This window comes from Marinobacter sp. bablab_jr008, assembly GCF_016464145.1.
Lineage (GTDB): Bacteria > Pseudomonadota > Gammaproteobacteria > Pseudomonadales > Oleiphilaceae > Marinobacter > Marinobacter nauticus.
This window is the reverse complement of sequence record NZ_JACDWW010000054.1, coordinates 1-57190: the sequence shown is the minus strand read 5'-3', so window position 1 is coordinate 57190 and position 57190 is coordinate 1. Positions and strand designations below refer to the sequence as shown.

Sequence of the window (57190 nt, the reverse complement as noted above, 5' to 3'; positions counted from 1 at the left end):
TCGCACAAACCGATGGATTACAGCATCGTCCAGCCAGGGGAAATCGGCCGCGAGTTCGGTGGCCAGCTGCTCCTGAGTGTTGAAGTCGCCGCCGGGCAGCACGGCCGTTCGGGTCCAGGACCGGCCGGCACCGGGAAAATAGCGACTGACCTGATCGGTCACAGCTTCGGCGAGCTTCCGGTAGGTGGTGATCTTGCCCCCGAATACCGAGATCAAAGGGGGCAGCGAGTCCTCATCATCAACCTCGAATGAGTAGTCGCGAGAGGCAGACTGTGCGGTGCCACCCTCGTCGTCCATCAGCGGCCGAACACCGGAGTAACTCCAGACTACATCGTTGGCGGACAGTTGCCGGCGGAAATACTGGTTGACGATCGACAGCAGATAGTCGGTTTCCTCTGGGGAAATCCGCGCCTGCGACGGATCGCCCACGTAATCGACATCGGTGGTGCCGATCAGGGAGAAGCGGTCCTCGTAGGGGATCACGAAAACAATGCGCTCGTCCTGATTCTGAAGAATATAGGCTTCGGTATCCTGGTTGAGCCTGGGTACGACGATGTGGCTGCCCTTGACCATGCGGATCTGCTTGGGAGCTGGCATAGACAGGCTTTCACCGAACAGGCTGCTGACCCAGGGGCCGGTGGCGTTAACGACCACCTTGGCGCGGATGTTGTACTGCTTGTCCCGGTGGTGATCGTCCAGGGTGGCGTGCCATTGCCCGTTACGGCGCTCGGCGCGGCTACAGCGGGTGCGGGTCAATACGGTTGCGCCTTTTTCAGCGGCCTTGCGAGCAGACAGTACCACCAGCCGGGCATCGTCAACCCAGCCATCCGAATACTCGAATCCACGGCTGATGTCTGGTTTCAGGGGCGAGTCCGGGCCAAAGGTAATAGACCGGGAGCCGGGCAGCAGTTCGCGCTTGGCCAGATGATCGTAGAGGAAAAGGCCGGTACGGATCATCCACGCTGGTCGCAGGTGGGGCTGATGGGGCAGGCGAAAACGCATCGGCCACATGATGTGGGGGGCGTTTCGTAGCAGGGCCTCCCGTTCACCGAGTGCTTCCCTGACCAGCCGGAATTCGTAATGCTCAAGATAGCGCAGACCGCCGTGGATAAGTTTGCTGCTGCTGGACGAAGTGGCAGAGGCAAGATCGTTCATCTCACACAGAACAACCCGAAGCCCCCGGCCTGCGGCGTCCATGGCAATTCCGGTGCCGTTTACGCCGCCCCCGACCACCAGAACATCGCATTGCGTGGGGGGAGTGTGAGAGTTGCCTGAAACCAGTCCTTTGTTATTTGCCACTGCCTGAGTGCTCCTGATAATCGCACATAACGCCTGTCATGGAACGATTATCAGGAAACTGCCTGGTCCGGTAAAGCGACCCTGTCACAGGCGGGTGGGCTTACCTGCCTCTTTGCGGCGTTGCTCCCACTCTTCGCGGGTTTGTGCGGCTTCATCACCGGGCAGGAAGTCGATGATCTCGAAGTAATCAGAGCTGAACTGGTCTGCCACCACGGTTTCACGAGGTTTGATCCGGACCACGTAGACGGTCTGGACATTCTGGTGGTCGAACTCGCGCCAGTACTGTTCATCTTTCAGGAAGCTGTAGCGATGCCCCTCAAGGGCCCGGATAACGGCGTCTGTGTTGGTGCTGCCGGCCCGTTCGACAGCATCCTTGTACTGGTAAACAATGCTGTAGGCCGAGGCCGCGGATGATGAAGGGCGCATTTCATAGCGGTCTGAGAAGGCCTCAACAAAGTCTTTACCGCGCTGGTAGTTGTTCTCGTAGGGCAGGTTCCAGACCCAGGGGGCGGCACCAACAACACCTTCCATGATGGTCGGGCCAACCTGTCTGACCATCCCCAGTGTCAGGTTGGGCACAACGATCTGCATTTTTTCCGTCAAACCCATTTCATAGGCCAGGTTCAGAGCCCGGACCATGTCATCGCCGAACAATACCATCATCAATACTTTGGCATCGCTCTCCTGGGCCTGTTCCAGCGCTGCGCGGAAATCATTGATCAGCGCCCGGGGGAAGGGGGTTTTTACACCCTGGTGCACGTCGGTGTTTTCGGTGTTGGAAAACTTTCGTACCGATTCTTCCACGGACCATCCCCAGGTGTAGTCTGAGGTGATGTAGAAAAACTTCTGGTCGGCGTGGTTACGATTGAGATACTGGCTCAGTGCCTTGGCCGTCATCCAGGCGTTGTAGGGCTCCCGGAACATATATCGATGCCCCTCGGCGCCGGTGGTGGCATTGGAGTAGGTCAGGGTGCCGAAGTAGATTCGGTTACGATCCCTGGCGGCTTTGCCGGAAGCAATAGCGACGGCGCTGGAGACGCCACCGAAAACCATCTGCGCGCCCTCGCGGTCAATCAGTTCGGCGGTATTCCTGGCGCCCTGGTCTGGTTCTCCACGGGTATTGCGAATCACCAGTTCGAGGGGCTGGCCCATAACACCGCCTGCCTGGTTGATTTCATCTACCGCCAGATAGGCGCCAAGCCGTTGTTGAAGGCCCTGGTCCTTGTATCTTCCGGTCTGGGGGTAATTCAAACCTATCTTGAGGGTATCGGCGAGGACGGTCGTGCTGGATAATAGCAGGACAGTCGCAAAGATCAGCGCGTTCCTTGGTCTCATTTACGTTGGCCTCCGTAACGGCAGCACAGCGGGTATGGCTGCGTTGCAAACAGTTATTTTGATTGTTTATTGGGCAACTCAAGTGTCAGCCGATACTGTCCGGCCAACAATGGGACTAAAGTTGAAGTTCCGGTAACAATTTGTAGGACGAGCGTTCGATCACACAACCGTTGCTATAAGGCAGGGAAACATTGAGAAGAATGACCAACTCACGCTCGCCTGAAAGCCTGTCGGTGGTGCTCATGGCATTGCTCGCTTTGCTGGTGGCGCTTCCGGCCAGTGCCGAGTGGCACCGATACTCCGACACGGCAATGACAACGCCCGTTGAGCTTGAGTTCTGGGCTGATGAAAGCGTGAGCGCCGATGTGGTGGCCCGTGAGGTATTCGATGTATTTCACCGTGTTGATACCCAAATGAGCCGGTACCGGGCAGATTCTGAATTATCAGCGCTGAACCGGGAGGCTGGAAAAGGCCCGGTTAACGTCAGTGATGGTCTGTTTAAGGTGCTTCAGAAAGCCCGTGAGGTGTCCGAGCTGAGTGAGGGGGCATTCGATGTCACCTTTGGCTCGGTGGGTTACCTCTATGACTTTCGGGCCGGCAAGCAGCCAACGGATGAACAGGTAGCGACCGGGCTCACGCGGGTAAACTTCCGCGATGTCGTATTGGATGTATCCGGGCAAACGGTGGCGTTTCGCCAGCCGGGAATGCTGGTGGACCTGGGCGGCATTGCTAAAGGTTACGCTGTCGATCTGGGTATTGAAGTGCTGGAAGCCCACGGCATACGCCACGCCCGGTTGAGTGCTGGCGGTGATATGCGTCTGCTGGGGGACAAGCGGGGGCGCCCGTGGTATGTGGGTATCCGGGATCCCCGGTCTGGCAATGACAACGCGGTGGTGTTGCCGTTGGCGGATGTAGCGGTATCCACATCCGGCGACTACGAGCGCTTTTTTGTTGATGACGCCGGTGAGCGCGTACACCACATACTGTCACCGAGCACTGGCCGTTCGGTGAAGGGAGTACAGAGCGTTACGATTATTGGTGACGATGCATTGACCACCGATGGCTTGTCCACCGCGGTTTTTGTTCTGGGCCCTGAGAAAGGCCTCAAGATGGTGGAGCGCTTGCCGGCGATCGATGTGGTTGTGATCGACGACAAACGCATGATGCATGTGTCAGAAGGGCTTGTTCCCCCAGAGCCGTAGTAGAGGCAACGTCCCTGCTGTCAGCCGTTGATGGTGCCGTTGACCACATTGGAGAACGCAATCAGGCTGTCCTGCATGGTGCTGTTGCCCAGGCCGTGGCCGGTAAAGCGAGCGCCAAAATCACCCTGTTCGCCATGCAGTGCCATGTAGTTCAAAAGCACCGTTTGAACCAACTGGTTGACGTTGTTGGCGGCCGGGCTGGAACCTGTGTCAACGGATGCATCTGGACGCATGGAGCCGATTTGCCTTCTAATCGGGGTAGGGCGGCCCTTTGGATCGTAGATGAGGAAGAACGAGGCAGCCGTTTGTTGGTTGTCACCAGTCCATTCACCTTTGCCTCTGCCTTCCAGGGAGTCATCAATTCGACCATTGCTGGAAACCGAGCCGTCGCTGAATACATACAGCATCAGCGGCGTTCCAATTCGTGCAGCGTATTCGAGACATGCCCCCATGCAGCGGCCTGCCTGTTCGTCCCGCCGCTCTCCCGTGCCTCGCTCACCAGTGTGGTAGTCGTATCCACCCATGGTGATAGTACCTGCACCAGCGTAGCCGTTAAGCACCAGTTTCATCACAGAGGCTGTTTTCTGGAATTCCCGATTCCCGTTGAATTCCGAGCTTGAGAAAATACCGGCCGGGCCAACGATGTCGGGATCGGCCATTGGATCAAGAGGGTTTGCCTCTTTGCCATAACGGTCTGCGAGGTCTGCACTCTTGAGATACCCGCACTTCACCAGCTTTTTGACCACCTCATCTGTGGTGATCCCAGCGTTCACTTTTTTCATTTTGGCGTCGCTGATCTGGTAGATAGACTCCATGACGGCCACAGCATCGGAGGGATCAAGAATTCCGATCAAATCGCCTACGTCTACCAGACCCGAGGCATCAGATGGGCGGTCTACCTTGGTGGGCCTCACTTCGGGGTCTATCAGGTTCATCGGCGCCATGGAGTTGCCCCCGGAATCCGAGCTCTGGGAGCCTATTAACGTAAGTAACTCTCCGTTGGCGCCGGCTTTGTAGATTCCATACATCGGGTTGTGTGGATTGTTGCCAGTATCGTTTTCTGAGCGAGCGGCGATGATAGCGCCATCCACGCCTGCGCGTGTGCTGGCACTGGTGCTTTGCATAATACCTCTCAGAAAACCACTATCGGAATGAAACGCCAGGCCAAGCTCCTCGTTTACGAAGGCTGGGTCAGAAGGCAGCATGTCACCCGGAAGCCCGAGTTTGTTGTATCCCGCAGTGGTTAGAAAGTCCATCTGACCACCCGCTTTGCCCATGAGTACGTTGGAGCCCGCGATGTTGGCGCCGCCGGCCAGATCAAAGCAGATGAAGGGTATCTTTCCGGCACCGGACACGGCGATACCGCAGCTTTCTTTCAGATTATCGAGATCGGATGACAGCGCTGCGGCTGCCTGACGTGGATTGGCGAACAGGCTGAAGACCGAGGCGCCAAACAGGGTGGCCGAACCTGCCATCAGTCCTTGGGAAATAAACTCGCGTCTGGTCCGCGGCTTGCCATGATCCTGGTGGAGGAGGGGGCTGCCGTTTGCCAAAGGTTTTTTCCGGGATTTGCGTATAAACATGATCGGCTTCCTTTACTGAACCAATGTGGTGGCGCTGCCAAGAACAGCGGCACAACTTGCCTTGACAATCGTCTTGGTGCGGTCATCTTCACAAGCATTACCACCACAGGCTTTCAACTTATTGATGAGTGCATACAGCTCTGTCTGGATCTCATTGTCGGTCGGTTGGGAAGCCAGATTATCTCCCACGAAATGGGTCATCAGGGAGCTTGTAATCAAGCTGTTGCCGCCATGATCAAAAGCGTTTTCGGCCGGAGCAGAAAAGTTAAAGCCAGGGAACATAGTTGATCGGAGCTCGTTGTTCTCTATCAACGCATCGCAATACTGGATAGCCAATTGCGTAACAGCCATCTGGTGCGACGACAGGAAACCCTGAATATTCTCCACCGTGGGCAGTTGTTGCTTCACGGTATTGTAGGTGGCACTTACATCCGGATGCGTGGTGGCAACGCCGGTCATTCGGGCCATGGAGGCATTGATTTCATCAAAGGTTTTCAGACCGATTTCCGGTGACGCCGGAAGGTCTGCCGGCTCGGGCTGCGGCAGGGGCGCGGGCTCGGTCCGGGCAAACTGGTTGCTGCCGATCTGATCAAAGGTCAGGAAGAACTCGTCAATTCCGGGGCCGCCTTCAAGCGCAATAATGGTGCCCATAGGGGACAGTGGCTGGCCGATGCCTGGCTGGTAGAGGTCTGCATCGAGCAGGACATCGAGGTTGGCCCAGGCTTGCCCGACAGTGGCTTCTTTACCGTTGATGCCCAAACGCATTCCCCTGAGCGGGATATTCGAGGGCTCGACGCTGTCATCCAGGCTGATGAAAAACGGACTGGTGAATCGGTAGGCGTAGCTGTCGAACTGGCTGACTTCAAAGACGATAAAGCTCTGTGGCAGGTCAATCAGGTGGGAGACCCCGAACAGCAGATAGAACTTCTGGCCCACACCCACTTCAAAGTTGGCCTGAATCTGCTGGGGTGTCAATGCACGGTTGTGAATGGCCACCATACGGATGGCCCCCTGCCACGGGGAATTGCCGTCGGTTTCATTACCCAGCACCAGGGCAAAGCTGTCGTCCCACTCGGTCAGCAGTCCGCCCTCGTCGGGATCAAGGTCGCCCGAAAACTCGCCATTGACAAAGATCTGTCGACCGGTCGTCGGGCTGTAATTAACCACCACATGCTGCAAGGTTGCTTGTAACAGCATATCGGCATCCTGAGTCGCAAAGGCGCTGTTCTCGTCGCTGGTGGTGGAGCGATGCAGTACTTCGTAACGCTGGAGCGACTGGCTCAGGGTTACATTGCGTGTGGTCGCGGAGCCGGAATAGGTGACGATGCGGGCGTCTTCCTGGGTGATATTCCCGGGAGCTACCCAGGCTTCGATGCTGTATTCACCGGAGGTGGTCAGTTGGGTATGGAGTTTTCGGCTTGCCGAGGTGCTGCCCTGGGCCTTGCCGGCAGGCACCATAAATCCTTCGCTGTTTTCTCCTGCGGGGCCAAGGTCGATGCCCCAGCCGCCAACCCAGTCAACGTTGCCGCTGAGCGTGAGATTGAGCGGTGGCTCAATACCGCTGGTGTCAAATGCAGTTTGCCCTTCACCCGCTTTGAATTCGTACAGGGCAATGACATTGTCTTCATAGCGACCGCCGGAGTTGGCCAGCAGGCCGTCGGCACTGAGCTCAACCGCCTTGCTGACCACCAGGGCAGGGTCGACAGGCGTTGCGCTCAGATCCTTGACCATTTCCAGAATCTTCATTTCCATCAGGTTGGCCGAGGCTACGCAGTCGTTATCCCAGCAATTATGGAAGTCAAAGCGCAGCCGCTGTACCAGGCGAGAGTCGGCGGGCACCGTGGCATCAATGCGGCTTCGGGCCTGGTGGTAGGCGGTGTTTACATCGGCACTGGCAATATAGGGTGTCTGACCACCATCGCTATGGCACTCGCTGCAGTACTGTTCGAGCACCGGATACACTGTGGTGGCGAACAGGCCGGGCTCGGCCGGCAGAGAAATGGTGGCCCCCGGATCTTTCAGGGCAGGTGCACGTAACTCGACGGTTTTGGCCGAACCTCCACCGCCTGCCCAGTTTGTGATGTAGGTTGTCAGGATGTCGGCGCAGGCAGAGTTGCTGGATAACCAGCAGTTATGGCCATCTGCCACTTTGGTTACCATCAGGGAGTCAGACGGATCCGAGAGATTTACAATCTTCTTTGCCTGGGAATAGGCGCTGTTGATGTCCTGCTCGTTAACAAAGGTGGGCGACTGACCATCGGCCCCGTGGCAAGACCCGCATTTATCCTGGGTCACCAGATTGTCCCAAACGCTGCGTTTGAAATTGGACACATCCTCGGTTGCCGGGGCCGGACCACTGTAGACCATACCGCCTGAGTTGCCGGAGGTATTGGGGAGAGATTCGGTCGATTCGCCCCCACAGGCGGCCAGCAGCAGGGTGGCTCCCACAACAACGAGTACCGATTTCAGGGCTTGCGCCGGTGTGTGTGCTCGCAGTGTCATCATCTGTTACTCCCCCATGCAGTAAACAGCGGATTCAGCGAACACCTGCTTCAGGTTGTAGCCCTGGTTCGCGAAGCTGACAACCATACTGTTGACCTTTGCCCGGTCGTCACTGTCCGAGGGTGGGCGCAGGCAAACGTTCTCGAAGACTTTCTTCACCTGACACTGGGCAAAGGCCCGGGAATGCGCGAACTCCCGACCCAGGCTCTTGGCACCGTTTCCGGAGCCGGGCAGGGTTGGATCCCAGCCGAGGCGCCGATTGGCACCCTGGCGCCAGTAGTTGTCCCAGCGGTCGTCAGGTGTGACATAACCCTGCTCAAAGGTGGCCGAATTGATGTGATATTTGCTCTGTACCCGAGTGCCGGTTACCGGATCTGTTGTGCCGACGGCGTTGTAGATAAGGCGCCCCCGTTCACCGTCCGGGTCGCTATTCTGGTTGTACTGATAGTCGTAGTAAGCGAAGGCCTGGGTCATCGGATCCATGCCGGTGTGGCAGCCTACGCAGTTGTTGAGAAAAACCCGGCTGTCTCCGCCCGGGCTGCGGGAGACATCCTGACGAATACGGTCTGTGGGCAGGGTAACGTCAGCGACCTGCTCCAGGTCGTTGCACATGTGGTTGATCAGGGTAAACCGGAACATGGCGCGGTTGGTGCCCGCGCTGAAGAATGCTCGGGCGGAGGCGCGGGATGTGATCACGCCGGCCGTGGCCGAAGATGGCAAGCCGTTATAGCTGGATTGGCTGACCCGAATCAGGTTGTCGCGCAGGCTGACGCCCCGGGATTCCAGTTCCGAATAATGGTCGTTGTTGCTCACAGAATAGGGCGTTAAGCCGAGGGACGGATCGCCAATGTAGAGCACGTCATCAAACAGGATCTTCCGAAAATCCTGGTCGTCCCGAACCATGCCGACAACGGTGGCAATGTAATCGTTGAGAGGCACGAACTTGGACATGGCCTCGTTGGTCCAGGGCGCAGCAAAGTTCTTGAGTGTGACATCGTAAAAAGCGGGATCTTCCATGGCGATGAACGCAGCGCCTTCGGGATTGGAAGGTATCAGGTCGGCCATCGACTGCAGGACGCTCTCGGACGGTGGAACGCCCGCAATACGGTCGTGTATCTGTTTGGCCTGTTCCCTGGCGCCTGCCTCAGCCAGGCTGGACACCATTCCTGAAATAACGATGATACTGCAAGCCATGGTAATCAGGCTTGTCATCCTGTTCCGGGCGGTCATGTCCGTATCCCTCAATGATGGTTAGCATCCGCACATTAATGCTTTTTGACAATTGTTAAAAGTTTACGACTTGCTATATCTTAAAAATTGAGTCCCAGGCCACGTTATTACATTGCGTTACGTAAAAGCTTTGGAGTGACAGGTTCGAACCGACTTAATTTATGTCATGGAATGTCATCCACCACAGGGTTTGTTACATTGGAAGTCACGTCATCGGTTCTCTCTGCTCGCTATCACCGTGGTCGGTTGCTGGCCTGTATCGGTGCACTGTCGCTGACAGGATGCCTGTCTGGCGGTGACAGCCAGAAGGCTGATCCGGTTGTGGTCGAGGAGCCGGTTGCCTACATAGAACGGCAACTTGTATTCAATGAAAACACCGGATCGCTGGTTGAGGATGATCTTGCGAACCCTGCCGAGTTTCGGCCCGGAGCCCGCCTCCTGCTGAAATCCAGTGCGGCAGCAAGTTCGTCGGCAAAAGATATCTCCGCATCTGCATTTTCCGGTGGATCCTCCTATGACGTTAAGGATCTTCACGTTTCCCAGGATGGGAACCGGTTGCTGTTTGCCTTGCGTGCCCCCGAAATAGATGGCGCCGATGATGACGAACAGCCCACCTGGAATATCTGGGAATACGACCGAACCACGGCATCGCTTCGCCGTATTATTGATTCGGACGTGACCGCCCGCGCGGGTCAAGACGTGGCGCCGGCTTATCTGCCTGACGGCCGGATTGTTTTCTCGTCGACGCGCCAGCGTGTATCCAAAGCGATCCTGCTGGACGAGGGCAAGCCCCAGTATTCCGGCCTGGATGAGGAGTTGGACAGTCCCGCGTTTCTGCTTCATGTCATGGATGACGATGGCCGGAACATTGAGCAGATCACCTTCAACCAGAGCCATGACCTGGACCCCGTGGTTATGAGCGATGGCACCATCATTTTCAGTCGTTGGGATAATGCCGGTCAGACTCGAAACAATGGTGTGAACCTTTATCGCGTCAATCCTGACGGTACCGGGTTGAGCTACCTTTATGGCCGTCATTCCCATGAGTCCATTCCGGAAGCCAGCGACATCCAGTTCCTGCGGCCCCAGGCACTGGATTCAGGCAACCTGCTGGTTCAGCTGCGCCCTTTTGAAAGCGATGACTATGCGTCGGTGCTGGCAGAAATTGATGTTGAGCGATTTGTAGAGGCCGATCTTCGCGTTGACGGCACTGAGGGTGTGGGACAACGCTCATTGATTCCGGGCATTCGCCTGAATGGAGAGTTAACTCTTGACGGGCGCTATGGGTTTGCGTCGCCGCTTCTGGATGGCACCGGCCGTTATCTCGTCAGCTGGACCCCTTGCCGATTGCAGGACGTTGCAACCGATCGCATCGTAAATTGTACGGAAGATCGACTGGCTTCTGACCAATACCGCCCTGCCGCTCCGGTGTATGGGCTCTGGCTTCTGGATGCGGCAGAAAGCACCCGCCGTCCGATTGTGACTGCGGTAGAAGGCGTCCAGTTTGACGAGGCCTTGCTGATGCGAAGTCGCCCTCTGGAACGTTTTATTCCAGAGGCCCAGTTCCCCGGCGATGCTGGCGCGTTGGCGGATGACGGCTATGGAATTCTCCACATTCGCAGTGTTTACGATCTGGACGGCACGGACACCACGCCAGCCGGCATCCCTGCTATGGCTGATCCGGTGCAAACGCCACCGGAGCAGCGCCCGGCAAGATTCCTGCGCCTGGAGAAGCCCGTGGCGATACCCGATGACGACGTACGGGATTTCGATAACAGTGCATACGGGCGAAGCCCTGCCCAGCTAATGCGGGAAATCCTCGGTTATGTCCCGATCGAACCGGATGGCTCGGTGAAGGTTGCAGTTCCTGCCAATGTTTCCTTTGCGATCAGCGTACTGGACGGGCAGGGGCGAAGACTCGGGCCAAGGCATGAGAACTGGCTGTCCGTTCGCCCCGGCGAAACCCGGGAGTGTTCAGGTTGCCATAATCCGGACAGCCCCGTACCCCATGGTCGGGCAGATGCCGGCCCCGAGCCTGCCTGGGCCGGGGCGCCAACCACTGGCCGGCCATTCCTCAACACTAATCCGGCACTATTTGCTGATATGGGCGAAACCATGGCCGAGGTCTATGCCCGAATCAACGGCATTCGTCGACCGTCGCCGGATCTTGTGTACGAAGATGACTGGACCGACCCGAATGCGGCGCCAGTGGGCGCAAGCTTCACGTACGCCTACGGTGATCTGGACACGGTTCCGCCCATTTCCGCTGTCTGTGCCGGCGAGTGGGCGCCGAATTGCCGCATTGTGATCAACTACGAACAGCATATTCACCCGCTCTGGAGCAAGGTCCGGCAGGAAGTGGACCCTGTCACCATGGACGTCATTTCCGATTCCACCTGCACTGGCTGCCACACCACCTCCGATGCCGCTGGAATGGCCCAAGTGCCCGCGGGACAACTGGATCTGGGCGATGGCCCATCACCTGCAGAGCCGCTTCACTTCAATTCGTACCGCGAACTCCTCTATCCGGACAACGAGCAGGCGTTAATGGACGGAGCCCTCGTAGATGTGCGGGTGGATTCCGGGGAGGTGCTGAGGGATGAAGAGGGTAATCCGATCCTCGATGTCGATGGCAACGAGCAACCAATTATGGTGACCGTGCCGGTTCGGCCATCCATGTCGGTAAATGGCGCCCGCTTCAGTCGATTCTTTGATGTATTCGCAGTCGGCGGCAGCCATCAGGATTTTCTTATGCCCTCCGAACTGAGGCTGCTTTCAGAGTGGCTGGATATTGGTGGGCAGTATTACAACAACCCCTTCGATGCCCCGGAAGACTGAACCAAGGACTCAAGCTCGTACCATGCCCATCGCCATTCTCATGATTTTGCTGTTGCTGCCTGCCTCGAGTTGGGCTGGCTGGCTATGGGGCTCGGAAGACGAAGACGTGGCCCGGGTGCAGGTAACGGAAGCGTACCTGTCCTGGCGGACTGGCCCGGCAACCGGCTATCCGGTGTTTCACACCAGTGAGAAAGGCGAATGGCTCACCATCCTTCAGCGCAAGACCAGCTGGATCAAGGTGATGGACTCCCGAGGCAGGGAGGGCTGGGTGTCGGTGGCGGACCTGGCTCAAACCGTGGATGTCACGGGAGAGACCGTGAGCCTCCAGGTTCCTGACCTGGATTCGTTCGGGAAGCGACGGGCAGAAGCCGGTTTGATGATGGGCGAGTTTGACGGTGCTGCCGTGATGGCTGGCTATGGAGGTCTTTGGCTGACCCGGAATCTGTCTGCAGAGCTGTGGGGGTCTCAGATTCTTGGCAGTGCCTCCGAGATTCGGATGGTTAATGGCAATCTGGTGCATCAGCCATTTCCGGACTGGCGGATATCGCCTTTTTTCACCCTGGGGATTGGCCACATCTGGGTTGAGCCGAAAGCGTCTCTCGCCCAGCCGGAGGAACGTGATAACAGCATCGGCCATGCTGGCCTTGGAATCAGGGCCTACATCACCGATCGATATTTCATCCGTGCCGAGGTGAAGGACTACAAAGTCTTCACGACCCGGTCCACCAACGAAGAAGCGACAGAATGGAAAATCGGACTAAGCATCTTTTTCTGAAACCGCTGTGCCTTGCGGCAGGCCTTTGCACCGCTGCGGCAGGACAGGCGCAGGAAGACCGCCCGCTGATCGAGCCCGATGTGACGCCGGTGCCGGTTACCGAAGCCCTGATCGATACCGAAAACTTCGAGATCGGGGCATTTGTGGGTGTGCTGAACATTGAGGATTTTGAATCGTCCCTGTTGTACGGCGGCAAGCTGACATACCACCTGAGCGAATCGTTCTTCTTCGAAGCAGGTGTGGGCTTTGCGGAAGGCGGCGAGACCAGTTTCGAGAAGCTGGCCGGAGATGTGGAGGTGCTGACCGACAGTGAACGGGACTATAGCTACTACAACATCAACCTGGGGTACAACGTGCTGCCGGGTGAGGCGTTCCTCACAGAGAATTACGCCTTCAACACCAATTTCTATCTGATTGCCGGGGCAGGGGCCACGGAGTTTGCCGGCGATACCCGTTTCACCCTGAATGCGGGGGCCGGCTATCAGGTTCTATTGACCGACAGCGTGTCGGTGCATTTTGGGGTGCGGCAACACTTTTACGACATTGACGTGCTTGGGGAAGAGAAGACCTCCGTCAATACCGAGGTCAGTACCGGGTTGTCTGTGTTTTTCTGAAATTAAGGAGGAATGGCTGTGAGAGCATCCATAGCAAGACTGGCATTGGCGGGTGTACTGGCCTGCGCGAGCCCCTTGGCCGCGGCTGAGGCCATTAACGTACCGGCGCCAGACTTTACCCTGGAAAGCCGCTCCGGGGAAAACCTGCGGCTGGAGGATCATCGGGGCGAGGTCGTTATGCTTAACTTCTGGGCTTCCTGGTGTGGGCCCTGCCGTCAGGAAATGCCCCTGATGGACGAGCTTTACAGCCAGTACAAGGATCTCGGTTTCACCATTCTGGCAGTGAACGTGGATGAGAATCGGGACGAAGCCCTCCGTTTCCTCGACAAGGTGCCGGTCAACTATCCGATTCTTTACGATCCGGAGAGCTCGGTCAGTGAACTGTATGAGGTTCAGGCCATGCCAACGACGGTGATGATTGACCGGAACGGCAATGCCCGATATCTGCACTACGGCTACCAGCCAGGTTACGAGGATGAATACGAGCAACAGATTCGCGAACTGGTGCGCGAGTAACTTCTGGACGGTGCCCGCTATGCGAATTTTGTCGATCCTGTCGTCCCTGTCTCTGGTTGCACTGCTGTTGATGTCGACCGGCTGCAGCTCGGTAAAACCCTGGGTGAAACCCTACGAGCGTGACAATCTGGCGGATCCGGTCATGAGTCTGAGCAGGCATGGCACGGCTGACGCCTACATGCATCACGTCTATCAGGCCAGAGAATCCGCTCGCGGCGCTGAAGGCGGTTCAGGGGGTGGCTGTGGCTGTAACTGACAGATTTCGGGTTGCTGCACTCAGTCTGATGGCCCTGATGGCGTTACTCACGGTTCAGTCCGCCACAGCGGCGACCTTACCCGTGGACAAAGTAGACGTGCTCTATCATCGTTACGATGGTGGCGGCATGGTGATTGATGGCCCGTCGGTGCTGGTCCGCAAAGGCATTGGACCCCAGGTCTCATTTTTCGGTCAGTATTACGTGGATTCTGTGTCTGCTGCCTCGGTGGATGTATTGGCGACAGCCAGTGCCTACGAGGAGGAGCGCACAGAATACACCGTGGGTGTGGATTACCTGTACGACAAGGCCATTCTGAGTCTGGGTTATACCAACAGTACGGAAAATGATTACGAAGCCAATACCCTCTATTTTTCGGTGAGCCAGGAATTCTTCGGAGGCATGTCCACGGTGACCATGGGCTATGCCAGTGGCTGGGACGAAGTGGGTCGGGTTGGTAATGATTCCTTCAGCGAGGAAGCCGATCGTCGTAACTACCAACTGGGCCTTAGCCAGGTCGTTACCCGTAACAGTCTGGTAGGCCTGGACCTCGAAGTGGTCACAGACGAGGGTTATCTGCAAAACCCGTATCGTGTGAACCGCTACATTAATCCCGATAATCCAGCGGAGTTCCTGACTCAACCGGAACAGTATCCGGAAACCCGAACCAGTACCTCCGTGGCCGTGAGAGCGCTTTACTATCTGCCGTATCGCGCCTCAATACGCGGTGAATACCGCTATTTTTCAGATACCTGGGGCATTAACGCCCATACCATGGAACTGGGCTACGTGCACGGGTTGACCCAGCACTGGACCCTTGAAGGTTCCGTCCGCTATTACACCCAGAACGAGGCGGATTTTTACAGCGATCTTTTCCCGTTCAAGAACTCTCAGACCCATCTTGCCCGGGACAAGGAGCTCAGCTCGCTTTCAGGGACAACCCTGGCAGTAGGCGCGGTGTACGAATGGAAACAGACGTCGCTTCCGGGCATTGATCGTCTGCAGTTCAGTCTGTTGGTGGACTGGCTGAATTTTGATTATGACAACTTCCGCGATGTCACCGCGGCCGGAAACTATCTCCCCGGCGAAGAACCCCTTTATTCCTTCGATGCCTATGTCACCCGGGCGTCATTGATTCTTGAATACTGAGCATGCAGGAAGAACGACCATGGCCACTTGCTTGAACTCCCGATTTCCGGCGCTGTTAGCGGCATTGACCCTCGCCCTGACAGCCCCTGCCTTCGCCCAGTCCAATCCCGGGGAGGAGAAGGACGAGACCGCGGTCGCCGAGCAGGTTGAGGCCCTCAAGAAGAAGGTTATCCGGCTTAACCGGGATCTGTTTATCCTTGAGGAGGACCTGCTGTTTCCGGCCAACACCCAGGTTGCGGTGTTTCTCAGCGTGGATGCTGGCAAGTTTCTGAAGCTGGATGCGGTCAAGCTGAAGGTTGACGACGAGATCGTTGCCTCTCACCTCTATACCGAGCGTCAGGCGAAAGCACTTGAACGCGGCGGTATGCAGAGGCTTTACGTGGGCAACCTGAAGACCGGAGCCCATCAGGTGACGGCGTTCGTTGAGGGCATCGGGCCGGATCAGCGGCCTTACAAACAGGCAGCGTCGCTGGAATTCGAGAAGGGCACCGGCACAGCTGCACTGGAGGTCCGTGTTGAGGATCGCTCTTCCGATTATCAGCCCTCAGTTTCCATCGTGGAGTGGGAGTAAGCCGCGCCGTGGGATTGACAGTGATCAAGCCATTTCGAACGCGTTCGGTATTGTTTACCGGCGCTTTGTTATGGCTGACGATGGTTGCTCCGGCCCAGGCCGATGAGCCCGGACCTGAGCGGGCGAAGGACCTTCGGTACGGTTGGGCTCTGTATGAGTATCATCAGGGCAATGTCTTTGAGGCTCTGACCCAGCTGGCGGTTGCCCGTGAGCAAGGCGGTATCGAAGGACATGGTGATCACCCGGCTTTGGTAGAGGGTGGGCTGATGTTGTCCTGGGGCATGACCCGTGAGGCCAGCAAATTGTTCACGGAACTGCTCGGTAGTGACGGCGCGGGTAGCACACTTTCGCCGGAGGTTCGCAATCAGGCCTGGTTCTATCTGGGTAAGGTGTTTTTCCTGGAAGGTAATCGTGAGCTGGCCGGCGAGAATCTTGAGCGCGTGGATGGTGAGATACTCGCTGAGGCCAACCATGACCTCTTTCGGGAGTGGGTTTATCTGCGAGCACGAGTGGCCATGATGTCTTCGAGGATCGAAGACGTATCGAAGCTGACGTCGCTAAAGGAACAACTGGAAGACACGGACATCTGGTCCCTTTACCTGCAATACAATTCTGCCGTCGCCGCTCTGGACGCGGGAGACGTCGCGACAGCCGAGGCTGAACTGCAGACACTGATCGCCATCATTCAACAGTCTGCCGATTCCGCCGAACCAGAGGCCGAACGCGAAGGCCTGTTGGACAGGGCCCGACTGTCACTTGCCCGGCTTTACCTCAGGGATGGCCGGTTCGACGCGGCGCTTGAGATCCTTGGCGACATGCCGCTGAATGGCGTATTCGCTGACCAGGCCCTTTTCGACTATGCCATAGCGGCGGCCGGGCAGGGCAGGCCGGATCGGGCACTTGATGCGCTCGATACGCTGTCGAGCAGGGATCTGTTTTTGCCATGGCGCCAGCAGGTTCCGTTCGCCCGGGCCTATGTTCTTGAGCAGATGAACAAACCACAGCGAGCATTGCCGGCCTTCAGGCAAGCGGCCGACCTTTACCAGGCCCGTATTGAGGAGCTGGACATTATCCGGAATCGGCTCACTGAAGAGAGTCTGATGGCGCAGCTTGACTTCACTCGTGACAGCGACGGGATTCTCACGGATTCCTACGGCCGTTTGCGGGTCCAGCCTGCCGATTTCGGCATAGCCGAAGTGCTGGCTTCGGAGACTTTCCAGCAGGCGCTTGCAGAATTGAACGAGCTCTACCAAATGCAATCCTTTATCGCCGAGCGGCAGTCCCGGTTTGAATCCTTCCGGATCATGCTGGAAACCCGCGAACAACAGCGTCAGGTGCGGATTGCGGAAACTCGTCGGGCGCTCGAAAGCCAGCAGGCGAACCAGTGGCAGACATTGCATGAGGAATTCAGGGAAACGATCGCCACTGCGTTGGCTGAAGAAGACGCTCAATTCTTCATGACCGCAGAACAGAAAGCACTGAGAGACAAGCTCAACGAGGTTGAAGAAACGCTGGCGGGCTTGCCTGACGACGCCACCACGGCCAGGCAGCGTGAGACTTACCGGAGGATGCGTGCCTACTTCGACTGGTGGATTGCGGATGACTATGGCGTGAATCGCTGGGCGGCGCAAAAGCAGTTGCGGGAGCTGGATCGTGAAATGCAGCACTTCCAGGCCCAGCGGCAGAGGGTTGAAACCCTGATGTCCGACGATGGCCGCCATGCCGAACTGGCTCGCCGCATTTCTGCCAGCGAGCGCGAACTCGCCACCCTTGGCCAAGAGGTGGCGGTTGCATTGAGCAACGCCCGGCGAATCCTCCTGAGCCAGGTAGACAGCATGCTTGTCGCCCAGCAGGAGGAGCTCAATGGGTATCTGGTGGCTTCCCGCCATGCCCAGGCCAGGTTGGCGGACCAACTGTTCCGTAGATCGCAAAACCCGGGAGCCGGTGATGAGTAACGGGACTCCTGGAAAGATGGTGAAAGGCCTTGTCGTAGCAGGTGCGCTGCTCATGGCCAGTGGCTGTCAGGTGTTACAGTCGATGATGCCCGCCGGCGACGAGGAAATGCCCAGGGTCCGTGAGGGTACCCTGGCCGCGCTTCCGGCGACTGAAACCCGTCAGGTTCAGGGTATCGAGGCTGGCAGCGGCCCCGCGGATGATGTCTCCATCGAAACAGTGATGGAAAGCTACAAGGCGCTTTTGCCGCTGGTGGACGATCCCCGCAAGCAGGTTACCATCCGCCACCGGCTGGCCGATCTGGAATTCCAACGGGCGGAGCGGAAAATGGCCGATACCGCTGTCGATGAGCTCGCCGGTGCTATCGAGGCCTACCAGCGTCTTCTGTCCGAATACCCGGAGCGCGAGGGCAATGACAAGATCTATTATCAGCTTGCCAGGGCCTGGGAGCTTCGGGGCGCGACGCCCCAGCAACTCGATACTCTGGATACTCTGGTCCGGCGGTACCCCGATTCGGACTACTGGATAGAAGCTCAGTTTCGCCGCGGCGATCTGCTGTTTATCGATGGCCGATACCGGGAAGCCGAGCAGGCCTTCGGCGAGGTTACTCTGGCCAGCCAGGAGCGTATGGCCGATGCCTCATTTCTGGTGAACGCGCATTACATGAAGGGCTGGAGTCTGTTCAAGCAGGCGCAATACCAGGAAGCCCTGTTCAGCTATGTAGAAGTGCTTGATTTGGTGATGCCTGAGGGGCAGCCGGTGGAAGATGTGGATCAGCGGAGCCAGACCCTGATCGAGGATCTGTTCCGGGTCGTAGGGCTGTCCCTGTCTTACCTTGATGGCGCGGAAACCCTGCAGGCGTTGTTTCGCCAGACGGGCGGGCGTCCATACGAAATTCTGGTTTATGACCGCTACAGTGGGCTTTTGGTCGAGAGGGAACAATACGGTGACGCCATCGACGTATTTGAAGCCTTCATAGAAGACCACCCGGCGAGTCCCTGGGCGCCTCGCTACCACATGCGGATTATCGATACCCTGGAACTGGCCGGTTTCACCCGTACTGTGCCTGAACGAAAGGCCGACTTTGTGAGCCGTTACGGAATTTACAGCGCCTATTGGCAGTCAGCGGGCCCCGATGCGATGGGTTTCATTGAGCAACAGCTGGAGCAGCTTCTGCCTGAGCTGGCAGACCGTCAGTATCTGTTGGCGGGGGAAGTCATGGATGAACAGCAGGCCAACGATCACTACCGCAAAGCCGCTAGTTATTACGCCGAGTTTGCCGCTACCTTCCCGGATCATCCCCGCACACCGGAGCGTCTGTTCCTTCTGGGTGAAACCTATCTGGAGCTGGAAGACTGGGCGGAAGCCATCGCCGCTTTCGAGCGTGTGGCCTATGACTACCCGCAGGACACCGTATCCGGGCGGGCAGCCGAAGCCGGCTACGCGTCGGTTCTGGCATTCCGTGAGTATTCAATAACCTGGAACAGTCTACCCATATCAGAACAGGCGGCTTATCAGGAACTGCAGCAGTTGAATCGGCTGCGGTTTGCAAATGCATTTCCCGAAGACCCCAGGGCCCCGGCGGTGTATTACATTGCGCTGCAGCAGGAGTTTGACCGGAACAACTGGGAAGAGACCGTCAATATGGCGGCCCGGCTTGTGACCTGGCAGCCCACGCCTTCCGCTGAGTTAACGACAGAAGCCTTGCTGTTGTCTGGCCACAGCCTCTCTGAACTGGCCCGATACTCCGAGGCGGAGCAGGCTTACCGTGATGCCCTGGCGACCATGGCAGAGGATGATGAGCGAAGAAGCGGGGTGCGTGAAAACCTGGCCGCTGCGGTCTATCGGCAGGCCGAGCAGTTGGCCGATGCCGGTAATGTGGAAGCTGCCGTCGGCGAGTTCCTGCGAGTCGGTGCTGTGGTTCCGGAATCCGCACTAAGGGCAAACGCTGAATACGATGCCGCCTCACTTCTGATAACCGCCAATCTCTGGGAACCGGCCATTGGTGTGCTGACCAGTTTCCGAAGGGCTTTCCCGGACCACGAATTGATTGATACGGTCCCGGCAAAACTGGCGTTGGCCTATCGTGAAACGGCGCAGTGGGAGCGAGCAGCCGACGAACTTCAGCAAATGGTGGCCCTGGCGACAACGCCGGAAGAGCGAAGAGAAAACCTGTTGATTGCAGCAGAGCTGTACGATCAGGCCGGAAACCGTGACAAGGCCATCGATACCTGGCGGAATTACGCCAACAGCCATCCCGAGCCGGCCGATGTCTACATGGAAGCGGCCAATCGGCTGGCTGAGCTCTATCAGCAAGCTGATGACACCGTAAAAAGAGATTACTGGTTGCGCAAGCAAATGGAAACGGTGGACCGGAATCCGGACGCGGCGGACGACCGCATGCGCTACCTTGCCGCGTCAGCCTCGGCCATTCTCGCCCGCGAAGCGCTTGCCCGGTATGACAGCATTCGCCTGACGTTGCCACTGAATGAGAGCATGGCTGCAAAGACCGATGCGCTTGAAGGGGCAGTTAATGCTTACAAGAAAACCGCCAGTTACGGCCTTTCGACGTTCGCAACCGAGGCCGGATACCAGATTGCCCATATCTATGGACGCCTCGGTGCCGATCTGATGGATTCGGAGCGGCCCTCCGGGTTGAGTGAGCTTGAGCTGGCCCAGTACGAGCTTTTGTTGGAAGAGCAGGCCTATCCATTCGAAGACAACGCCATCGATATCCACGAGCAGAACATCCGGCGGGCCCGGGAGGGCATTTTCGATGAGTGGGTCAAGCGCAGCTACGAGGCCCTGAAAGTCCTGCTGCCAGGGCGCTACCGGAAGGAAGAAGTGACCTCGGGGGTTGTCTATGAACTTGATTAAGACCTGTGGTCTCTGTCTTTTGTTGTCAGTCGCGTTGTCTGGATGTGTCACGGCCCCGACGCCGCCAGAATCTGATCCTCAGGTCGAGCAGGCTGTCCTCGAGGCGTCATTCAGCGAAGCGGTCAAGGCCATGGAGCAGGGCAACTTTGCCGAAGCCCGGACCGTTTTTGAACAATTGGCCCGGAACTATCCGGACAAAGCCGGCCCCATGGCCAACCTTGGCATCATTGCTTTCCGGGAAGGGGACGCCGATAGCGCGAAAGAATGGTTTGAGCGCGCGCTGGCGGTTAATTCCGAACAGGTCCAGGCTTTGAATCATCTGGGCGTGATTGCCCGAAATGCCGGAGAATTCGATGAGGCGGAACGGTATTACCGAGCTGCGTTGGCGGCGGATCCGGATTACGCGCCTGCGATTCTTAATCTGGCCTTCCTGCTGGATATCTATCTGGGTAACCCTGCCGATGCGATCGAACTCTATGAGCGTTATCAATCGGCTGCCAGAGAACCGCACCCGAGACTGGAAGACTGGATATTTGATGCGAAAAACAGAATCTGATTTGGACAGGTTGATATGAAACGTCTTTCGCCGATCATTCTGGCCGCTTCCGCTCTGATAGCTGCGGCGCCCATGCTTTACGCCCAGGACACCCCGGGTGTGGTAACCATCGAAGGTACCCGCATTCGTGGCGACCAGGAAGTGCCCACGGTCATGTATCTGGTGCCCTGGCAACCACCGGAAGTTGAACAACTTCGGGCGCCAGACGAGCGGCTCATGGTTAATCAGGGGATTGCGCCGCTGGAACGATATGAATTCCAGAGGCTGGTGCAATACCACAACGAATTCCTGAAACAGACACAACCGGCAGATGAATCGCCAGAGTGAGACATTCCTCACATCTGCTCTGTGTTCTTGCGCAAAAATAAACAAACCCTCACACAGACTTGCGCGAACTTACCCTGTCCGGGCGAGCTCGCGAATAGACTGATCTGAAAACGGACCATGGAGTGCCCAGAAAATGATCGATACCGCCGTTCGCTTCTTCCAGGAAGGTGGCTTTTTTATGTTTCCGATCGCCGTTGTGCTGATCATCGGACTCATTGTTGCCATTGAACGTTACGTCTACCTTTCCGCCCAGAAACTGACCAACCGTCGGGATTTCAACCGCCTGCATCAGATGATTGCAAAGCGCGATCTGAAGGGCGCCCTGAATTACACTCAGGAGTCCGGTAGTGCCATGTCCACCATGATCGGCTTCGGCCTTCAGCGCCTCGCCCGCCGCCAGGGTCGCGAAGAGATCGAATACGCCATGGAAGAGGGGTTGCTGGATGTTATGCCTCGGCTGGAAAAGCGCACACAGTACCTGGCAACACTGGCCAACATCGCCACGCTGCTGGGCCTGCTTGGTACCATTATCGGTCTGATTGCTGCCTTTACCGCAGTAGCCGCAGCGGATCCGGCCCAGAAAGCGAGCCTGTTGTCCCAGAGTATCTCGGTCGCCATGAACACGACAGCGTTTGGCCTGATGTCAGCCATTCCGATGCTGCTGATCCATTCGCTGCTGCAAACCAAGACCAACGAGATTGTTGATAGCTTCGAGATGGCCGGCATCAAGGTTCTGAACCTCCTTAGCGATGGCTCCGGCAACAAGTCCGGTGCACAACCACAGGGTCAGACTGCCGCTGCGACGGCACAGGTAGCGACACCGGCCGGTAGCCCGGCCTGATAACCAGCCAGAAGGATGTCAGGCCATGAGACGGAAGCATCGTCGCCTACAAAGTGAGGCAGATCTCGACATCACGCCCTTCATGAATCTCATGATTGTGCTGGTGCCGGTACTGCTGCTGAATATGGTGTTTGCCCACACCAGCGTTCTGGAACTCAACTTTCCGACCGGCGAGAGCCTGTCGGCAGAGCAGGCTGAAGAACTGCAGATCCAGGTTGTGATCTATGAAGATCGGCTGGTTGTTGCAGATAACCAGGGCGGCGTCATCAAGGACATACCCCGGCGTGAGGGCGAGTATGATTTTCCTCTGCTCAAGGATGTCATGAAAGAGATCAAGAGTCGGGTGCCGGACAAAAAGGATGTGATCATCATGCCGTCCCGGCAGACCTCTTATCAGTCTCTGGTTTCCGTGATGGATACGGTGCGCTCCTATGAAGCCGTAGTGGCTGGCAGTGTTGTCGAGGCAGAACTGTTCCCCGAAATCTCCCTCGGAGATGCACCTGCCCAGACCTCGGGCACCGCGGAGGTAAGTTCATGAAAGAATCCGCGAAAGCCCGTCGTCTGAAACGGCATTACCGGCGCAACAAAAGCCAGGGAAAAATGAACCTGGTGTCGCTGATGGATATTTTTACCATCCTCGTGTTCTTCCTGATGGTGAACTCTTCGTCTGACGTACAGGTACTCAACCAGAACAACACCATCAAATTGCCCGATTCGACTGCCCAACAACCCCCGGGTGATGTACTGGCACTAACCGTGACCGACCGGGATATCCTGGTGAACGGCCGGCTGGTGGTGAAACGCGACGCGTTCCAGACCTTCGAGGGGCAGGTTGAGCCATCGCTGAAGCAGGAGCTCGACTACCAGGCCAGTCGTTCGTCGGGGCCAGCACCGGAGGCAGGTCGCCCCATTACCATTCTTGCGGACCGGGAACTTCCTTACGAGCTGCTCAAGAAAATCATGTCCACCTGTGTGGACGCCGGTTATGCCAGCATTTCCCTGGCGGTTAATCAGCGCACGGAACAGGGGGCCTGAAGCTAATGGATTATCGCTACGGATTGCCCTGGAATCAGGAGAGGGGAGAGCGCAAGAGACTGTTGGCGGCGGCGGTTGTCGTGGTGCCCCTGTTTCTGGTTTTCGCGGGCTATGTGAGTTGGGTTGAGTTGCCGGAACAGGATCGGCAGGAACAGGAAGCCTTGCCGCCCCAGTTGGCGAAGCTGATTGTTGAGAAAAAGGAGCCACCCAAGCCGGTATTGCCAGAGCCTGAGCCGCCAAAGCCTGAGGAAAAGCCGGTGGAGCAGGCGAAGCCTGAGCCAAAACCCGAACCCGCTCCAGCGCCGGTTGTTCCAGAACCGGAAGTGGCTGAAAAACCGGAACCAGAGCCCAAACCGGAAGAAGTGGCCAAGGCTCGGGAAAAGGCGAAAAACACCGGGATTCTTGCCATGGGCAACGAGCTGTCGAAGATCAGTTCGCTGGCGGAATCGGTCAAACTGGATAGTCCGGTTACCAATACGGCCGAGCCGATCGCCAGGAAGACCGGTGATACCCTGGCTTCCCGTGCTACCGAAAACACCCGCAGTAGTGGTGTGAATGAAATCGCTTTGAGCCGGGAAACCCGTGAGCTTGCCCTGGCAGAACGGGAGCGCGCGGAGGTGGCCGAGGCGGAACGTGTGGCTGCGGTAAAAGAGACGGTGCGCAGGGAGCAGCAGGAAACTGCCTCGAAATCGCGTAGCCGGGAGGAGTTGCGCCGCACCATGGATGCCAACAAGTCCGCCATTTACAGCATCTACAATCGCGAGCTGCGCCGAAAACCCTCGCTGCAGGGCAGTATCACGCCCGAACTGGTTATCGAGCCGAATGGTGCGGTGTCCAGTTGCTCGGTTGTGGAGTCAACACTCAACGAACCGGCACTTGAGAACAAGATCTGCAACCGGTTGCGGCTGGTAGACTTTGGAGCACGACCAGGAGTCGACAAGACCACCATTCGTTATCCGATCGAGCTGTTGTCGAGCTGACGGTTGGCTCCGGATCAGGGGTGGTGAAGGATCGCTCCTGATCAGGCGCTTTCGACAGTGTGGGGCGCAAACAGCTTGTAGCGGTTTCGCCCCTCCCGCTTGGCACGATACATGGCGATGTCGGCGCCGTTGATCAGTTCCTGAACGGTGGTACCGTCTTCCGGATACAGGCTGATGCCAATGCTTGAACCCACGTTTATCTGGTTGCCGTTGATCTGATAGGGCCGTTTGTTTGCTTCAATCAGCCTGTCGGCCACGGCAAACACGTCGGATAGCCGTTCCATCTCCGGTAGCAGCACAATAAACTCGTCGCCTCCAAGTCGGGCGAGTGTGTCGTCTTCCCGCAGGCAGTCTTTTACCCTGGTAGTGAACTGAAGCAACAGGTCATCCCCCACCGCATGGCCCAGCGTGTCGTTCACTTCCTTGAAACGGTCCAGATCCATAAACATCACTGCAAGCAGCATTTCCTTGCGATGGGCATGGCGAATGGCGTGCTCCAGCCGGTCTTCCAGCAATCGTCGGTTCGGCACACCGGTGAGGGCATCGTAGTAGGCTAGCTGTCGGATCTGTTCCTCGTTCCTGCGATTTTGCGTGATATCCGTGAACAGGCCCGCGTAATGTGTGGTATTGCCGTCATCGTCGGTGATTGCGGTGATGGTCAGAAGTTCCAGATAAAGCTCACCGGTTTTTCGGCGATTCCAGATTTCTCCGCGCCAGTAGCCGTGGGTTTCCAGGGAATTCCACATGCGCCGGTAGAACTCGCTGTCGTGGCGCCCGGATGAGAGCAGATCCGGTGACCGACCGATGACCTCTTCGGCGGTATAACCGGTCAGTTGGGTGAATGCCGGGTTGACGAATTCAATGCAGACGTCTTTGTCGGTCACCATTATGCCTTCAAAAGACGATTCAATGACCCGCTCCGCCAGTTGCAGGGTTCGCCTCGATTTGGCCAGGGCCTGATCCCTTTGTTCGAGGGCTTCGCGAAGATCGTCCAGATACATTTGCTCAGCGCCGGTCAGCATGTCGTGATAACCGATCAGGCCGGTAACCTCTCCAAGCTGATTGACCACGGCAAGATGGCGGATGCGATGATCTATCAGCAGATCGCGGGCGTGAATCAGCGGGTCTTCTTCGTTTACGGTGAGCAGAGGCCGGGTCGCCAATTCATTGACCAGGGTGTTGCTGGTGTGGCGTGCAATAAACCGGACCATATCCCGCTCGGTCAGAATCCCCAAACCTTCTTCGTCGCAATCGACCACCACCGCATCGGCATGATGGCGATGCATGTAACTGGCCACTTCCGCCAGAGACTGGTCGCCCCGAACCACCAGTGGCGGGCGCGGTACGGCCGCCCGCACTTCCCGCAGTCGCAAGTAGGGTTCCAGGCCCTGGTTGAGGGCCAGGTCGGTCTGGGAAAGGATCCCGACCGGTTTGCCGCTACTGTTAGTCACCAGAAAATGGCGTTTTCCGGTATCACGCAAACGAACCGCGGCTTCACCGGCATCCAGAGTCTCGGGCAGGGACAGCACAGGTGAGCTCATCACCGTACTTACCGGCTGCCGGAATGTTTCAGGGTCTGTAAAGTCGATCGCCAGGGCGTCATGTTCTGTCCAGATACCAACAACCGTTCCGCCATCGGTAATCAAAATGGAACTGACCGAGGTTTCGGACATCCGGGCAGCCGCATCGGCAATGGTTGTGTCCAGCTCACACTGAAGCAGGACGCCCGTGTGCATAATGCGTGATACCGGAAGCGGCTGCCCCATGGGCACTCCTGTTATTCTTGGTCTGTCTGTTGCGAAGAATTCGGTAAAAGTGAACCTTCGCTCATTTATATTGAAGTCTATCAACCCCCGGCTTCCGATGCCTTAACTTTTACGTAGCTTCCAGGCGCGTCCTCAATCGCCTCAAGCGGGCCTTCCCCGGGCTGACGGGGCTGAACTTGCTCTCCCTCGAATGTCGCCAGCCATTCACGCCAGTGTGGCCACCAGGATCCAGGGTGATGTTCTGCGCTATCAAACCAGTCATCCGGCGAGCCTGGCAATTGGTTATTGGTCCAGTACCCGTATTTTTCCTTGTAAGGGGGATTAATGACCCCGGCAATATGGCCGGAACCGGACAGAACGAATCGCACATCGCCGCCGTAAACCCCGGCGCCCCGATAAGTCGTTTTCCATTTAGCGATATGGTCCTGGCGGGCGGAAAGGAAGAAGGAAGGTACCCTGATGGCGGAAAGATCAATGCTTTCACCCGCAATCGTGAGGGCATCCGGCTGCACCAGTCGGTTATGCAGGTACATTTCCCGAAGGTAGTAGCTGTGCATTCTGGCGGGGAGGTTGGTGCCGTCGGTATTCCAGTACAGCAGGTCGAAGGCTTTGGGTTTCAGGCCTTTGAGGTAGTTGTTGGTCCAGTAGGACCAGAACAGATCGTTTTCCCGCAGCAGATTGAAGGTAAAGGCCATGGCCCGGCCATCCAGGTAGCCTTTGCGCTCCATGGTTCGTTCGATACCGCGGATTGAGTGATCGTTAATGAAGACGCCGATGCCGCCGGGGTCTGAAAAATCCAGCAGGGTGGTCAGATAGGTGGTGCTGACGATCGGGTTACGTTGTTTTTTTTCCAACCAGGCCATCGTGGTTCCGAGCAGGGTGCCGCCAATGCAGTAGCCGATGGCATTCATCTGTTGCTCGCCGGTCGCTTCAGTGACAGCATCAATGGCAGCCAGCGGGCCTAACTCCATGTAGTCGTCCCAGCCCCTGTTTTTCTGGGCTGGCCCGGGATTCCGCCAGGAAATCACAAACACCGTCTGGCCCTGGTCTACCAGCCAGCGAATGAAGGAATTGCGTTCGGTGAGGTCGAGAATGTAGTACTTGTTGATCCAGGGAGGAACGATCAGAAGCGGGCGCTGGGCCACGGTGTCTGTTGTTGGCGAGTACTGGATCAATTGCATCAGTTCATTCTGATACACCACTTTGCCAGGCGTTGTTGCCAGGTTGCCGCCCACCTCAAAGGCTGAACGGTCGGTCATGGCGACGTTGAACAGATTCGGGTTCTGCCGGATATCGTCTACCAGGTTGCGGGCCCCATCCACCAGATTCATGCCCTTTCGTTCCCAGGTTATCCGCAGGACTTCCGGGTTGGTCAGCGGGTAGTTGGAAGGTGAAAGCGCGCTCGTCAACTGACGGGCGTAGAACAGCATCTGGTCGCGACCTGGGCCGGGGAGCCCCTCCATACCTTCAACCCAACTCAGGAAAGCACGGGAGTTGATCAGATAGGCCTGTTGGAGCACATCAAAGGACAGATGCCGGTGCCAGTCCTCCGCCAGGAAGCGCCGGTCGTCCGGGTCCGGTTCGGCGACTGGTTCTGTAGGTTGGCCGGTGAGTCTGGTCAGTGTGTAGCGAGCCAGCCCCAGGTGTTTGCGGGCAAGATCGATTTCTGCACTGGCGAACCGGAGCGGGTGCAGCAGCAGATCCTCGGCCATGGTTCGATAGGCGTCCGAGATTTCGCTCAGTGTGGAGAGTTTGGTGTCCTCCATCATGCCGGTGTCACCGAGCCACTTTTCCAGCTGTTGCTGGCCCTGGCGGACGTTGTCCTCAAAGGTTTTCACCAGATGGGTGGCGGTTTTGCTCACGAAATCCAGACCGAACATGGGGCTCTCCTGCCTCTGAATAAAAAACGGCCGGAATGAGTGCCATTCCGACCGGTTTTGGTGTTGCTTGTCAGGCTGCCGATTTGGAACCGCTGGCCTTGGCGGCTGGTGCTTTCTCTTTGGCTGGTTCGCTCGATTCCTGTTCGAAGACCTTCTGCACCTGATCACGGGTTTCGCTGAAGTAATCCTGCCAGGCTTTCCAGTCCTGGGTGAACTGGTCACTCAGGGATTTGAGGGTCTCAGCCTGGTTGGTGGTCAGTTGCTTCAGCCCATCCAGATCACGAACCTCAGAGACCTTTCTGGCCTGGTCCATGGCAACATCGGCATAACGACGAAACGCATCCATCTGCATCTCGGCGGCCTTGCTGAACTGGGTGAAAAGGGTTTCGTTGAGGCGGTTGGCCTTGTTGATCATATCCTGATTCATTCGTTACAACTCCTTTGTAGTGATTGTCGGAACGGGTAGTTTAGCTCAGCTTCGATGACATGATTTTGACAGGCGTCAAACCGGCTTTCACCCTATCTCCTAGTCTATAGTTAATCTGATAACAGATAGATCCGGGAGACATCCGATGGCAAACCGAAAATCCGAGCTGGAAACCCTGAAAGCAGACCTTGAAGCCAGGCTGGCCCGCTACCAGGCGCATCAGCGCAGGGAGGCGGGGGCATTGGAAAAGGATTTCGAAGAGCAGGCGAGCCAGACCCAGAACGATGAGGTAGTGGATTCCCTGGAAGCGGAAACGCGATCGGAACTCCAGCAGATTGATCACGCCCTGGAGCGGATAGACCAGGGCGTCGGCAACGAATGCGAGCAGTGTGGTAACGACATCGATCCCAGGCGGCTTCAGGTATTGCCGTATACCACGGTTTGTGTAGATTGCGCGTCAGACTGACAACTTGGACGCAAAAGCACAGGATGAACAATGGCTGAAGTGCAACGCAACGACGGAGCCCGTTCCGGGCTACCGAAGAGTCAGATAACTGGTCTGATTCTGGGTGTGGCGTTCCTCCTGGCAACGCTGGTCCTGCCAGCGCCGGGTTCCATGGGGGCGGAGGCCTGGGCGGCGCTGGGGCTTATGCTGCTGATGGCCACCTGGTGGTCCACCGAAGCGATACCGATCCCGGCCACAGCCCTTTTACCGATCGTGCTGGTACCCGCGCTTGGGCTTGGCACTATCGGGCAGGCAACGGCGCCCTATGCCAATCCGATCATCTTCCTGTTTCTCGGTGGGTTTACCCTGGGCCTGGCGATGCAGCGATGGAATCTTCATCGGCGTATTGCCTTGCTGACGCTCAAAGCCATGGGTGATCAGCCCAAGCGACAGATTGCCGGCTTCATGCTGGCGACGGCTTTTTTGAGCATGTGGGTGAGTAATACCGCAACCGCTATCATGATGCTGCCCATTGGCTTGTCCGTGGTAGCGATGATGGACAACTCGAACCCGGAGGGTGTTCGGAAATATGCAACAGCGCTGCTTTTGGCCATCGCCTACTCCGCAAGCATTGGTGGTATTGCGACGCTGATCGGGACCCCGCCCAATGCTTTGCTGGCGGCCTATCTGAGTGAAAACCAGGGCATCTCGGTGGGCTTTGCCCAGTGGATGGTGCTGGGGGTTCCGGTCACTCTGGTAATGCTGGTGCTGACCTGGTGGTGGCTGACCCGGAGGGATTTCGGGATTGGTCAGGCATCGGACAGCGGCCAGATGATTCGGGATGAACTGGCCAAACTCGGAGTCATGAGCCGGGGAGAGCGTTTGGTGGCCGTGGTATTTGTCATCACGGCAACGGCGTGGATTTTTCGCCCGCTGTTGTCTGCCAGTCTGATGCCCTGGTTGAGTGATACCGGCATCGCAATCGCGGCAGCGATCGCCATGTTCCTTATCCCGGTAGATACCCGTCAAGGCACGTTTGTGCTGGATTGGGATTCCGCCAACAAATTGCCCTGGGGAGTACTGTTGCTCTTCGGCGGTGGCCTGGCCATGGCGGGGGTAATCAGCAGCTCCGGTCTTGCGGAATGGATCGCCGGCAGTCTGGGCGTGGCTGGTGTATTGCCGACCATCGTCATGATGGTAATTGTGGCTTCTGTAATTATCTTCCTGACCGAAGTCACCAGCAATACCGCTACTGCCGCCGCCTTTTTGCCATTACTGGGAGCGCTTGCCATGGCGCAGGAGGTGTCACCATTGCTACTGACGGTTCCCGCCGCGATTGCAGCCAGTTGCGCCTTCATGATGCCGGTAGCCACGCCGCCTAACGCGATTGTCTTCTCCAGCGGTCACATGCAGATTTCGGACATGATCAAAGCGGGTTTTGCCCTGAATCTGATGGGCATTGTGGTCGTCACTCTCATCACTTACGGGTTGCTGGGGTTGGTGTTCTCGCTCTGATGCTCCCCGCCACTTCATGGCTTTGCCTCCGGTCTTGAACCAGTTCTCATACCGGTTCCCGGAGGCCCCTTCTGCAGCGACAGATTTGAGGCACAGTTATCTTTAAGCCAGTTGCGATTTCGGTATCGTACGGTAACAACATGTAACCCGATAAGTTGCACGTCTAATAAAAACAGGGACTTTCCAAAATGCTGCTGGTGTTGGCCGGATCCATTCTCACGTTCACCATGGTGCAGGAAGCCACCGAGGTCGAGCCATTCGATCGTGGCACGATTGTTCTGGAGCAGAAGGTGGATGCCAGCCCTGTCGAGCTTCGATGGGACACCCGGGTCGAACCCCTGGTAGAGCAGAAATTCCGCAATATCGTTCGCCAGGCGTACGACTACAGTTGCGGCAGCGCGGCCCTGACCACGGTACTCAACTTTTATGTTGGCCGGTCTCTGACCGAACGACAGGTGATGGAAGGTTTGCTGCACTACGGTGAGAGCGAGCGAATCGTTGAACGCCGCGCTTTCTCCATGCTCGATATGAAGCGGCTGGTCACAGCCCTGGGTTATCCCTCTGGCGGTTTCAAGGCGGAAATTGAAGACCTGATGGAGCTGGACCATCCGGCGATCGTTCCCATTGATCACGCTGGTTTCAAGCACTTTGTGGTGCTGAGAACCATCCGGGACGGGCGTGTTTACCTTGCAGACCCGGCGGTTGGCAACATTTCCTTCACTGTGGCGCAGTTTCAGGAAAAGTGGGACGACAACGTGCTGTTCATTGTCTTCCCGGGCAGTGATAAACCCCTGGATAACCTTGAGTTGAAAGAGGAAGACCTGCGCTTTGTGGATGATCAGACAATGACTCTGCTGGCCATGCAGCAGATTCCAGAGTTCCACGAGTCAACGGAACGACGCATTCAGAACTTGTTGGAACGCCAGAAGAACAATCCGGACGGTAGCGTGGAAAATACCCGCAAACAGCTCCATTACCGTCGTCATTAATTTTCCCGGTCGTTTGGTCGGGCAGGAATAAAACAAATAAAAGTAGGGAGTCAGGATGAATCGTTGGTTTGTGCGAGGTTTTATCCTTGTTTCCGCGGCTGGTCTGCTTCCGGGCATGGCTATGGCTCAGGAAGGGAACGTGGATCAGGCGCGGGAAGCGCTGGCGCGTCAGGAAGGGGATGAGGATTCTACCAAACAGCTTGAGGAGGTTTTCCAGGCTGCCGAGAAGAATTACTCACTGCAGAAGAAGGGCACCCACTCCCTGAACTATTCGTTCGATTATTCCTATACCGGGGATCAGCGACTGGATCTGGCCATCACTAATGGTTCGGTTCGTAACCTGGACGTTGTTCCATCGGCTACCCATAACTTCACCAACGCGTTTTCCTACGATTACGGGTTACTGGATAACCTGACCATCGGCACCCGTGTTCCACTGGTCGTGAAGTATGACACTCAGGATGAACTGAACGTATACGACTTCGGCGACATCTCCTTCACCGGACGCTGGCAGCCTTTTGCCTATGTGCCCGGCAAGATGTCGACCACCTTCTTTGGCACCCTGAGCAGTAAAACCGGCGTCAGTCCCTACGAGATCGACATCAACGAGCAGTTGTCCACTGGCAGTGGTTATTACTCTGTGGGCGGTGGTCTGAGTATGTCGAAGGTACTGGACCCTGTCGTGGTCTTCGGTTCTGTCAGCGCGACCTACAATCTGACCGTAGACGGCCTGGAGCAGGTTCGGGGCGCCCGGTTGCTGGAAGAAGTCGATCCGGGCTTCGGTTTGTCCGGTTCCGTGGGTTTTGCCTATTCGCTCTCCTATGACATCTCACTCAGCGTGTCTGGCCAGCTCAGCTACAGCGACGAGACGGTGCTGACCTTCTCCAACGGTGACCAGGCCGTGGCCCAGGACCAGATGACTGGCTTCCTCAGTATGTCCCTGGGCACACGTCTCAGTGATATGACCATTGTAAATACCAGCCTCGGGATCGGTTTGACGGAGGACGCGCCGGACTTCTCCCTGGGTGTATCCCTGCCCATCAATTTCTCTGGCCTCAAAGAGTGATTGAAGTCGAGGACGTTTCAAGGGAAGGGGAAGGATTTCATGGGACAAGCTAGTCACAAGCGACATCTTCTGGCCGCCGCCATGGTCGCAGGCGTTTCCTGCGGGGCCCAGGCACAGCTGACGCAGAACCTGACGATACATCCGAAGGCGCTGGCACTGGGTAACGCCGTTACAGCAGATCCCCCGGGGCTGATGGCCATTCACTATAATCCAGCGGGCCTGACCAAACTCGACGGGCGCCAGCTTGAGGTGAACCTCCTCAGCATCTATCTGGATATTGACGCCGACTTCTACGCAGATGAAGACTACGAGATATTCGGAATCAGCGGGCTCGAAAAGGACCCTTTAACCGGAAACCAGCGCGATCCGATTGCGAACAGCAGTAGTCATACCAATAACGTGGCGATTTATGTGCCAGGTTATGGCATTCTTCGAATGCCCCCAGGCCCAGCCTTTGCGCCATCAGCGGGTATCAGTATCAAGCCGCCGGGTTCGAAGCTGACGTTCGCCAACGCTTTTTATCTGCCGATGGCCGCAGGCTTCTACCGGGATAAAAACGACCCCGGTCGCTACCTGCCCCAGGCGGCCACCCTCCAGCGGACCACCTACCTGTCTCCCACCGTCGGGTATGAGATCAATGATGAATGGTCTGTGGGCGCGGGCATTCATCTCTCGCATTTCGCCTTCGCAGCGGACCAGTACATGCGGGCGCCAAACCTGCTGATGGGGGTGGCAGAGGTTCTGCAGGATGCGTTCAACTGTGAAAGCGGCGACGAACCGCTGCAGCCCTGGCTTGCGTTATGTGGTGGTAATGTCGGCCCCTGGGACGACATCGGAGCCATGAGTCTGAATCTGCAGGAAACCATCTCACCCACCTACGCCCTGGGGGTGATGTGGGAGCCGACGGACTGGTTCCGCTGGGGGGCGAGTTATACCTCAGAAGCCGACATGAACCTCAAGGGGCAGTTCGAGATACAGTACACCGATGACTGGTCCGGGTTCTGGCAGAGTGTGAATGGCTCCATTCTGGGCGCCATCTCGTCGGCAATTCTGAGTCTGCCCTCAGGTGCACCGCGGGAGGCGGGCAACGTCAGTATGGATCTTGTCTATCCGCAGCATTTTCAGACCGGTATCAGCATGGATGTTCATCCCAAGCTGACCGTGAATGCAGATGTGGGCTGGACAGATTTTGCCCAATGGGATGCCTTCAATTTCCAGTTCGATCGTAATCTGGAGTTCCTGAACGCTGCGCGTATTCTGTCGCCGGACAACGCCACATCCGATACCCTGCGCCTGCCGTTGGGTTTCAAGAGCCAGTGGAACTGGGCTTTTGGTGTTGAGTTTCATGCGTCATCTCGTCTGGATCTCCGGGCCGGGGTGGAAATCCGGGACTCGGTTATTCCGGACGACCAGCGTTCGATTATGGCGCCATTCGGGGGCGCGAACCTGTACAGTATTGGCATGGGGTACAAGTGGGATAAGGACACGGAAATCGACATGAATCTGTCGTATCTGCAATCGATTGAAACCATTCCGGCCGACACCAGTTGCAACGTGAACTGCGACAACATCACCAACATCATCTATAACCCCTATGCCGACCTCACCATCAAGACTTCCCTGCGGGTGGTGATGGCAGGCTTGAGCTTCCGAACCAAATTCTGATCCTGACAGGGGGGGGCTGTGATGGGACTTGGTCGATACAGCGGACTGGCGGTCGGTGTGTTTGCGCTCGCGTTGCTGGCAGGTTGCCAGACCGGAAGCAGCGGCGTTGCCGAGCGGGAAGGCTACTTTTCCTGGGTGGATGAGCAGGGCAGGGTGCGTTATTCCCGGATTCCCGACGCCCAGCGCGAAGACGTTACCCCAGGTGAGCCGGATGCCAAGTCCGTCGCCATCTCAGGCGAAGCCACCGGGTCTGAGGCTTATCGGCCGACCTCTGGCAGCGACCGCGGCGCCGCCGCAAAGCTGGAAGAAAACCTCGAATACACCACCGAGAATTATCCGGATGGTGAGGAGCTGGCGAAAAAAGGGTTTATCCGGCCTGGCCAGCGGCAACCCTATTTCACATGGCGTGATGCCGACGGCATTGTCCGTGTCAGCTATTACACCCCGGATATACGAACCGAAGAGCAGAAACAGGCGGATCAGGCGCCGGTCATGCTCAGCGATGCCAGCGTATACCTGCCGGTTACTGTAGATGACCATACGCCGGTTGAGGGCCATGATCCCGACGCCTTTGCCATACTGGGGATTGAGGAAACGGATTCGTTTTTCCCGGTATTTGCCGAAAGCTGTTGCCAGACCCTGCCAGCCCGGGATTTCCTGCAGTGGCAGGAAGGCCGTGAGTTTGGTGTTGATTTTGAGGAAGACACGCCCCGCCACCGTTTCAGTACGGGTGATTCGCCCTATCGGCTGATTGCCCTGCCATCCAGTACCTTTGTCCCCGGGTTTGTGATGCGGCTGCGTTCCTACGCCCACAATGGCGTGCTGGTACCAAGCCTGGCATTTCTCGACAAGGACTTTCAGCCCGTGCGGATTGTGACGGATCTGGTTATGAACTACGAACCGGAAAACTGGCGCCGTCGCGGGTATCTGGAAAGCTGGGTGCCGGCGTTTCCCGGCCAGGGCGAGCGCTGGCTGGTGGTATTCACCCGCCCGGAAGACCTGGCTGGGCAAACGGTGACGGAAGCGGGCGACACGCCCAAAGCGATTCCACACGTTGAAACCGGAGAAATTGGCATCACGACATTTGAGGAGTGATGGCGACCATCAGTCTTCCGGTGCGTCCAGATTCAACCACTGCTGGGACAGCCAGTAGAAGCTGCCGTTACCCGCCGGATGGGTACAGTTGTATCGGAACCGACGGCTGTTGATGGCTTTGGGTGCCTGCACCTCTATGCTATCTCCCACCACTTCAAAATTGATTCGACCGAGTCCGGACGCGAAACAGGTAAGCCGGGAGGGGCTGATGGCATCGGTGGGCGTGAAACGCAAGCGCGGTGGATTCTGCTCGAACACCCCGTCGGGCAGGTCTTTGGCCGGTACCGGAAAAGCCTTGCTCATCAGTTTGTCTTTCAGGCTGCCCAATTGGCCGTAGGCATTGGCCATGGGGAAGCGGGGCAGACGGGTTTTGCCTGAATACTGTCCAATAGCACCGGATTGTTGTCCGTATCCCAACCAACCCCTTTCGCTGAGCTTCTGTTCCAGGGCTAGATCGAATTCGCCGTACGGATAGGCGAACAGAGGCTCCTCCACGCCAATGCGGTTCTTCAGTTCTTGCTGAGCCTCGTCCAGGCTACTGGTAATCCGGTTTTCCCATTCATCTTCGGCTTCGCTCCGTCTGCGTGCCAGGTGAGCGTGGTCCGCGCTGTGATTGGCGATAGTCGCCAACTCATTGTTTGCCATTGTGCGGAGTTGCTCCCAGGTCATGTAGCCCCTGGCGCCTACCGAGTCGGTATTGACGAAGACAGTGTAGGGCAGCCCGAGGCTGTCCAGTAACGGCGCAGCAAAGGTATGGACGGATTCATAGGCATCATCGAACGTAATGGCCACTTCATTGGTGTCGGGGTGTTCGCCGGCCAGTGCCGCCCTGGTGCCGGCTTCCAGCGGCACCACGTCAAGGTCAAGATCCCGGATCATGCTTATCTGCGCCTCAAACAATGATCGGGACGTGCTGGTCGCCGGAGGTGTACTGTCATCCACGTGGTGATACTGCAGAACCACCAGGTCGGCCTGAGCCTGTGTTCCGGCCAGCAACAGGGTACTGATCAGGGGATACGCAATCAGTTTGTTTATTCGAAGCATGGTCTTGTTTCCTGACACACGGGATTTCGTAGGATGATTTAGGCGTAATGGGCTTTCAGAACCGAGAAGGCCTGATTCAGTTGTTGGATTTCTCCGGTATCACCGCCCCGGTCTGGGTGCGCACGCATCACGAGTTTTCGGAAGCGCTTCTTGACGGTAGCGAACTGCCCCGGTAATTCATCGAAACCCAGCGTTCTGGCCGCCTCGGCGGCTTCCGAGTGCTCGGGCCGGGACAGGGTGTTGCCAGCCCAGAAGTTGTCCATCATTTCCCGGATGGCGGCTTCGGAGAGAAAGTATTGGGACAGGTCCAGATAGAACTCGCGGAGGGCATCGGTAGAATCCGGCAGCGCTGTTGATTCGGAGCGATTCACGATTTGCCCGATGCTGAGCCGAAGCGGAGAGATATTCAGACTCTCACCCTCCACAGCAATCTGATCACGCAGACGGTAGAGCACGTGGAACAGCAGGAAGTGCACCGGGTACAGGCGATCGGGCTCATGAAAGTCGACGGTGCCGATCAGGCTCCAGCGCTCGCCCTGCAAGGCTCGTATCAGCTCTAACTCGGATAGCCCGGCCGGTCCTGCGGCCCGTAGCTCGTGCTCCACGGCAACCGACAGGTGTTGGACCTGTTGCTGTAGCCAGCTGTGTTCTTCACCACTGGCTTCGGGTGAGTCATCGAATCTCTGGTTATCTGTGGAGATGGTCATGGCCATCATGGTATGCCAGTCAGCCTTCGCTTGAAAGCCTGGTCAGGGCCGGGAAACCGCCCAGAAACAGCTGGGTGGAGAATTCAGCAGCGGTTCTGGCTTCGTCCTGGGCGAGTTCCGGCTTCTGGTGTGCTCGCCTGGCCACCAGCATGCTGGTGTCGTAGGCCACGCCAAAAAACGCGGCGCAAAGATAGTCCGCATCGACTGCCGGCAGCAGCCCGCGGGTCATGGCGTTCCGAACGTCTTCCTCAAGGGACAGCATGGTCAGGCCCAGAATATCTGAGCCGAACAGGTTTCGGAGGGCGCGCTGATTTTGATGGGCGAGCTCATACACCACCGGATCTTTCGCGGTGGCGCTGTAAAGCGCCAGATAGGCCCGGTAGACAAATTCCTGGGTTGAGGATGCAGACTGTCGCTGCTGGCTCATGTCGTTGTTGAGCGAGGTCAGGAAATCGCTGAGCAGGGCCGCGAAGATATCCTGTTTGCTGGAAAAGTAGTTGTAGAAGGTGCCGGCGGCGAGACCGGTTCTGCGGACGATGTCCCGAATGGTGGTGTTGTCGTAACCGTGCTCCTGGAAACAGTCTCTGGCCGCCCTGAGAATGGCGTGACGATTTCGGATACGGTTGAGCGCGCGCTTGCCCGTGGCTTGTGGTGAAGTCAATTTCAACATATCCATGTTGCTATCCTGTCCCTGATGGTTTGTGGCGCGTATAATTGCCCGCTCACTTACCTTGTGAGCGTGAAAACGAATGCCCGAAGCAATGACTGCCAGCCCTGAGAAGACACCGGCTTCTGATTACGAACGTCGCCAGAAACTGGAGCTTAACAAATTGCAGAAACGTCTGCGCCGTGAAGTTGGGCAGGCGATTGCTGATTTCTCGATGATTGAAGCCGGAGACAAGGTGATGTGCTGTCTGTCCGGCGGCAAAGACTCCTACGCCATGCTCGATATTCTGCTCAATCTGCAGAAGAGTGCGCCAGTGCGTTTCGAACTGATTGCCGTGAACCTGGACCAGAAACAACCGGGTTTCCCCGAGCATGTCCTGCCGGACTATCTTGAGTCGATGGGTATCGAGTATCACATCATCGAGAAAGACACCTACAGTATTGTTAAGGAAAAAGTGCCTGAAGGGAAGACCACTTGCGGACTGTGTTCACGCCTGAGACGGGGCATTCTCTACAATTTCGCCGAGGAGCATGGTGTAACCAAGATTGCCCTGGGCCATCACCGGGATGATTTGCTGGAAACCCTGTTCCTCAACATGTTCTACGGCGGCAAACTCAAATCCATGCCACCGGTGCTCCACAGCGACGATGGCCGCAATACGGTTATTCGTCCTCTGGCCTATGCCAGGGAGAAGGATATTGCCCGCTACGCGTCACTTCGGGAATTTCCGATCATTCCCTGCAATTTATGCGGCTCCCAGGAAAACCTTCAGCGACAGGTCATCAAGGAAATGTTCCAGACCTGGGACAAACAGCATCCTGGCCGTCTGGAAACCATGTTCCGGGCCCTTTGCAATGTCGAGCCGTCGCACCTGGCCGATCCGGAATTATATGACTTCAGGGAAGGGCGGCGTCTTGGCGGCAAGCGTCAGGCCGTTCAAACCGCGGAGCCCCAGCAGGATTTTGGCCGGCTAGATGTACTGAATCTCTGATCGTCAGTGATTCAGCAGGGCCTGGAAAGGCAGCGTCCAGAGGCCAAACAGGATTAACAGCAGGCCACTGAGCTTGCGGAAGCTCTGGTTGCTTTTCAGGCCTCTTATCCAGTTGGCGGCGAAGCCCGTCGCCAACATCGACGGCAGGGTTCCCAGTCCGAAGAACATCATCGTGAGAGCTGCGCTGCTGACGGTTGGTTGAAGCGCCGCCCATCCCAGTGTGCTGTAAACAAGGCCGCAGGGCAGCCATCCCCACAAGGCACCGAGAGCAAGGGCCTGGCCGCCATTGTGAACCGGCAGGAACTTGCGGGTAAGCGGCGACAGGAAGCGCCATGCCGGCGCCCCGACCCGCTCAATGTAGCGAATACCCTGCCACCATTGCCCCATGGATAACCCCATCATGATCAGCAGCAATCCCGCCAGGGTCATCAGAGCCAATCCGGCACCATGCCACTGGCTGGCGGCACTGGTGCTGAGCAGGGCAATCAGGGTTGCGATCAGGGCGTAGCTGGCAATCCTGCCAAAATTGAATGCCAGCAAGAGCAGGGTCTGCCGAAAGCGGAAGCCCCGGCCTACCGGCAATGCCATGGACAGCGAGGCGCTGATGCCGCCACACATGCCCAGACAATGGGTACTGCCGAGCAGTCCTATCAGGAAGGCACTGGGGTAGCTCAGATAGAGTTCAGGCTGCATCCGCTATCCTGTCAGCCCTTGTCGGTATCGGTATCGGTTTGCTCCGCGTCGTCTTTCTGGCCGTCAGGTTTCGACTTGTTACGGCGGGCTTCCCTGGGAATCATATCCTTGTCATCGTCGTAGAGAATGCGATGAGCGGGGCCGTCCATGTCATCGTACTGCCCGTTCTTGACGGCCCAGGAAAACAGAAGGACGCCCAGCGCCACCAGGATGAGCATAAGCGGAACCAGTATCATGACAATCTGCACGATAACCTCCTGTTCATAAGTGTATGGCCCAAAGTATCAGGCTGCTTCTGGTGCGCCAAGGGTGGCCTCCGGGGGCGGTGTGCCCTTGTTGGACCGGCTGAGTCGTAAGGCGTTCAGCACAACGATCAGTGAGCTCAGGGACATGCCGATGGCAGCAAGCCAGGGGGCCACAAGGCCGGCTGCGGCCAGGGGCAGGGCGCAGACATTGTAGCCGAACGCCCAGATCATATTCTGACGGATGATTTTCCGGGTTTGCTTGCTGGTTTCAATCGCGGCGACCAGGGAATTCAACTGGCCATTCAGCAGTACCGCGTCGGCTTTCAGTTGAGTCAGGTCTGCCGCTGTACCCATAGCCACTGAAATACCGGCTCCGGCCATGGAGGGCAGGTCATTCAGTCCGTCACCCACCATCATCACCCGGTGCCCGTCCGCTCGAAGCTGTTCCAGCACTTCCAGTTTCTGCTCCGGTGAGGCTTCACCAATGGCTCGGTCAATGCCCAGTGCATGGGCTACCTGTTGTACGTGGCCGGAGCGATCCCCACTAAGCAGCAAGGTCTCGATTCCGGATTTCCGTAACGCCTGCAAGGCCTGTGACGCGTCGTCCCGTATCTTGTCATCCAGCCGGAAGCGTGCCAGCCATTCCTTGTCTGTCGCGAGCCAGATTTCCATGCCTTGGGCGTCTTCACCTTCTGGCGCAATTGCCGACGTGTGCTCGGAGACAAAGGCTTTGTGCCCGATGTAGACCGCCCGTCCATGGTAGTGTCCGGACAAGCCACCGCCCAGGTGGTTACTCACCTGACTGACGGTGACCGAAGGCTGCTCGTGGAATACCCTGGCAATCGGGTGCTCTGAATGTTTTTCAAGCCCCGCGGCAATCCGAATGCAGGTGTCCTGATCCAGGCTACCGAACACCGCTTGCCCGGTCAGACTAAGCTCTCCCCGGGTCAGAGTCCCGGTTTTATCAAACACCACGGTATCGATGGTGTTCATGGATTCCAGGGTGTGACCGCGAGTAGGCAGGAAACCAAGCCTTCTCAGGCGCACTGTGGCAGATGTGATCGCCGTTGGCGTAGCCAGCGAGAGGGCGCAGGGACAGGTAACCACCAGTACGGAAAGCGTGATATCGAAGGCGTTGTCGGCCCCGGCCAGCCACCAGCCTACCCAGACCACTGGTGCCAGTATCAGCACACGGCCGACGAACTTGCCCGCAATGCGATCGGCCATTCGGGCCACCGGCGGCTTTTCGGACTGTACGCGATCCAGAACTCGCAAGATGCCGGACAGCCGGGTCTGGGCCCCGGCATGGGTGACGCGGATGTCGAGCGGATTTTCCCCATTTACGCTGCCGGCATGAACGGTGTCGCCCGGCTTACGGGTTTCTGGCAGGTATTCACCGGTGAGGGCGGCTTCGTTCAGGGTAGACTCCCCCGAGACGATTTCGCCATCCACAGGTAGCGTTTCCCCTGGTCGAACCCGGATCACATCACCCGGTTGTACCTGGTGAATGGCGATGATCTCTGCCTCACCGTTCAGGACCCGTGCGGCAACAGAGGGCTGGAAGCCCGCAAGGGCATTGCCGCTCAGCCCGGCGCGATAGCGGGCCTGAACTTCAATGTATCGGCCCAGCAGCAGGAAAAAGGTAAACATGCACACGGATTCAAAATACACTTCGTCGCCCCCGACCACCGTTACCCAGGCGCTTGCGCTGTAGGCAAGCCCGATGGCGATGGCCACCGGTACGTCCATGGTCAGATGACGGGAGAGCAGATCCCGGCGGGCATTGGTAAAAAATGGGCGAGCGCTGTAGAACACCACCGGCGTGGCAACCAGCAGACTGAACCAGCGGAAAAAATCCACAAAATCCGTGGAAAGATCACTGACAAGTTCAAAGTACAGGGGAAAAGCCAGCATCATGCTCTGGAAGGAACCGATCCCGGCCACCGCCAGACGAATGAGCATCGAGCGGTGCTCTGCCTTGAGCGCCTGTTCGGCTTCGTCGGCCTGATACGGGCGGGCGGTGTAGCCAAGTTCGTGGATGGCAATCAGAAGGTCGCTGAGACGTGCCTTGTCCGATGCCCAGACCAGGCGAGCCCGCTGTGTGGTGTGGTTTACGGTAAAGCTCTGCACGCCTGGCTGCTGTTTCATGTGATTCTCAAGCAGCCAGATGCAGGCGGCGCAGGTAATACCGCCGATCAGCAGCTGTGCCTCCTGGCCAGCCTTGACCGGTGCCACAAAGGCTTGTTGAACCAGGGGGTGATCCAGCTCCCGGATACGATCGAGTTCTGACCGGGTCAGTTCTCTTGGTGTAACAGCGGGTTCGGTGCGAAACTCATAGAAACCGGTCAGACCCTCCTGGTGGATGGTCTGACACACAGCCTTGCAACCCTGGCAACAAAAATGCCTTTGCTGTCCCTGCAGTTCCAGGGTAATCGGGGGTTCGCCATCCGCTGGTTCTCCGCAATGGAAGCAGTTCAGGGTGGTCACCCTTGGGCGTCGCCTTCTGCGTTAATGCGAATGGGGGTAGAGGAAGGAAGCCTTACCTCACCCTTTACCCGCCAGTCGTTATCTGGCCCCTGGAGGTCGTAGTACCAGCGACCACTGACATCCTCAAGGAGCTGGCCCCGGTACTGACCGGGAGCGACCCGGGTAAACTGGACGGTTTTATCCTGACCAGACAATGTCGGGTGATACAGGTTGAACACCAGATACGGGTAGTCGGCGGCACCATTCACGGTGCTCAGATCCAGTGTTGCAGAACGACCATTCAGGCTCAGTGAGCCTTTCATCTGGAGATCTGCCGCCTTTTCATCCCGGGCAATGGACATATTGATGCCACGCCCCTGTTTGGAATAGTCGTCGGTCACCAGCGAATTGTCCATGCTGGACGATACTGTCAGGGCGGTAATCCCCCACATGATCGACGCCAAAGGGAAAATGGTCAGGAACCAGAACCACGGCTGGCGATACCAGGGGGCAGGTGTTGCGTTATCAGTCATTACGGTCTTGTCTCGGTTTATGGCTTCAGAGCCGGTTGTCGGGCCCTCTTGTTAGCGGGGCCTTGGACCAACAAACCGGCTTTCAGTTTCAAGTTTAATCAAGGAATCCGGTTGGGACTCCGCATAGAAACGAATATCGTTATTGGTGTCCACCAGCACTTCCGGTGGCACGTCAACAACCGTGGGCAAGGAGAGATTCTCGCCGCTGCTCACCGTCACCGTGGTGTCTGTCAGAATGCGCATACCTTCAAGACCGTCCACAGTCAGGCTGAAGGTTTGTGGTACTTCTGACATGTTCTGGATCTTCACGGTATACGAGTTTTCCACCCGCCCTTCGCCGTTGAAACTGAACAGTGCACCACGGTCCCGCAGCACATCCATCTTGGCCGGAACCCGGGTGGCAATGGTGAAGATCACCGCGCTGATCATCAGTATGAGCACTGCGCCATAACCAAAGGTACGCGGCCGCAGCAGTTTGGAGGTTTTACCCTCCAGTTCATTCTCAGTGGTGTAGCGAATCAGCCCCTTGGGATAGTTCATCTTCTCCATAACTTCATCGCAGGCGTCGATACACAGGGCGCAGCCGATACACTCGTACTGGAGGCCATCACGGATATCGATCCCGGTGGGGCAAACCTGAACACACTGGCCGCAATCAATACAGTCGCCCAGACCGACTTCGGCGGGTTCGACGCCTTTCTTGCGGCTGCCACGTGGCTCGCCCCGGTTGGGATCGTAGGAGACAACGCGGGTGTTGGGATCGAACATCACGGATTGGAACCGGGCATACGGGCACATATACAGGCATACCTGTTCCCGCATCCAGCCGGCGTTCAGGTAGGTGGCGACGGTAAAGAAGGCCACCCAGAAATAGGCCCAGCCGTTGGCCTGCAAGGTGAACAGGTCAACGATCAGCTCACGAATGGGGTAGAAGTAGCCAACGAAGGTGACGCCAGTCGCCAGCGCGACGAACAGCCAGAGTGCGTGCTTGATCGATTTTTTGGTGAGCTTCTCCGCAGAGTTGGGGGCTTTGTCCAGTTTCATCCGCTTGTTGCGGCTGCCCTCAACTTTTTCCTCGATCCACATGAAGATAAAGGTCCAGACTGTCTGGGGGCAGGTATAGCCGCACCATACCCGGCCGAACAGTGTGGTGATGAAAAACAGGCCAAAGGCTGAAATGATCAGCATGCCGGATAACAGGAAGAAATCTTTGGGGAAGAAGGTAATGCCGTAAAGATGGAATTCCCGGGCAGGCAGGTCGAAGTGAATCAGGGGTTGCCCGTCCAGAGTCAGCCAAACGAACAGAAAGTACATGCCCATTAGCAGGGTTAGACTGACATTCCGGATTCGCTGAAAAAAGCCTTTGACTTCCTTGACGTAGATTTTCTGTCGACTGGCGTACAGGTCGACGGTTTCTGGCTTTTTTTTGTTATTGGAGGAATCGCCGTTCGGGTCAACCTGTTTGACCGGAATCTCGTTGCTCATGGGTACCTCCCGGTGAGTGGTAAAGCTGGGAGCGGGCCTCGGAGGGTCAGCTGATCTTCTCAAGCCTGTACCCGCGGGCGCAGATACAGGGTTGAGAAGACCGGGCCAGGGCGAGCCTGGCCGGGTCGGATTCAGTTAGACAGGCTGTAAACGTAGGCTGCCAGGATCTGAATCTGGTCGTCGGTCAGACGACCTTCTTGTGCAGGCATCTGGTTCTGGCGACCGTTCATCACGGTCTCCTTGATCCACTCATAAGTGGAGCCATAGAGCCAGACATTATCGGTCAGGTTGGGCGCACCCATGGCTTCCATACCTTTGCCTTCCGGGCCGTGACAGGCAACGCAGGCCTGTGCGAATACCTGGGCGCCAGCTTTGGCCGCCTCGGCATCTTCTTCGCGTCCACTGAAGCTCAGCACGTAGTTAACCACCTGGTCGACCTGCTCGTTGGTCATATTCGGCATAACGCCCTTTGCAGGCATGTTGCCGTTACGACCCTGAGCAATACTGTGCAGGATCTGGTCTGGTTGACCGCCCCACAGCCAGTCTTCGTCGGTCAGGTTGGGGAAGCCCACCTGGCCGCGAGCGGCGGTGCCGTGACAGACCGAACAGTTGTTGGCAAACAGGCGCTGGCCGATCTTCATGGCGTCATCGTTCTGCGCCAGTTCAGGAATGGCAGTGTCGCCGAACTGGGCATAGATTTCGCCATATTTCTCTTCGGCAGCTGCCACTTCCGCTTCCCACTGGTTGGTGGATGTCCATCCCAGCAGACCCTTGAAGTTGCCCAGGCCCGGGTACAGAGCCAGGTAGCCAAGGGCGAAGATGCAGGTTGCTACGAACAGGTAGAACCACCATTTCGGCAGAGGGTTATCGTATTCCTCAATGCCATCAAAGGAATGGCCCATTGTCCGGTCGGTTTCAGTATCGGTTGTCTGGCTCTTGCGGGTGGCCCAGAGGAGCCACCAGCAGCCGAAAACGGTACCGAGCACGATCACACTGACCCAGATGCTCCAGAAGGTACTCATTGTTTCTTCTCCGTTTTTTCCTGTTCGAGAGTACGCTTTTCGACTTCGTCGTCATCGAAGGGGAGGTGTGCTGCCTCGTCGTTGGCCTTCTTGCGGTGGGCGCTGTACGCCCACCAGACGATTCCGAAGAACGCTGCCATTACCAGCAGCGTGTGAATGCCGCGTAACTCATTAATATCCATGGGATCACCGCTTCTCTGAAATCACAGTACCCAGCTGCTGCAGGTATGCGACCAGCGCTTCGATTTCAAATTTGCCTTCGATCTCACTCGCTGCGTTGGCAATCTGCTCGTCGCTGTATGGCACGCCAAGCGTCTGCAGCGTCTTCATCCGGGACTCAATGGAACCGTGATCAACACGATTCTCGAACAGCCACGGGAAGGCAGGCATGTTGGATTCGGGTACCACGCTGCGCGGATCGTACAGATGCTGGCGCTGCCAGGCATCCGAGTAACGACCGCCTACACGAGCCAGATCCGGCCCGGTACGCTTGGAACCCCACAGGAACGGACGGTCATAAACGAACTCGCCCGCAACGGAGTAGTGGCCATAACGCTCAGTCTCAGCCCGGAACGGACGGATCTGCTGGGTATGGCACACGTGGCAGCCTTCACGGATGTAAATGTCCCGGCCTTCCAGTTCCAGGGCTGACAGAGGCTCCAGGCCTTCGACCGGCTCGTTAACCTCTTTGTGGAAGAACAGGGGCACCACTTCCGCCAGGAAACCGCCACTGATGGTCAGTACGATCAGCACGATCATCAGACCAAGGTTCTTTTCGACTATTTCGTGTCTCATCTGGTCTCTCTCCCTTACGCCGCCTGAACCGCAGCATTATCTTCTGCAACGGCGTCTTTCTGGCGTACGGTCATGTACACGTTGTAGGCCATGATCAGCATGCCGGTCAGGAAGATCGCGCCACCGATGAAGCGTACAAAGTAGCCCGGGTAGGAAGCTTCAAGCGCTTCCACGAAGCTGTAGGTCAGGGTGCCGTCTTCGTTTACTGCACGCCACATCAGACCTTGCATGATGCCATTCACCCACATGGCGGCGATGTAAAGCACGGTGCCTACGGTAGCCAGCCAGAAGTGAGTGTTGATCAGGGCAGTGCTGTACATGGCCTGGATGCCCCACAGTTTCGGGATCAGGTGGTAAACCGCACCGATACTGATCATAGCAACCCAGCCCAGGGCGCCGGAGTGCACGTGGCCGATGGTCCAGTCAGTGTTGTGGGACAGAGCGTTGACGGTCTTGATAGACATCATCGGGCCTTCGAAGGTAGACATACCGTAGAAGGACAGAGAAACCACCAGGAAACGCAGGATAGGGTCAGTGCGCAGTTTGTGCCAGGCACCGGACAGGGTCATCATGCCGTTGATCATACCGCCCCAGGACGGCGCCAGCAGAATCAGGGACATGACCATGCCTGCGGTCTGTGCCCAGTCAGGCAGAGCGGAGTAATGCAGGTGGTGACCACCGGCCCATACGTAGGTGGCGATCAGTGCCCAGAAGTGCACGATAGACAGGCGATAGGAGTAAACCGGACGGTTGGCCTGCTTGGGAACGAAGTAGTACATCATGCCCAGGAAGCCAGCAGTCAGGAAGAAGCCCACCGCGTTGTGACCGTACCACCACTGCATCATCGCATCGGTAACACCCGCATAGGCGGAGTACGACTTGAAGGCGGTGGCCGGCAGCGCCATGTTGTTACCGATATGCAGTACAGCAACGGTAATGATGAACGCGCCGTAGAACCAGTTGGCAACGTAGATGTGCGGAGTGCTACGCTTCATCACGGTTCCGAAGAACACCAGGGCGTAGCTGACCCAGACAACCGCAATCGCGATGTCAATCGGCCATTCCAGCTCGGCGTATTCCTTGGACGTTGTCAGGCCCATCGGAAGGGTGATGGCAGCAGCCACGATGATCGCTTGCCAGCCCCAGAAGGTGAACGCCGCCAACCCGTCAGACATCAGGCGAGCCTGGCAGGTTCGCTGAACGACGTAGTAGGACGTTGCAAAAAGGGCACTTCCGCCAAAGCCGAAGATTACGGCGTTGGTATGCAGCGGCCGCAAGCGACCGAAGTGAGTAAAGGGCAGGTCGAGGTTGAGGGATGGCCAAACCAGCTGTGCTGCAATCAGCACACCCAGAGCCATACCTACAATACCCCATACCACTGTCATGATGGCGAATTGTCTCACCACCTTATAGTTGTATGTCAGGTTTGCATTTACTGTGCTCATAGCCTTACCAATGGGTTCAGGATGGGGAATTATGCGGGGGCAAGTATGGAGAAACGATTATTCCTTTGCAATGATCAAGATCAAGTTATGACATCCGTCAAATCCGCCGGAATCAGTAGGCTGGCCAGTAAGTTGCAAGTCTATCCAATATGTTTTTATTGACGCTTTAATGGCTTGCCAGATCCATTCTGTCATCGGGTTTGATCCGCAACAGGAGCGAGAGAGAGAAAATTGGTGAAAAGAATTAAGACCAAAGGCTACGGAAAAGATGCCAAAGCCGTAATGATACTGGCCCACGGTGCTGGCGCGCCCATGGATTCATTGTTCATGGAGTTGTTGGCGGAGGCTCTCGCAGGGCAGGGCATCGAAAGTGTGCGGTTCGAGTTTCCCTATATGGTGAAGCGTCGCGAGGATGGCAGAAAGCGACCGCCCGATCGGCAGCCGGCTTTGCTGGCGGCATTTGAAGATCAGGTGTCCCTGGCCAGAGAGGAGCTCGGAAGTCAGGTACCGCTGCTGGTGGGGGGAAAATCAATGGGAGGGCGGATGGCCACGCTTCTGGCTGCCGGGAAGTGCAGGGATGTTGATGGCGTTGCCTGTTACGGCTATCCGTTTCACCCGCCGGGGAAGCTGGATCGTTGGCGGATTGAACATCTGGGTGAGGTTGCGGTTCCTCTACTGGTGGTGCAGGGTACCCGTGACCCATTCGGCAAACCGGATGAGTTGAAGGCGCAGGGGCAGATCCCGGGCCTTACCCGGCTGTGCTGGCTGGACGGCGGAAATCACGATTTTCAGCCTCTGGCGCGGCAGCCAGAACAACAGGCTGACCTGATTGCGCAGGCTGCTCTTCTGACGCGTCAGTTTGCCGAAGATGCCGTACTGTGATCAGGCGTTGAAACACGATTGGCGAGTACGATCTGATCCCGCCCTGCGCCTTTGGCCTGATAGAGTGCTTCATCGGCTTTCCGGAAGAGGTCGGACGGCTCCTGTCCCGTAGACAGTTCAGCGATCCCTGCGCTGAGTGTCAGATGGAAAGTCTCATTGCCCGGAGCGATAAGCGGGGTTTTCCGCATGGCTTTGAGTATGCCGAGACAGAGCGTGCGTGCACCGTCCAGGTCCGTGCCCGGGAGCAGCAGGGCAAATTCCTCACCGCCAAACCGGATGGCCACATCCCTGGGGCGTTTGACGTGCTCATCCAGAACGCCCGCGATCTGTTTCAGGCACTGATCCCCAAAGTCATGGCCCCAGGTATCATTAATTCGCTTGAAGTGATCGGCATCAATCAGGGCCAGAGTTAATGGGTTCCCGGTCCGACGGGCCTCCCTGCAGAGTTCAGGCAGAAGATTATCCATGTGGCGCCGGTTGTACAGGCCAGTGAGCGCATCGTTAAGGCTTAAAGACGCCAGTTTCCGGTTCGCCTGTTCCAGTTCCCGCATGGTGTTGCGGAGCTGGGCGGTGCGTTCATGGACCTTCAGTTCCAGTTCGGTCCGGGCCTGGTGTTCCACATCCAGCAGTTTCTGGTTAAGCAGGCGCCAGCGCTGCACCAGGGCGTAATTCAGCAGGACCACCTGGCCTCCGAGAACTGCCTGCATCATCACTTCCCGGGCCTGATAATCGCCAAGATACCCGAACGCAGCCATGGCATAGATCAGTGCCCCGACAACCATTACCATCCAGGCCGCCAGATACCAGAATGCGGGCCTGTAGCCCTGGCGCCAGCGAACGTAGGCAATAACCTGTAGCGCCACAATGACTGTCAAGGCCAGGGCGGTATTGATCAGGATGGACTTGGTGTAAGGGATAAGGAGTGTCAGTGTTACTGCACCAACGGAAACTGTGGCTAGCGATTTCAGCGCCTTGACAGAAAGCGTGCCGGGGCCGACTTCCAGGAAAGACCAGCCGAACAGGGTCATCGCCAGCGCGCAAACGGCCAGGGTTAGCGGAATGGAGAGGTTCGCCAGTTCTGAGCTCTCCGGCCAGAAGTATTGGTTGGCAAATCCACCCATGGCGAACAGGAACATCCCGATCGAGATTATATAAAAGGCGTTGTAGAAGTAATAGCGGGTGCCCGCACTGATGAACAGTAGCAAGTTGAACGCCGCCAGTATCAGCAGGGCGCCGTAAAACAGGCCGTGTATGAGGGTGAGATGGTTGCTTTCCGCAATTACCTCGCCCGGTGTCATCAGGCCCAAGGGCACGTTCAGCGCGCCACTGCTATGCACCCGGATGAGGATGGAGTGGTTTTCGCCAGCATCCAGTGTGACGGGGAGCAGGAAATAACGGTAATCTATGCCCCTTGTGGCAAACGGGAACAGATCGCCGGTCGCCAGCGGAGGTCGGGCGTCTTCAGGCCTGTAACCGCTTTGGTAGCGGCTTTTTTGCCAGAACGTCACCTCGTCCAGCAGCGGGTAATGAAGCTTCAGGTACCAGAGACCGGATTCAGCGCTGCTGTTCCGGACATTAAGTTGAAGCCAGTACACGGAATCCGTGTGGCTGAATACCAGATCATGGCCCCGGGCTGATTTCCAGGCCAATTCAGCCGGTAGATCCTCCGGTGCGGTTGCAGCATGGGCCGGCTCACCCGGGCGGGCCGAGTAAAAACAGATGTGGTGGTTGATCGCACTTCGGGCGTCCGGGCTGGCGGCATCAAGAGCGGGACACGGTTCCATAGCCGCAAGCTGGCCGCTGAACAGCAGGCCAGCCGTGGCCAGAAAACAGGCCGTAAGCAGGTTCCAGAGTCGGAGCATCTTCCACCAGGCGGTACGTTGGGAGGCAGAAAGTGTAGCCAGCGTGAACAAGTGCTGCCGTTAAACACGTTCAAGTTTTATCGCTGTCAGTGCGTCAGAATCCTGACAGTGGTCACCAACAAGGTTATGGAATGCAACAGATAATGCTGATGTGTCGCCCGGGGTTTGAAACCGAGGCGGGTCAGGAGTTGATGGATTCGGCGGCCGCTTGTGGTCTGTTCGGTTACTTTCAGCCGATCAGGAACGCAGGGCTGGTGCGGTTTACCCTTGGCGGGCCCGAATCTGCCTTTGAATTGATGCAGAGAATACCGCTGGACGAGCTGGTCTTTGTGCGGGACTGGTTTCTGGTGCTTGGCGATTGCCCGCTGCCGGCCAGGGACCGGGTTGGAGCCGTTATCGAGTTCCTCCGGGGCGCCGATTGGCAGGGCAGCCTGGCATCACGACTGGAAACCCGGCTTACGGAAACCAATGAAGATCGCGATCTGGGCAACTTTGCCCGAAAATGGGTGGCACCCCTGTCCCGCGGACTCAGGGAGGCGGACATGCTGGCGCAGGACTCGGCCAGTGCCAAAGGTGACCGTCTGGAGTTGCTGTTGCTGGATTTCGAAACGGCTGTTGTCGGGTTAAGCCTGGCCGATAATCGATCCCCTTTTCCGCAGGGCATACCCCGTTTGCGTTTGCCTGCCTCAGCGCCCAGCCGGTCTGCGCTCAAACTCGAAGAGGCGTGGAAAGTCTTTATTCCTGAAGATCGTTATCTGGACTACCTGGGTGGCGGCCAGAAAGCGGTAGATCTGGGCGCCGCTCCCGGAGGATGGACCTGGCAACTGGTACAGCAGGGCATGATGGTGACGGCGGTCGATAATGGCCCCATGAATCCAGAGTTGATGGCCACAGGGCATGTTGAGCATGTCCGGGCTGATGGCTACGCCTGGCGCCCGAAGCGGGCCGTGGACTGGATGGTCTGCGATATTGTCGACAAGCCCCGCAAAACCGCGCGTCTGGCGCTGGACTGGGTCGGAGGCAAACTGTGTCGCTACACCGTGTTCAATCTCAAGCTACCCATGAAGAAACGTTATGAGGAGTGGCTGATCTGCCGGGACATACTGCTGCAGGGGCTGGCAGAGGCCGAGCTCAATTGCCGGCTCCGGGCCCGGCACCTCTACCACGACAGGGAAGAAATAACCTGCTTCATCGAGCGCCTGGACTGATCACCGGGCTCACGGCATATCGCTGTGCTGGAGCACGGTAATGGCTTCATCCCGGTCCATCATGGGGGTGAGTTCCGCCATTAATTCCCGGCGTTCAGGAGAGCGGTACCAGCGATCCCAGTCTGCCTCTGAGCGCCAGTTTGCCAGTGTCATGCGATGGTTGGGGTCGCGGCAGTCGACCAGGGTCTCACCGGAGATAAAGCCCGGGGCACTGACGGCCTGCTGTAACACTTTTCTGGCCCGGTCTTCGTAGGCCGACTCCAGAGTTTCGGCAATATGGCGTTCAATAAGTACCCGAATCATGACAATCTCCCTTTATTTTCGCTGCTATAAACAATAATTTAGCACTGGATTCAGAAAAATCACGCTACTTGCAGGAGGTCACGCGTGTCCGATCATGATTATCACGCAGAACTGGATGCACGGGGACTGTTCTGTCCCGAGCCGGTCATGATGCTGCACAATCGCATCCACGATGTTGAGATTGGGCAGGTGCTGCGGGTGGTGGCCACCGATCCTTCAACCACTCGGGATATCCCGAGGTTCTGCCAGTTCCTCGGGCACGAACTTCTCAGCCAGCAGGAAGCGGGCGGCGAATTCCTGTTCCTGATCCGCCGCTGTCAGGACGCCTGACTCAGAGTTTCTGACCAACGTTGGCCACGTGCTCCAGAAACTGATCCCGATCCATCTCGCCCAGTACGCGGGCGTTGCTGAGCTCTGACCCGCTCGCCTGATAGAACAGTATTGCCGGGGGGCCAAACAGGCCGAGTTCATCCAGCAGGGCCTGCTGGGCGGGCGTGTTGTCCGTCATGTCGATCTGCAGCAGGGTGTAGGGTGACAGTGCCTGGATGACCTGGGGATCGCTGAACACATTGCGTTCCATGACTTTGCAGGAAATACACCAGTCCGCATAGAAGTCCAGCATGACGGGCTGCCCCCGGTTACTGGCATTGGCCAGCAATGTGCGGATCTGGTTCGGATCTTCAATGCGCTGGAAGCTGGCATGTGATAGCTCTCCCGCCACTGGTCCCGGCGCCGCGGAGGCCACAAACGGCGCCAGCGGCTTGAGCGGGTCGTTGGCGCCGCTGACGGCACCGGCCAGCAAGGCCAGGCCGTAGGCAAACATAACCAGCCCCAGCCCCTTACGGGTGCGCTGCCAGCCAGCCTTGGCGGCATCAAATGCGCCCAGCTGTACGCCAGTAATCGCAATCAGCAGCCCCCACATGGTCAGACTGAGCCAGACCGGTACCAGACGCTCAACCAGCCAGATAGCCACGGCCAGTAGCATGACACCGTAGAAGTGTTTCACCGTGGTCATCCAGTGCCCTGAGCTTGGCAGCAGTTTCCGGCCGCCAACGGCAACCAGTATCAGGGGCACACCCATGCCAAGGCCCAATGCCAGCAGCGCCACTCCACCGATTACCGCATCCTGGGTGGTGGAAATGTACAGCAAGCTGCCGGCCAGTGGCGCAGACACGCAGGGCGAGACAATCAGTGCTGAAAGGGCGCCAATGCCGAAGATGCTGGCGACACGGCTACCAGTCAGGCGATGGCTGGCATCGTTGAGGGGTTCCCGAATAAAACGCGGTAACTGGATTTCGAACAGGTCGAACATCGACAGCGCAAAGATCACGAACATGCCCGCGAAAACGCTCAGTACCCAGGGCGACTGCAGCTGCGCCTGGAGATTGAAGCTGGCGCCCAGCAGGCCGGTAATGACACCCGCCGCGGCGTAGGTCAATGCCATGCCCAGCACATAACTGCCCGACAGCAATAATGCATGGCTGGTGGTTCTTGTATTACGCCCGGAGACCATGGAGGAGATGATAGGCACCATGGGCAGAACGCAGGGTGTAAAGGTCAACCCCAGACCGAGCAAAAAGAATACGCCGGCGATCATCCAGATCGACTGGCTGGACAGAAAGCCGGCGAGGCCGGTCGCGGTGGAGGTATCTGCGGGCGCCGCATTTCCGGTATCGGAGGTCACGCTGTTGGCAGCGGTCTCGGCGGTGTCGCCACCAGGGTAATAGAGGATGTCCCGGGTCTGCGGGGGATAGCACAGCCCGGCCTCAGCACAACCCTGGTAGGTCACCTGTAGTTCCGCTTCCCGGACACCGTCGGGCAGGGTGATGGGTACCCTGGCCTGGACCGGATCAAAAAAAACGGTGATCTCACCAAAGAATTCGTCTTCAGTCAGCGTGCCCGGCAAAGAAAAGCCAGGTTCGCCAACCTGTACACCATCAGTTACGGCATTGATCTGTATGCGGCTTTTATAGAGGTAATGGCCGGGGGTGATATTCCAGGCCAGCACCACAGCCCCGTTATCAGTGGTGTAATCAAAGGGCAGTGCTTCATCTACCGGCAGAAATTCGCTTTTACCAAACAGGCTGCCATTGCCGGACCCCAGAGCCTTGGCTCCGGGAGACGCCAGCGACAGACCCACTGCCAACACAAGCAGGAGATGGTAGGACAGATTTCGCAAAGAAGCACTGAAGGCCTGGACTGCTGACATGGATACGGTCATTTCCTGATTCTGGTATGCATGAAGTCGGTTCGAAGCCTGTGGACACCTTGGCGTGGCGAAAGTTCCCACTGGTATTGGCCGCGTTAAAGTCGCACAATAGCCAACCGATGAATCACAATCCAGACGATCTTATCATGCTGTTCAATGACCTGTTCCGGGAATCATACCGGACGATTCTGGTCAGGGGCAGCGACGAACCGGAATATCTGCCTGTGAGCGAGCCCGAGGGTCTTGCCAGGGTAGTCTTTGCCCATGGTTTTTTTGCCAGTGCCCTGCACGAGATTGCCCACTGGTGCATTGCCGGTGAGCACCGGCGCACAATGTACGATTACGGATACTGGTACTGTCCGGATGGGCGAACACCTGAACAGCAGCAAGCGTTTGAGCAGGTGGAGGTGAAACCTCAGGCCATGGAGTGTCTGTTTTCCCTGGCCGCCGGCTTCCGCTTTCACATCAGTGTCGACAACCTCGCCGGCGGAGGCGCTGCCGATGGAGACGCATTCCGCCTGAATGTGCTCAACCAGGCGAGCGAGTACCTTGCCTGTGGATTACCCCGCCGTGCACAGCAGTTCTACGATTCGCTCATGCAGTTCTATGGTACTGGCGCCCGGATAGATGAAAGCTGGGCTCAAGTTAAGAACCGTCTGTTAACTGCAGAGCAGGAATACGATAAATCAAGGATACCTGAACCCCTATGACATCCGACCCAAAGCATACCGGCGATTTACGCTTCAGCGACCTCAATCTGGACAAGCGACTGCTGGATGCCATTACCAAAATTGGCTTCGAGTACTGCACGCCCATTCAGGCAGAAACGCTGCCCTGGACCCTGGCCTGTGAAGACCTCATTGGCCAGGCCCAGACCGGCACCGGCAAGACTGCAGCCTTTCTGATTACCGCGATTCAGTCTTTGCTGGAAACTCCGATCGACGAGAAAGACCGGTTTGCCTCCGAGCCCCGGGTTCTGGCGCTGGCGCCCACCCGCGAACTGGCCATGCAGATTGCCAAGGACGCCGAACAGCTGTGTCAGTACACCGGCCACAATGTGGTTACCGTGGTTGGTGGTATGAACTACGACAAGCAGCGGGAACAGTTGCAGAACGAGATTGTCGACATCCTGGTAGCCACCCCGGGCCGATTGATTGATTTCCTGGGGTCACAGGATGTTTTCCTGGATCAGCTCGATATCCTGATTCTGGACGAGGCGGACCGGATGCTCGATATGGGCTTTATCCCGGACGTCAAACGCATCATCCGCAAGTGTACCCCCAAGGATGAGCGCCAGACCCTGCTGTTCAGTGCCACCTTTAATCAGGATGTCCTGAACCTGGCATCGATGTGGACCCGCAATGCCGAGTTTGTCGAAATCGAGCCGGAACAAAAGACGGCAGAACGAGTTGAGCAGACCGTTTTCCTGGTGTCCGATAACGAAAAACTGCCGGTACTGGTGAATTACCTGAAGCGGCCGGAGGTGGAGAAAGCGATTGTTTTTGCCAACCGCCGTGACCAGTGCCGTGATCTTGAAGAGGATCTTAAAAACCAGGGTGTGAAAGTGGCTCTGATGTCTGGCGAAATTGCCCAGAACAAGCGGCTGAAGACGCTGGATCAGTTCAAGAAAGGGCAGATACAGGTGCTGGTTGCTACCGATGTGGCTGGCCGCGGCATCCACGTAAACGGCGTGACCCATGTCTTCAACTACAATCTACCTGACAACGCCGAAGACTATGTTCACCGCATTGGGCGTACTGGCCGTGCCGGGAAAACCGGAGTATCGGTGAGTTTCGCTGGTGAAGAGGATGCGTTTGCGCTGCCGGAGATTGAAAAATACATCAGCCAGAAGCTGAAAACGGCGGTGCCCGATGAGAATTTGACAGCCGCCATGGACAACCCGCCCATTACCCGCAAACGGGGCGGCCGTCGGCCACAGGGCAACAGTGGTCGCGGACCCAGACCACGTCGTCATTGATAGTCACTGGTGAGACCACTGTTATGCTGATCGTTGCGGACGAGAACATCCCCTTACTGGACTCCTTTTTTGGCGACATCGGAGAGATTCGCCGGGTGAATGGCCGGACGCTCACTCCGGATCAGGTAAAGGATGCCGACATCCTGCTGGTCCGTTCGGTAACCCGGGTAGACCGGCAGTTGCTGGAGGGCACGCGGGTGAGGTTCGTTGGCACGGCCACGATTGGAACGGACCATATCGATCAGGCCTGGCTGCAGGAGCAAGGCATTGGTTTCGCCGCTGCGCCAGGCTGCAATGCCGTCAGTGTGGCTGAGTATGTGCTCTCGGTATTGTCGCTGTACGCAGAAAAGCGCGGCATTGAAGACTGGTCATCCCTGACGGTCGGGATTGTCGGGGTGGGCAATGTCGGTGGTGAGTTGGCCCGAATGCTGGAGCGGTTGGATTTCACGGTAAAGCTCTGTGATCCGCCCAGGCAGGAAGCTGAAGAAGAGCACGCAGAGGAGTTTGTGCCGCTGGCCGAGGCTCTGGAGTGTGACGTTGTAACCTTGCACACGCCGTTGACGCGAACTGGAGACCATCCCACCAACCGGATGGTCGCGGGCAGCGAGCTCGCGGCGCTTGGGCAGGATCAGTTGTTGATCAACGCCGGCCGGGGCGAGGTGATAGACGGAGAGGCATTGCTTGCCCGGCTTCAGCTGGCGGACGCACCCACGGTGGTGCTGGATGTCTGGGAGCATGAGCCAGGAATCAAGCCGGATCTGGTAGACAGGGTGTGGCTGGCCACGCCCCACATTGCCGGCTACAGTCTTGAAGGCAAGATGCAGGGCACGGAAATGATCTACCAGGCCCTTTGCCGGTATCTAGGGCTGCCCGTGCGCAAGAAGGCCGGGCAATTTCTGCCGGAGCCGGCGCTCAGTAAAGTGTCCTTTACCAGCAGCGCTGATGAAGATGAGGCCGTTCAGGTTGCTTTGCGCGCTTGTTACGATCCCCGCCGGGACGATGCCCGCCTGCGGCTGACCATGCGCGGTAATCCTGAAGAGCGGGCGCAGGCCTTTGACAGGCTACGCAGGGACTACCCGGTGCGCAGGGAATGCTCGAGTCTGAAAGTGCAGTTGAAGGGTAGCAGCAAGTCGATTCAGGACAGCTTCAGGGCCATCGGGTTCAAACTGAAGATCTGACACCCTGAATGTCTTACTCGTCAAAAGAGAAGGGCGCCTGTGTGGCGCCCTTTTTCGTTTGCCCGGCGAAGCTGGCAAACCCGGCCATCTGAAAGAAGATGGCGTCACCCCGACTGAGGGGAAGACAATCCGACTGGCAAGGGCGTCACTGGCCAACGGTGGGGTCTGAAGGAAGCCATAGGAAGTTAACGG

The 57190-nt window shown here is 57.3% G+C and carries 52 protein-coding genes (1 of these 52 cut by a window edge); 29 read left to right on the top strand and 23 right to left on the bottom strand.

Going from position 1 to position 57190, the window contains the following annotated elements; translation table 11 throughout:
• A protein-coding gene (gene glpD, locus JIF53_RS07550) for a glycerol-3-phosphate dehydrogenase (RefSeq protein WP_153741430.1) crosses the window boundary here: on the bottom strand, positions 1–1299 show its 5' portion. 243 nt of this gene lie to the left of the window's left edge; only the first 1299 of its 1542 coding nucleotides appear in the window; its start codon is at positions 1297–1299; its stop codon lies beyond the left edge, outside the window.
• An 84-nt stretch (positions 1300–1383) separates the two neighbouring features.
• Entirely contained in the window at positions 1384–2634 is a 1251-nt protein-coding gene (locus JIF53_RS07545) for a substrate-binding protein (protein WP_011785305.1), read from the bottom strand.
• A 200-nt stretch (positions 2635–2834) separates the two neighbouring features.
• On the opposite strand from JIF53_RS07545, the gene JIF53_RS07540 reads away from it, so the two are divergent.
• Complete coding sequence (locus tag JIF53_RS07540; protein ID WP_199452175.1) at positions 2835–3836, top strand: FAD:protein FMN transferase; 1002 nt, start codon at positions 2835–2837, stop codon at positions 3834–3836.
• A gap of 20 nt (positions 3837–3856) precedes the next feature.
• On the opposite strand, the gene JIF53_RS07535 is transcribed toward JIF53_RS07540, so the two are convergent.
• The 3 genes from JIF53_RS07535 to JIF53_RS07525 all read right to left on the bottom strand — a co-directional run bounded on the left by JIF53_RS07535 (position 3857) and on the right by JIF53_RS07525 (position 9133).
• Positions 3857–5311 carry a general secretion pathway protein GspF gene (locus JIF53_RS07535; protein ID WP_228285501.1) on the bottom strand — a complete coding sequence of 485 codons (1455 nt, stop codon included), beginning with the start codon at positions 5309–5311 and terminating at the stop codon, positions 3857–3859.
• Between the two features lie 120 nt (positions 5312–5431).
• Positions 5432–7924, bottom strand: coding sequence for a LamG domain-containing protein (locus JIF53_RS07530; protein ID WP_199452173.1), 2493 nt, complete (start codon positions 7922–7924; stop codon positions 5432–5434).
• 3 nt (positions 7925–7927) lie between these two features.
• Positions 7928–9133, bottom strand: coding sequence for a hypothetical protein (locus JIF53_RS07525; RefSeq protein WP_228285500.1), 1206 nt, complete (start codon positions 9131–9133; stop codon positions 7928–7930).
• 189 nt (positions 9134–9322) lie between these two features.
• On the opposite strand from JIF53_RS07525, the gene JIF53_RS07520 reads away from it, so the two are divergent.
• The 15 genes from JIF53_RS07520 (at position 9323) to JIF53_RS07450 (ending at position 24437) form a co-directional block, all read left to right on the top strand.
• Positions 9323–11989: a PD40 domain-containing protein gene (locus JIF53_RS07520; RefSeq protein ID WP_199452171.1), complete on the top strand. Its 2667-nt coding sequence runs from the start codon at positions 9323–9325 to the stop codon at positions 11987–11989.
• A 22-nt stretch (positions 11990–12011) separates the two neighbouring features.
• Entirely contained in the window at positions 12012–12764 is a 753-nt protein-coding gene (locus tag JIF53_RS07515; protein ID WP_199452170.1) for an SH3 domain-containing protein, read from the top strand.
• Positions 12734–13378: an outer membrane beta-barrel domain-containing protein gene (locus JIF53_RS07510; protein WP_014421172.1), complete on the top strand. Its 645-nt coding sequence runs from the start codon at positions 12734–12736 to the stop codon at positions 13376–13378. The genes JIF53_RS07515 and JIF53_RS07510 overlap by 31 nt, the downstream gene beginning before the upstream one ends.
• Before the next feature lie 12 nt (positions 13379–13390).
• Positions 13391–13894, top strand: a complete 504-nt coding sequence (locus JIF53_RS07505) for a TlpA family protein disulfide reductase (RefSeq protein WP_014421174.1) — start codon at positions 13391–13393, stop codon at positions 13892–13894.
• Between the two features lie 19 nt (positions 13895–13913).
• Entirely contained in the window at positions 13914–14150 is a 237-nt protein-coding gene (locus JIF53_RS07500) for a DUF4266 domain-containing protein (protein ID WP_199452169.1), read from the top strand.
• Positions 14151–14178: 28 nt separating this feature from the next.
• Positions 14179–15297, top strand: coding sequence for a DUF3570 domain-containing protein (locus tag JIF53_RS07495; RefSeq protein ID WP_199452248.1), 1119 nt, complete (start codon positions 14179–14181; stop codon positions 15295–15297).
• 19 nt (positions 15298–15316) lie between these two features.
• Positions 15317–15868, top strand: coding sequence for a hypothetical protein (locus tag JIF53_RS07490; RefSeq protein WP_023009964.1), 552 nt, complete (start codon positions 15317–15319; stop codon positions 15866–15868).
• A gap of 20 nt (positions 15869–15888) precedes the next feature.
• On the top strand, positions 15889–17823 hold the full coding sequence (locus JIF53_RS07485; RefSeq protein WP_227548967.1) for a tetratricopeptide repeat protein: 1935 nt from the start codon (positions 15889–15891) through the stop codon (positions 17821–17823).
• Positions 17816–20698, top strand: coding sequence for a tetratricopeptide repeat protein (locus tag JIF53_RS07480; RefSeq protein ID WP_228285499.1), 2883 nt, complete (start codon positions 17816–17818; stop codon positions 20696–20698). Before JIF53_RS07485 ends, JIF53_RS07480 begins: the two co-directional genes overlap by 8 nt.
• On the top strand, positions 20685–21254 hold the full coding sequence (locus tag JIF53_RS07475) for a tetratricopeptide repeat protein (RefSeq protein WP_153741425.1): 570 nt from the start codon (positions 20685–20687) through the stop codon (positions 21252–21254). The genes JIF53_RS07480 and JIF53_RS07475 overlap by 14 nt, the downstream gene beginning before the upstream one ends.
• Before the next feature lie 15 nt (positions 21255–21269).
• Positions 21270–21581: a hypothetical protein gene (locus tag JIF53_RS07470; protein WP_183578911.1), complete on the top strand. Its 312-nt coding sequence runs from the start codon at positions 21270–21272 to the stop codon at positions 21579–21581.
• 133 nt (positions 21582–21714) lie between these two features.
• Positions 21715–22422, top strand: coding sequence for a MotA/TolQ/ExbB proton channel family protein (locus JIF53_RS07465; protein ID WP_141066858.1), 708 nt, complete (start codon positions 21715–21717; stop codon positions 22420–22422).
• A gap of 25 nt (positions 22423–22447) precedes the next feature.
• A complete protein-coding gene (locus tag JIF53_RS07460; RefSeq protein WP_153741424.1) occupies positions 22448–22960 on the top strand; it encodes an ExbD/TolR family protein in 513 nt (170 codons plus the stop codon).
• Positions 22957–23457 (top strand): ExbD/TolR family protein, encoded by a 501-nt coding sequence (locus tag JIF53_RS07455; RefSeq protein WP_153741423.1) that lies wholly within the window; start codon positions 22957–22959, stop codon positions 23455–23457. Before JIF53_RS07460 ends, JIF53_RS07455 begins: the two co-directional genes overlap by 4 nt.
• 5 nt (positions 23458–23462) lie before the next feature.
• Positions 23463–24437: an AgmX/PglI C-terminal domain-containing protein gene (locus JIF53_RS07450; RefSeq protein WP_153741422.1), complete on the top strand. Its 975-nt coding sequence runs from the start codon at positions 23463–23465 to the stop codon at positions 24435–24437.
• 41 nt (positions 24438–24478) lie between these two features.
• Here JIF53_RS07450 and JIF53_RS07445 read toward each other — a convergent pair whose 3' ends face one another.
• From JIF53_RS07445 to JIF53_RS07435, 3 genes are all read right to left on the bottom strand, one after another.
• Positions 24479–26203 (bottom strand): diguanylate cyclase domain-containing protein, encoded by a 1725-nt coding sequence (locus tag JIF53_RS07445; RefSeq protein WP_199452168.1) that lies wholly within the window; start codon positions 26201–26203, stop codon positions 24479–24481.
• Between the two features lie 80 nt (positions 26204–26283).
• On the bottom strand, positions 26284–28083 hold the full coding sequence (locus JIF53_RS07440; RefSeq protein WP_199452167.1) for a PHA/PHB synthase family protein: 1800 nt from the start codon (positions 28081–28083) through the stop codon (positions 26284–26286).
• 70 nt (positions 28084–28153) lie between these two features.
• Positions 28154–28510, bottom strand: a complete 357-nt coding sequence (locus JIF53_RS07435; RefSeq protein WP_153741419.1) for a phasin family protein — start codon at positions 28508–28510, stop codon at positions 28154–28156.
• 145 nt (positions 28511–28655) lie between these two features.
• On the opposite strand from JIF53_RS07435, the gene JIF53_RS07430 reads away from it, so the two are divergent.
• From JIF53_RS07430 to JIF53_RS07405, 6 genes are all read left to right on the top strand, one after another.
• Positions 28656–28976, top strand: coding sequence for a TraR/DksA family transcriptional regulator (locus JIF53_RS07430; RefSeq protein ID WP_153741418.1), 321 nt, complete (start codon positions 28656–28658; stop codon positions 28974–28976).
• A gap of 30 nt (positions 28977–29006) precedes the next feature.
• Positions 29007–30470: an SLC13 family permease gene (locus JIF53_RS07425; protein ID WP_153741417.1), complete on the top strand. Its 1464-nt coding sequence runs from the start codon at positions 29007–29009 to the stop codon at positions 30468–30470.
• A 188-nt stretch (positions 30471–30658) separates the two neighbouring features.
• Positions 30659–31459: a C39 family peptidase gene (locus JIF53_RS07420; RefSeq protein WP_113879044.1), complete on the top strand. Its 801-nt coding sequence runs from the start codon at positions 30659–30661 to the stop codon at positions 31457–31459.
• Between the two features lie 55 nt (positions 31460–31514).
• Entirely contained in the window at positions 31515–32525 is a 1011-nt protein-coding gene (locus JIF53_RS07415; protein WP_153741416.1) for a transporter, read from the top strand.
• 39 nt (positions 32526–32564) lie between these two features.
• Positions 32565–34190: an OmpP1/FadL family transporter gene (locus tag JIF53_RS07410; RefSeq protein WP_199452166.1), complete on the top strand. Its 1626-nt coding sequence runs from the start codon at positions 32565–32567 to the stop codon at positions 34188–34190.
• 21 nt (positions 34191–34211) lie between these two features.
• Positions 34212–35285 carry a MalM family protein gene (locus JIF53_RS07405; protein ID WP_199452165.1) on the top strand — a complete coding sequence of 358 codons (1074 nt, stop codon included), beginning with the start codon at positions 34212–34214 and terminating at the stop codon, positions 35283–35285.
• A gap of 9 nt (positions 35286–35294) precedes the next feature.
• Here JIF53_RS07405 and JIF53_RS07400 read toward each other — a convergent pair whose 3' ends face one another.
• The 3 genes from JIF53_RS07400 to JIF53_RS07390 are packed head-to-tail and all read right to left on the bottom strand — an operon-like array spanning position 35295 to position 37712.
• Positions 35295–36329 carry a polysaccharide deacetylase family protein gene (locus tag JIF53_RS07400; RefSeq protein WP_199452164.1) on the bottom strand — a complete coding sequence of 345 codons (1035 nt, stop codon included), beginning with the start codon at positions 36327–36329 and terminating at the stop codon, positions 35295–35297.
• A 38-nt stretch (positions 36330–36367) separates the two neighbouring features.
• A complete protein-coding gene (locus JIF53_RS07395) occupies positions 36368–37036 on the bottom strand; it encodes a DNA-J related domain-containing protein (RefSeq protein ID WP_228285498.1) in 669 nt (222 codons plus the stop codon).
• A gap of 19 nt (positions 37037–37055) precedes the next feature.
• Positions 37056–37712, bottom strand: coding sequence for a TetR/AcrR family transcriptional regulator (locus JIF53_RS07390; protein WP_022991796.1), 657 nt, complete (start codon positions 37710–37712; stop codon positions 37056–37058).
• A gap of 73 nt (positions 37713–37785) precedes the next feature.
• On the opposite strand from JIF53_RS07390, the gene ttcA reads away from it, so the two are divergent.
• Complete coding sequence (gene ttcA, locus JIF53_RS07385; protein ID WP_011785273.1) at positions 37786–38694, top strand: tRNA 2-thiocytidine(32) synthetase TtcA; 909 nt, start codon at positions 37786–37788, stop codon at positions 38692–38694.
• A gap of 3 nt (positions 38695–38697) precedes the next feature.
• Here the strand turns inward: ttcA and JIF53_RS07380 are convergent, their stop codons facing one another.
• The 9 genes from JIF53_RS07380 to ccoN all read right to left on the bottom strand — a co-directional run bounded on the left by JIF53_RS07380 (position 38698) and on the right by ccoN (position 47378).
• A complete protein-coding gene (locus tag JIF53_RS07380) occupies positions 38698–39387 on the bottom strand; it encodes a sulfite exporter TauE/SafE family protein (protein WP_011785272.1) in 690 nt (229 codons plus the stop codon).
• A gap of 11 nt (positions 39388–39398) precedes the next feature.
• Positions 39399–39635, bottom strand: a complete 237-nt coding sequence (ccoS, locus tag JIF53_RS07375; protein WP_153741409.1) for a cbb3-type cytochrome oxidase assembly protein CcoS — start codon at positions 39633–39635, stop codon at positions 39399–39401.
• Between the two features lie 36 nt (positions 39636–39671).
• Complete coding sequence (locus JIF53_RS07370) at positions 39672–42119, bottom strand: heavy metal translocating P-type ATPase (protein ID WP_153741408.1); 2448 nt, start codon at positions 42117–42119, stop codon at positions 39672–39674.
• On the bottom strand, positions 42116–42631 hold the full coding sequence (locus JIF53_RS07365; RefSeq protein ID WP_153741407.1) for a FixH family protein: 516 nt from the start codon (positions 42629–42631) through the stop codon (positions 42116–42118). The genes JIF53_RS07370 and JIF53_RS07365 overlap by 4 nt, the downstream gene beginning before the upstream one ends.
• Positions 42632–42682: 51 nt before the next feature.
• Positions 42683–44116, bottom strand: a complete 1434-nt coding sequence (gene ccoG, locus JIF53_RS07360; protein ID WP_153741406.1) for a cytochrome c oxidase accessory protein CcoG — start codon at positions 44114–44116, stop codon at positions 42683–42685.
• A gap of 131 nt (positions 44117–44247) precedes the next feature.
• Entirely contained in the window at positions 44248–45138 is an 891-nt protein-coding gene (ccoP, locus tag JIF53_RS07355) for a cytochrome-c oxidase, cbb3-type subunit III (RefSeq protein ID WP_153741405.1), read from the bottom strand.
• The gene (locus tag JIF53_RS07350; protein ID WP_011785266.1) at positions 45135–45320 is read right to left on the bottom strand and encodes a CcoQ/FixQ family Cbb3-type cytochrome c oxidase assembly chaperone; all 186 of its coding nucleotides are present in this window, start codon (positions 45318–45320) and stop codon (positions 45135–45137) included. The genes ccoP and JIF53_RS07350 overlap by 4 nt, the downstream gene beginning before the upstream one ends.
• A gap of 4 nt (positions 45321–45324) precedes the next feature.
• Positions 45325–45933, bottom strand: a complete 609-nt coding sequence (ccoO, locus tag JIF53_RS07345; RefSeq protein WP_153741404.1) for a cytochrome-c oxidase, cbb3-type subunit II — start codon at positions 45931–45933, stop codon at positions 45325–45327.
• 14 nt (positions 45934–45947) lie between these two features.
• The gene (ccoN, locus tag JIF53_RS07340; RefSeq protein WP_023009983.1) at positions 45948–47378 is read right to left on the bottom strand and encodes a cytochrome-c oxidase, cbb3-type subunit I; all 1431 of its coding nucleotides are present in this window, start codon (positions 47376–47378) and stop codon (positions 45948–45950) included.
• Positions 47379–47612: 234 nt separating this feature from the next.
• Between ccoN and JIF53_RS07335 the strand changes: the two genes are divergently transcribed.
• Positions 47613–48260 carry an alpha/beta family hydrolase gene (locus tag JIF53_RS07335; protein ID WP_227548964.1) on the top strand — a complete coding sequence of 216 codons (648 nt, stop codon included), beginning with the start codon at positions 47613–47615 and terminating at the stop codon, positions 48258–48260.
• Here the strand turns inward: JIF53_RS07335 and JIF53_RS07330 are convergent.
• A complete protein-coding gene (locus JIF53_RS07330; protein ID WP_153741403.1) occupies positions 48233–50122 on the bottom strand; it encodes a diguanylate cyclase in 1890 nt (629 codons plus the stop codon). The genes JIF53_RS07335 and JIF53_RS07330 overlap by 28 nt on opposite strands.
• Positions 50123–50253: 131 nt before the next feature.
• On the opposite strand from JIF53_RS07330, the gene rlmM reads away from it, so the two are divergent.
• Entirely contained in the window at positions 50254–51330 is a 1077-nt protein-coding gene (gene rlmM / locus JIF53_RS07325; protein WP_199452162.1) for a 23S rRNA (cytidine(2498)-2'-O)-methyltransferase RlmM, read from the top strand.
• A gap of 9 nt (positions 51331–51339) precedes the next feature.
• On the opposite strand, the gene JIF53_RS07320 is transcribed toward rlmM, so the two are convergent.
• A complete protein-coding gene (locus JIF53_RS07320; RefSeq protein WP_011785260.1) occupies positions 51340–51633 on the bottom strand; it encodes an antibiotic biosynthesis monooxygenase family protein in 294 nt (97 codons plus the stop codon).
• A gap of 84 nt (positions 51634–51717) precedes the next feature.
• On the opposite strand from JIF53_RS07320, the gene tusA reads away from it, so the two are divergent.
• The gene (gene tusA / locus JIF53_RS07315) at positions 51718–51963 is read left to right on the top strand and encodes a sulfurtransferase TusA (protein WP_014421203.1); all 246 of its coding nucleotides are present in this window, start codon (positions 51718–51720) and stop codon (positions 51961–51963) included.
• Between the two features lies 1 nt (position 51964).
• Here the strand turns inward: tusA and dsbD are convergent, their stop codons facing one another.
• Positions 51965–53842 carry a protein-disulfide reductase DsbD gene (dsbD, locus tag JIF53_RS07310; RefSeq protein WP_153741401.1) on the bottom strand — a complete coding sequence of 626 codons (1878 nt, stop codon included), beginning with the start codon at positions 53840–53842 and terminating at the stop codon, positions 51965–51967.
• Between the two features lie 146 nt (positions 53843–53988).
• Here dsbD and JIF53_RS07305 point away from each other — a divergent pair, with 146 nt between their 5' ends.
• From JIF53_RS07305 to pdxB, 3 genes are read left to right on the top strand one after another with little or no spacing between them, the layout of a single operon-like run.
• Positions 53989–54552 carry an elongation factor P hydroxylase gene (locus JIF53_RS07305; protein ID WP_228285496.1) on the top strand — a complete coding sequence of 188 codons (564 nt, stop codon included), beginning with the start codon at positions 53989–53991 and terminating at the stop codon, positions 54550–54552.
• The gene (locus JIF53_RS07300) at positions 54549–55820 is read left to right on the top strand and encodes a DEAD/DEAH box helicase (RefSeq protein WP_153741399.1); all 1272 of its coding nucleotides are present in this window, start codon (positions 54549–54551) and stop codon (positions 55818–55820) included. Before JIF53_RS07305 ends, JIF53_RS07300 begins: the two co-directional genes overlap by 4 nt.
• A 23-nt stretch (positions 55821–55843) precedes the next feature.
• Entirely contained in the window at positions 55844–56998 is a 1155-nt protein-coding gene (gene pdxB / locus JIF53_RS07295) for a 4-phosphoerythronate dehydrogenase PdxB (RefSeq protein WP_153741398.1), read from the top strand.
• Positions 56999–57190: the final 192 nt, after the last annotated feature.

What these genes read in the sequence shown, in the direction of transcription:
- JIF53_RS07525 (WP_228285500.1), bottom strand. Translation starts at nt 9,133, where the DNA reads ATGACAAGCCTGATTACCATGGCTTGCAGTATCATCGTTATTTCAGGA.
- JIF53_RS07540 (WP_199452175.1), top strand. Translation starts at nt 2,835, where the DNA reads ATGACCAACTCACGCTCGCCTGAAAGCCTGTCGGTGGTGCTCATGGCA.
- JIF53_RS07475 (WP_153741425.1), top strand. Translation starts at nt 20,685, where the DNA reads ATGAACTTGATTAAGACCTGTGGTCTCTGTCTTTTGTTGTCAGTCGCG.
- JIF53_RS07450 (WP_153741422.1), top strand. Translation starts at nt 23,463, where the DNA reads ATGGATTATCGCTACGGATTGCCCTGGAATCAGGAGAGGGGAGAGCGC.
- JIF53_RS07435 (WP_153741419.1), bottom strand. Translation starts at nt 28,510, where the DNA reads ATGAATCAGGATATGATCAACAAGGCCAACCGCCTCAACGAAACCCTT.
- JIF53_RS07415 (WP_153741416.1), top strand. Translation starts at nt 31,515, where the DNA reads ATGAATCGTTGGTTTGTGCGAGGTTTTATCCTTGTTTCCGCGGCTGGT.
- JIF53_RS07500 (WP_199452169.1), top strand. Translation starts at nt 13,914, where the DNA reads ATGCGAATTTTGTCGATCCTGTCGTCCCTGTCTCTGGTTGCACTGCTG.
- JIF53_RS07395 (WP_228285498.1), bottom strand. Translation starts at nt 37,036, where the DNA reads ATGACCATCTCCACAGATAACCAGAGATTCGATGACTCACCCGAAGCC.
- JIF53_RS07365 (WP_153741407.1), bottom strand. Translation starts at nt 42,631, where the DNA reads ATGACTGATAACGCAACACCTGCCCCCTGGTATCGCCAGCCGTGGTTC.
- JIF53_RS07350 (WP_011785266.1), bottom strand. Translation starts at nt 45,320, where the DNA reads ATGGATATTAATGAGTTACGCGGCATTCACACGCTGCTGGTAATGGCA.
- JIF53_RS07535 (WP_228285501.1), bottom strand. Translation starts at nt 5,311, where the DNA reads ATGGCAGGTTCGGCCACCCTGTTTGGCGCCTCGGTCTTCAGCCTGTTC.
- JIF53_RS07465 (WP_141066858.1), top strand. Translation starts at nt 21,715, where the DNA reads ATGATCGATACCGCCGTTCGCTTCTTCCAGGAAGGTGGCTTTTTTATG.
- JIF53_RS07390 (WP_022991796.1), bottom strand. Translation starts at nt 37,712, where the DNA reads ATGGATATGTTGAAATTGACTTCACCACAAGCCACGGGCAAGCGCGCG.
- JIF53_RS07430 (WP_153741418.1), top strand. Translation starts at nt 28,656, where the DNA reads ATGGCAAACCGAAAATCCGAGCTGGAAACCCTGAAAGCAGACCTTGAA.
- JIF53_RS07505 (WP_014421174.1), top strand. Translation starts at nt 13,391, where the DNA reads ATGGCTGTGAGAGCATCCATAGCAAGACTGGCATTGGCGGGTGTACTG.
- rlmM (WP_199452162.1), top strand. Translation starts at nt 50,254, where the DNA reads ATGCAACAGATAATGCTGATGTGTCGCCCGGGGTTTGAAACCGAGGCG.
- ttcA (WP_011785273.1), top strand. Translation starts at nt 37,786, where the DNA reads ATGCCCGAAGCAATGACTGCCAGCCCTGAGAAGACACCGGCTTCTGAT.
- JIF53_RS07480 (WP_228285499.1), top strand. Translation starts at nt 17,816, where the DNA reads ATGAGTAACGGGACTCCTGGAAAGATGGTGAAAGGCCTTGTCGTAGCA.
- JIF53_RS07410 (WP_199452166.1), top strand. Translation starts at nt 32,565, where the DNA reads ATGGGACAAGCTAGTCACAAGCGACATCTTCTGGCCGCCGCCATGGTC.
- JIF53_RS07520 (WP_199452171.1), top strand. Translation starts at nt 9,323, where the DNA reads ATGTCATCCACCACAGGGTTTGTTACATTGGAAGTCACGTCATCGGTT.
- JIF53_RS07510 (WP_014421172.1), top strand. Translation starts at nt 12,734, where the DNA reads ATGGAAAATCGGACTAAGCATCTTTTTCTGAAACCGCTGTGCCTTGCG.
- JIF53_RS07470 (WP_183578911.1), top strand. Translation starts at nt 21,270, where the DNA reads ATGAAACGTCTTTCGCCGATCATTCTGGCCGCTTCCGCTCTGATAGCT.
- JIF53_RS07495 (WP_199452248.1), top strand. Translation starts at nt 14,179, where the DNA reads ATGGCCCTGATGGCGTTACTCACGGTTCAGTCCGCCACAGCGGCGACC.
- JIF53_RS07300 (WP_153741399.1), top strand. Translation starts at nt 54,549, where the DNA reads ATGACATCCGACCCAAAGCATACCGGCGATTTACGCTTCAGCGACCTC.
- JIF53_RS07405 (WP_199452165.1), top strand. Translation starts at nt 34,212, where the DNA reads ATGGGACTTGGTCGATACAGCGGACTGGCGGTCGGTGTGTTTGCGCTC.
- JIF53_RS07440 (WP_199452167.1), bottom strand. Translation starts at nt 28,083, where the DNA reads ATGTTCGGTCTGGATTTCGTGAGCAAAACCGCCACCCATCTGGTGAAA.
- JIF53_RS07420 (WP_113879044.1), top strand. Translation starts at nt 30,659, where the DNA reads ATGCTGCTGGTGTTGGCCGGATCCATTCTCACGTTCACCATGGTGCAG.
- JIF53_RS07490 (WP_023009964.1), top strand. Translation starts at nt 15,317, where the DNA reads ATGGCCACTTGCTTGAACTCCCGATTTCCGGCGCTGTTAGCGGCATTG.
- JIF53_RS07545 (WP_011785305.1), bottom strand. Translation starts at nt 2,634, where the DNA reads ATGAGACCAAGGAACGCGCTGATCTTTGCGACTGTCCTGCTATTATCC.
- ccoN (WP_023009983.1), bottom strand. Translation starts at nt 47,378, where the DNA reads ATGAGCACAGTAAATGCAAACCTGACATACAACTATAAGGTGGTGAGA.
- dsbD (WP_153741401.1), bottom strand. Translation starts at nt 53,842, where the DNA reads ATGTCAGCAGTCCAGGCCTTCAGTGCTTCTTTGCGAAATCTGTCCTAC.
- JIF53_RS07320 (WP_011785260.1), bottom strand. Translation starts at nt 51,633, where the DNA reads ATGATTCGGGTACTTATTGAACGCCATATTGCCGAAACTCTGGAGTCG.
- JIF53_RS07460 (WP_153741424.1), top strand. Translation starts at nt 22,448, where the DNA reads ATGAGACGGAAGCATCGTCGCCTACAAAGTGAGGCAGATCTCGACATC.
- JIF53_RS07380 (WP_011785272.1), bottom strand. Translation starts at nt 39,387, where the DNA reads ATGCAGCCTGAACTCTATCTGAGCTACCCCAGTGCCTTCCTGATAGGA.
- ccoP (WP_153741405.1), bottom strand. Translation starts at nt 45,138, where the DNA reads ATGAGTACCTTCTGGAGCATCTGGGTCAGTGTGATCGTGCTCGGTACC.
- JIF53_RS07530 (WP_199452173.1), bottom strand. Translation starts at nt 7,924, where the DNA reads ATGATGACACTGCGAGCACACACACCGGCGCAAGCCCTGAAATCGGTA.
- ccoO (WP_153741404.1), bottom strand. Translation starts at nt 45,933, where the DNA reads ATGAGACACGAAATAGTCGAAAAGAACCTTGGTCTGATGATCGTGCTG.
- JIF53_RS07515 (WP_199452170.1), top strand. Translation starts at nt 12,012, where the DNA reads ATGCCCATCGCCATTCTCATGATTTTGCTGTTGCTGCCTGCCTCGAGT.
- JIF53_RS07400 (WP_199452164.1), bottom strand. Translation starts at nt 36,329, where the DNA reads ATGCTTCGAATAAACAAACTGATTGCGTATCCCCTGATCAGTACCCTG.
- JIF53_RS07305 (WP_228285496.1), top strand. Translation starts at nt 53,989, where the DNA reads ATGCTGTTCAATGACCTGTTCCGGGAATCATACCGGACGATTCTGGTC.
- JIF53_RS07455 (WP_153741423.1), top strand. Translation starts at nt 22,957, where the DNA reads ATGAAAGAATCCGCGAAAGCCCGTCGTCTGAAACGGCATTACCGGCGC.
- JIF53_RS07425 (WP_153741417.1), top strand. Translation starts at nt 29,007, where the DNA reads ATGGCTGAAGTGCAACGCAACGACGGAGCCCGTTCCGGGCTACCGAAG.
- pdxB (WP_153741398.1), top strand. Translation starts at nt 55,844, where the DNA reads ATGCTGATCGTTGCGGACGAGAACATCCCCTTACTGGACTCCTTTTTT.
- JIF53_RS07445 (WP_199452168.1), bottom strand. Translation starts at nt 26,203, where the DNA reads ATGGGGCAGCCGCTTCCGGTATCACGCATTATGCACACGGGCGTCCTG.
- ccoG (WP_153741406.1), bottom strand. Translation starts at nt 44,116, where the DNA reads ATGAGCAACGAGATTCCGGTCAAACAGGTTGACCCGAACGGCGATTCC.
- JIF53_RS07330 (WP_153741403.1), bottom strand. Translation starts at nt 50,122, where the DNA reads ATGCTCCGACTCTGGAACCTGCTTACGGCCTGTTTTCTGGCCACGGCT.